55 protein-coding genes, 1 tRNA gene, 2 pseudogenes and 2 riboswitches (2 of these 60 running past the window's edge) are annotated in these 55113 nt (G+C 64.4%); of the genes and pseudogenes, 30 read left to right on the top strand and 28 right to left on the bottom strand.

Annotated elements, in window-relative coordinates:
• The 3 genes from ACE103_RS26250 to ACE103_RS26240 all read right to left on the bottom strand — a co-directional run.
• Positions 1-107 carry the beginning of an ArgE/DapE family deacylase gene (locus ACE103_RS26250; RefSeq protein ID WP_375775446.1) on the bottom strand. It extends 1210 nt beyond the left edge of the window, so only the first 107 of its 1317 coding nucleotides appear in the window; the start codon lies at positions 105-107; its stop codon lies off the left edge, out of view.
• Positions 108-233: 126 nt separating this feature from the next.
• Positions 234-1541 carry a D-amino acid dehydrogenase gene (locus tag ACE103_RS26245; protein ID WP_375775445.1) on the bottom strand — a complete coding sequence of 436 codons (1308 nt, stop codon included), beginning with the start codon at positions 1539-1541 and terminating at the stop codon, positions 234-236.
• A 68-nt stretch (positions 1542-1609) separates the two neighbouring features.
• Positions 1610-1724, bottom strand: a riboswitch (glycine riboswitch).
• Between the two features lie 3 nt (positions 1725-1727).
• A riboswitch (glycine riboswitch) is annotated at positions 1728-1832 on the bottom strand.
• Positions 1833-1923: 91 nt separating this feature from the next.
• Positions 1924-3054 (bottom strand): M20/M25/M40 family metallo-hydrolase, encoded by a 1131-nt coding sequence (locus ACE103_RS26240; protein ID WP_375775444.1) that lies wholly within the window; start codon positions 3052-3054, stop codon positions 1924-1926.
• Positions 3055-3323: 269 nt separating this feature from the next.
• On the opposite strand from ACE103_RS26240, the gene ACE103_RS26235 reads away from it, so the two are divergent.
• Positions 3324-4943, top strand: a complete 1620-nt coding sequence (locus ACE103_RS26235) for an ABC transporter substrate-binding protein (protein ID WP_374708085.1) — start codon at positions 3324-3326, stop codon at positions 4941-4943.
• 81 nt (positions 4944-5024) lie between these two features.
• On the opposite strand, the gene ACE103_RS26230 is transcribed toward ACE103_RS26235, so the two are convergent.
• Positions 5025-5345 (bottom strand): hypothetical protein, encoded by a 321-nt coding sequence (locus ACE103_RS26230; RefSeq protein ID WP_375775443.1) that lies wholly within the window; start codon positions 5343-5345, stop codon positions 5025-5027.
• A 279-nt stretch (positions 5346-5624) separates the two neighbouring features.
• On the opposite strand from ACE103_RS26230, the gene ACE103_RS26225 reads away from it, so the two are divergent.
• Complete coding sequence (locus tag ACE103_RS26225) at positions 5625-5912, top strand: PilZ domain-containing protein (RefSeq protein WP_375775442.1); 288 nt, start codon at positions 5625-5627, stop codon at positions 5910-5912.
• A gap of 123 nt (positions 5913-6035) precedes the next feature.
• Entirely contained in the window at positions 6036-7952 is a 1917-nt protein-coding gene (locus ACE103_RS26220) for a phospholipase D-like domain-containing protein (RefSeq protein ID WP_375775441.1), read from the top strand.
• A gap of 18 nt (positions 7953-7970) precedes the next feature.
• Here ACE103_RS26220 and ACE103_RS26215 read toward each other — a convergent pair.
• Positions 7971-8057 (bottom strand) — tRNA-Leu (locus ACE103_RS26215).
• 224 nt (positions 8058-8281) lie between these two features.
• Here ACE103_RS26215 and ACE103_RS26210 point away from each other — a divergent pair.
• Positions 8282-8716, top strand: coding sequence for a twin-arginine translocation pathway signal (locus ACE103_RS26210; protein WP_223976383.1), 435 nt, complete (start codon positions 8282-8284; stop codon positions 8714-8716).
• Positions 8717-8767: 51 nt separating this feature from the next.
• Here ACE103_RS26210 and ACE103_RS26205 read toward each other — a convergent pair whose 3' ends face one another.
• Both ACE103_RS26205 and ACE103_RS26200 read right to left on the bottom strand, forming a co-directional pair.
• Positions 8768-9970, bottom strand: coding sequence for an FAD-dependent monooxygenase (locus tag ACE103_RS26205; protein ID WP_375775440.1), 1203 nt, complete (start codon positions 9968-9970; stop codon positions 8768-8770).
• 7 nt (positions 9971-9977) lie between these two features.
• Positions 9978-10223: a zinc-finger domain-containing protein gene (locus tag ACE103_RS26200; protein WP_375775439.1), complete on the bottom strand. Its 246-nt coding sequence runs from the start codon at positions 10221-10223 to the stop codon at positions 9978-9980.
• Between the two features lie 249 nt (positions 10224-10472).
• Between ACE103_RS26200 and ACE103_RS26195 the strand changes: the two genes are divergently transcribed.
• Positions 10473-11606 (top strand): hypothetical protein, encoded by a 1134-nt coding sequence (locus ACE103_RS26195; RefSeq protein WP_375775438.1) that lies wholly within the window; start codon positions 10473-10475, stop codon positions 11604-11606.
• An 83-nt stretch (positions 11607-11689) separates the two neighbouring features.
• Positions 11690-12442: an alpha/beta fold hydrolase gene (locus ACE103_RS26190; protein ID WP_375775437.1), complete on the top strand. Its 753-nt coding sequence runs from the start codon at positions 11690-11692 to the stop codon at positions 12440-12442.
• Between the two features lie 6 nt (positions 12443-12448).
• On the opposite strand, the pseudogene ACE103_RS26185 reads toward ACE103_RS26190, so the two are convergent.
• Positions 12449-13837, bottom strand: a pseudogene (locus ACE103_RS26185) (hypothetical protein); the annotation flags it as partial.
• Between the two features lie 197 nt (positions 13838-14034).
• On the opposite strand from ACE103_RS26185, the gene cysE reads away from it, so the two are divergent.
• Both cysE and ACE103_RS26175 read left to right on the top strand, forming a co-directional pair.
• The gene (gene cysE / locus ACE103_RS26180; protein WP_097674153.1) at positions 14035-14862 is read left to right on the top strand and encodes a serine O-acetyltransferase; all 828 of its coding nucleotides are present in this window, start codon (positions 14035-14037) and stop codon (positions 14860-14862) included.
• A 138-nt stretch (positions 14863-15000) separates the two neighbouring features.
• Positions 15001-15219 carry a DUF3126 family protein gene (locus ACE103_RS26175; protein ID WP_223976396.1) on the top strand — a complete coding sequence of 73 codons (219 nt, stop codon included), beginning with the start codon at positions 15001-15003 and terminating at the stop codon, positions 15217-15219.
• Positions 15220-15280: 61 nt separating this feature from the next.
• Here ACE103_RS26175 and ACE103_RS26170 read toward each other — a convergent pair whose 3' ends face one another.
• Positions 15281-15991 (bottom strand): hypothetical protein, encoded by a 711-nt coding sequence (locus tag ACE103_RS26170; protein WP_375775436.1) that lies wholly within the window; start codon positions 15989-15991, stop codon positions 15281-15283.
• Positions 15992-16211: 220 nt separating this feature from the next.
• Here ACE103_RS26170 and ACE103_RS26165 point away from each other — a divergent pair, with 220 nt between their 5' ends.
• Together ACE103_RS26165 and ACE103_RS26160 are read left to right on the top strand one after the other, a co-directional pair.
• Complete coding sequence (locus tag ACE103_RS26165; RefSeq protein WP_092115175.1) at positions 16212-16541, top strand: DUF6949 family protein; 330 nt, start codon at positions 16212-16214, stop codon at positions 16539-16541.
• Positions 16542-16639: 98 nt separating this feature from the next.
• Positions 16640-17170, top strand: a complete 531-nt coding sequence (locus ACE103_RS26160) for a gamma carbonic anhydrase family protein (protein ID WP_092115174.1) — start codon at positions 16640-16642, stop codon at positions 17168-17170.
• Between the two features lie 90 nt (positions 17171-17260).
• Here ACE103_RS26160 and ACE103_RS26155 read toward each other — a convergent pair whose 3' ends face one another.
• Positions 17261-17515 carry a hypothetical protein gene (locus ACE103_RS26155; RefSeq protein ID WP_375775435.1) on the bottom strand — a complete coding sequence of 85 codons (255 nt, stop codon included), beginning with the start codon at positions 17513-17515 and terminating at the stop codon, positions 17261-17263.
• An 87-nt stretch (positions 17516-17602) separates the two neighbouring features.
• Here ACE103_RS26155 and ACE103_RS26150 point away from each other — a divergent pair, with 87 nt between their 5' ends.
• From ACE103_RS26150 to ACE103_RS26140, 3 genes are all read left to right on the top strand, one after another.
• Positions 17603-17914 carry a hypothetical protein gene (locus ACE103_RS26150; protein ID WP_223976405.1) on the top strand — a complete coding sequence of 104 codons (312 nt, stop codon included), beginning with the start codon at positions 17603-17605 and terminating at the stop codon, positions 17912-17914.
• Between the two features lie 156 nt (positions 17915-18070).
• On the top strand, positions 18071-18556 hold the full coding sequence (locus tag ACE103_RS26145; RefSeq protein WP_375775434.1) for a hypothetical protein: 486 nt from the start codon (positions 18071-18073) through the stop codon (positions 18554-18556).
• Positions 18557-18758: 202 nt separating this feature from the next.
• A complete protein-coding gene (locus ACE103_RS26140; RefSeq protein ID WP_375775433.1) occupies positions 18759-18908 on the top strand; it encodes a hypothetical protein in 150 nt (49 codons plus the stop codon).
• A 397-nt stretch (positions 18909-19305) separates the two neighbouring features.
• Here ACE103_RS26140 and ACE103_RS26135 read toward each other — a convergent pair whose 3' ends face one another.
• From ACE103_RS26135 to ACE103_RS26125, 3 genes are all read right to left on the bottom strand, one after another.
• On the bottom strand, positions 19306-19797 hold the full coding sequence (locus tag ACE103_RS26135; RefSeq protein ID WP_375781183.1) for a hypothetical protein: 492 nt from the start codon (positions 19795-19797) through the stop codon (positions 19306-19308).
• Positions 19798-19958: 161 nt separating this feature from the next.
• Positions 19959-20489 carry a bifunctional 3-hydroxydecanoyl-ACP dehydratase/trans-2-decenoyl-ACP isomerase gene (fabA, locus tag ACE103_RS26130; RefSeq protein ID WP_375775432.1) on the bottom strand — a complete coding sequence of 177 codons (531 nt, stop codon included), beginning with the start codon at positions 20487-20489 and terminating at the stop codon, positions 19959-19961.
• Positions 20490-20522: 33 nt separating this feature from the next.
• A complete protein-coding gene (locus ACE103_RS26125; protein WP_375775431.1) occupies positions 20523-21152 on the bottom strand; it encodes a TetR/AcrR family transcriptional regulator in 630 nt (209 codons plus the stop codon).
• Between the two features lie 98 nt (positions 21153-21250).
• On the opposite strand from ACE103_RS26125, the gene ACE103_RS26120 reads away from it, so the two are divergent.
• Positions 21251-21403, top strand: coding sequence for a hypothetical protein (locus ACE103_RS26120; protein WP_375775430.1), 153 nt, complete (start codon positions 21251-21253; stop codon positions 21401-21403).
• 14 nt (positions 21404-21417) lie between these two features.
• Positions 21418-21663 (top strand): hypothetical protein, encoded by a 246-nt coding sequence (locus ACE103_RS26115; protein WP_375775429.1) that lies wholly within the window; start codon positions 21418-21420, stop codon positions 21661-21663.
• A 131-nt stretch (positions 21664-21794) separates the two neighbouring features.
• Here the strand turns inward: ACE103_RS26115 and ACE103_RS26110 are convergent, their stop codons facing one another.
• The 4 genes from ACE103_RS26110 to ACE103_RS26095 form a co-directional block, all read right to left on the bottom strand.
• Positions 21795-22409 carry a transglutaminase-like cysteine peptidase gene (locus tag ACE103_RS26110; protein WP_375775428.1) on the bottom strand — a complete coding sequence of 205 codons (615 nt, stop codon included), beginning with the start codon at positions 22407-22409 and terminating at the stop codon, positions 21795-21797.
• Positions 22410-22741: 332 nt separating this feature from the next.
• Positions 22742-23359, bottom strand: coding sequence for a PilZ domain-containing protein (locus ACE103_RS26105; protein WP_028336124.1), 618 nt, complete (start codon positions 23357-23359; stop codon positions 22742-22744).
• 149 nt (positions 23360-23508) lie between these two features.
• Positions 23509-25053: an FAD-dependent monooxygenase gene (locus tag ACE103_RS26100; protein WP_375775427.1), complete on the bottom strand. Its 1545-nt coding sequence runs from the start codon at positions 25051-25053 to the stop codon at positions 23509-23511.
• Between the two features lie 255 nt (positions 25054-25308).
• Positions 25309-26262 carry an acyl-CoA desaturase gene (locus tag ACE103_RS26095; protein WP_375775426.1) on the bottom strand — a complete coding sequence of 318 codons (954 nt, stop codon included), beginning with the start codon at positions 26260-26262 and terminating at the stop codon, positions 25309-25311.
• Positions 26263-26410: 148 nt separating this feature from the next.
• On the opposite strand from ACE103_RS26095, the gene ACE103_RS26090 reads away from it, so the two are divergent.
• Positions 26411-26704 (top strand): hypothetical protein, encoded by a 294-nt coding sequence (locus tag ACE103_RS26090; protein ID WP_375775425.1) that lies wholly within the window; start codon positions 26411-26413, stop codon positions 26702-26704.
• Positions 26705-26730: 26 nt separating this feature from the next.
• Here ACE103_RS26090 and ACE103_RS26085 read toward each other — a convergent pair whose 3' ends face one another.
• Positions 26731-27258, bottom strand: coding sequence for a hypothetical protein (locus tag ACE103_RS26085; RefSeq protein WP_375775424.1), 528 nt, complete (start codon positions 27256-27258; stop codon positions 26731-26733).
• A gap of 226 nt (positions 27259-27484) precedes the next feature.
• Between ACE103_RS26085 and ACE103_RS26080 the strand changes: the two are divergent.
• From ACE103_RS26080 to ACE103_RS26065, 4 genes and pseudogenes are all read left to right on the top strand, one after another.
• Positions 27485-28632 (top strand): annotated as a pseudogene (locus ACE103_RS26080) (zinc-binding dehydrogenase).
• 110 nt (positions 28633-28742) lie between these two features.
• Entirely contained in the window at positions 28743-30683 is a 1941-nt protein-coding gene (locus tag ACE103_RS26075) for a cyclic nucleotide-binding and patatin-like phospholipase domain-containing protein (protein WP_375775423.1), read from the top strand.
• Positions 30684-30741: 58 nt separating this feature from the next.
• Positions 30742-31881, top strand: a complete 1140-nt coding sequence (locus tag ACE103_RS26070) for an amidohydrolase/deacetylase family metallohydrolase (RefSeq protein WP_375775422.1) — start codon at positions 30742-30744, stop codon at positions 31879-31881.
• A gap of 224 nt (positions 31882-32105) precedes the next feature.
• Positions 32106-32954, top strand: a complete 849-nt coding sequence (locus ACE103_RS26065) for an SDR family NAD(P)-dependent oxidoreductase (protein WP_375775421.1) — start codon at positions 32106-32108, stop codon at positions 32952-32954.
• A gap of 99 nt (positions 32955-33053) precedes the next feature.
• Here ACE103_RS26065 and ACE103_RS26060 read toward each other — a convergent pair whose 3' ends face one another.
• Positions 33054-33803, bottom strand: coding sequence for a potassium channel family protein (locus ACE103_RS26060; RefSeq protein ID WP_223976670.1), 750 nt, complete (start codon positions 33801-33803; stop codon positions 33054-33056).
• Between the two features lie 225 nt (positions 33804-34028).
• On the opposite strand from ACE103_RS26060, the gene ACE103_RS26055 reads away from it, so the two are divergent.
• Positions 34029-34292 (top strand): GlsB/YeaQ/YmgE family stress response membrane protein, encoded by a 264-nt coding sequence (locus ACE103_RS26055; protein ID WP_375775420.1) that lies wholly within the window; start codon positions 34029-34031, stop codon positions 34290-34292.
• Positions 34293-34351: 59 nt separating this feature from the next.
• On the opposite strand, the gene ACE103_RS26050 is transcribed toward ACE103_RS26055, so the two are convergent.
• Positions 34352-35257: a transglutaminase domain-containing protein gene (locus ACE103_RS26050; protein WP_375775419.1), complete on the bottom strand. Its 906-nt coding sequence runs from the start codon at positions 35255-35257 to the stop codon at positions 34352-34354.
• Positions 35258-35609: 352 nt separating this feature from the next.
• Here ACE103_RS26050 and ACE103_RS26045 point away from each other — a divergent pair, with 352 nt between their 5' ends.
• Positions 35610-37619 carry an SPFH domain-containing protein gene (locus ACE103_RS26045; RefSeq protein ID WP_375775418.1) on the top strand — a complete coding sequence of 670 codons (2010 nt, stop codon included), beginning with the start codon at positions 35610-35612 and terminating at the stop codon, positions 37617-37619.
• A gap of 316 nt (positions 37620-37935) precedes the next feature.
• Here the strand turns inward: ACE103_RS26045 and ACE103_RS26040 are convergent, their stop codons facing one another.
• Complete coding sequence (locus ACE103_RS26040) at positions 37936-39546, bottom strand: ABC transporter substrate-binding protein (protein ID WP_375775417.1); 1611 nt, start codon at positions 39544-39546, stop codon at positions 37936-37938.
• A gap of 360 nt (positions 39547-39906) precedes the next feature.
• Here ACE103_RS26040 and ACE103_RS26035 point away from each other — a divergent pair, with 360 nt between their 5' ends.
• The 4 genes from ACE103_RS26035 to coaA all read left to right on the top strand — a co-directional run bounded on the left by ACE103_RS26035 (position 39907) and on the right by coaA (position 44589).
• Positions 39907-40767 (top strand): FAD binding domain-containing protein, encoded by an 861-nt coding sequence (locus ACE103_RS26035; RefSeq protein ID WP_375781182.1) that lies wholly within the window; start codon positions 39907-39909, stop codon positions 40765-40767.
• Positions 40768-40771: 4 nt separating this feature from the next.
• Complete coding sequence (locus tag ACE103_RS26030) at positions 40772-41254, top strand: (2Fe-2S)-binding protein (protein WP_375775416.1); 483 nt, start codon at positions 40772-40774, stop codon at positions 41252-41254.
• On the top strand, positions 41251-43509 hold the full coding sequence (locus tag ACE103_RS26025) for a xanthine dehydrogenase family protein molybdopterin-binding subunit (protein WP_375775415.1): 2259 nt from the start codon (positions 41251-41253) through the stop codon (positions 43507-43509). The genes ACE103_RS26030 and ACE103_RS26025 overlap by 4 nt, the downstream gene beginning before the upstream one ends.
• A 147-nt stretch (positions 43510-43656) precedes the next feature.
• Positions 43657-44589 (top strand): type I pantothenate kinase, encoded by a 933-nt coding sequence (gene coaA, locus ACE103_RS26020; RefSeq protein WP_375775414.1) that lies wholly within the window; start codon positions 43657-43659, stop codon positions 44587-44589.
• Positions 44590-44698: 109 nt separating this feature from the next.
• Here coaA and ACE103_RS26015 read toward each other — a convergent pair whose 3' ends face one another.
• Positions 44699-45643 carry an ornithine cyclodeaminase family protein gene (locus ACE103_RS26015; protein WP_375775413.1) on the bottom strand — a complete coding sequence of 315 codons (945 nt, stop codon included), beginning with the start codon at positions 45641-45643 and terminating at the stop codon, positions 44699-44701.
• A 155-nt stretch (positions 45644-45798) separates the two neighbouring features.
• On the opposite strand from ACE103_RS26015, the gene ACE103_RS26010 reads away from it, so the two are divergent.
• A complete protein-coding gene (locus tag ACE103_RS26010) occupies positions 45799-46539 on the top strand; it encodes a hypothetical protein (RefSeq protein ID WP_375775412.1) in 741 nt (246 codons plus the stop codon).
• Positions 46540-46798: 259 nt separating this feature from the next.
• Complete coding sequence (locus tag ACE103_RS26005; protein WP_375775411.1) at positions 46799-47179, top strand: hypothetical protein; 381 nt, start codon at positions 46799-46801, stop codon at positions 47177-47179.
• Positions 47180-47291: 112 nt separating this feature from the next.
• Here the strand turns inward: ACE103_RS26005 and ACE103_RS26000 are convergent, their stop codons facing one another.
• Positions 47292-47873, bottom strand: a complete 582-nt coding sequence (locus tag ACE103_RS26000) for an HdeD family acid-resistance protein (protein WP_223976452.1) — start codon at positions 47871-47873, stop codon at positions 47292-47294.
• Between the two features lie 240 nt (positions 47874-48113).
• On the opposite strand from ACE103_RS26000, the gene ACE103_RS25995 reads away from it, so the two are divergent.
• Positions 48114-48335, top strand: a complete 222-nt coding sequence (locus ACE103_RS25995) for a dodecin (RefSeq protein WP_223976455.1) — start codon at positions 48114-48116, stop codon at positions 48333-48335.
• Positions 48336-48626: 291 nt separating this feature from the next.
• Here the strand turns inward: ACE103_RS25995 and ACE103_RS25990 are convergent, their stop codons facing one another.
• Together ACE103_RS25990 and ACE103_RS25985 are read right to left on the bottom strand one after the other, a co-directional pair.
• The gene (locus ACE103_RS25990) at positions 48627-49187 is read right to left on the bottom strand and encodes a GNAT family N-acetyltransferase (protein WP_375775410.1); all 561 of its coding nucleotides are present in this window, start codon (positions 49185-49187) and stop codon (positions 48627-48629) included.
• An 18-nt stretch (positions 49188-49205) separates the two neighbouring features.
• Complete coding sequence (locus tag ACE103_RS25985; RefSeq protein WP_375775409.1) at positions 49206-51563, bottom strand: Orn/Lys/Arg decarboxylase N-terminal domain-containing protein; 2358 nt, start codon at positions 51561-51563, stop codon at positions 49206-49208.
• Positions 51564-51739: 176 nt separating this feature from the next.
• Between ACE103_RS25985 and ACE103_RS25980 the strand changes: the two genes are divergently transcribed.
• On the top strand, positions 51740-52882 hold the full coding sequence (locus ACE103_RS25980) for an acyl-CoA dehydrogenase family protein (protein WP_375775408.1): 1143 nt from the start codon (positions 51740-51742) through the stop codon (positions 52880-52882).
• Positions 52883-52919: 37 nt separating this feature from the next.
• On the opposite strand, the gene ACE103_RS25975 is transcribed toward ACE103_RS25980, so the two are convergent.
• The 3 genes from ACE103_RS25975 to ACE103_RS25965 form a co-directional block, all read right to left on the bottom strand.
• Positions 52920-53342 carry a cupin domain-containing protein gene (locus tag ACE103_RS25975; protein ID WP_223976466.1) on the bottom strand — a complete coding sequence of 141 codons (423 nt, stop codon included), beginning with the start codon at positions 53340-53342 and terminating at the stop codon, positions 52920-52922.
• Positions 53343-53432: 90 nt separating this feature from the next.
• Positions 53433-54047 (bottom strand): lipopolysaccharide assembly protein LapB, encoded by a 615-nt coding sequence (locus ACE103_RS25970; RefSeq protein ID WP_223976468.1) that lies wholly within the window; start codon positions 54045-54047, stop codon positions 53433-53435.
• 361 nt (positions 54048-54408) lie between these two features.
• Positions 54409-55113: the end of an adenylate/guanylate cyclase domain-containing protein gene (locus tag ACE103_RS25965; RefSeq protein ID WP_375775407.1), read on the bottom strand. 1029 nt of this gene lie beyond the right edge of the window; 705 of the gene's 1734 nt are visible here — the last part of the coding sequence; its start codon lies off the right edge, out of view — the gene reads right to left on this strand; it ends in the stop codon at positions 54409-54411.

The following is a 55113-nucleotide window of genomic DNA, read 5'->3' as shown; positions in this document are numbered from 1 at the left end:
AACGCGACCTGATCGTCGAAGTTTCGATCGACGGCCGCGCACAGCTCCGCGGCAATCTGATCCGGCTTGGTCAGCGTCTCACGCGTGTCCGCCACCCCAATGCGCATTGTCCCCTCCCGCGCTGAAGCGCTTTTCCCCATTGTGACGCTAGACGTTGTCATGCGGTGTTTCTCTGCGAATTCCGACTTGGCCACATGCAAATACGCTCATATTCTTCCTCGCCGGCCGGATAATTAGAGGAAAGCTGCGCGGGTGGTCTCGGTCGCATCGACCGGCGACGGCACCATCGAGGGCGTGTCGAGGTCGCGCCAGTCATCGATCGCCCCTGCCACCATCTGCGCCGTCGCAGCCGACAGCGTCCAGCCGAGATGACCGTGGCCGGTGTTGTAGAACACGCCCGGAATCCGTCCGGCGCGAACCACCGGCATCATGTTCGGCATCATCGGGCGCAGGCCGGCCCATGGCACGACTTTCGACGTGTCGACACCGGGGAAATGCTGCCGTACCCAATCCACCAGCGGCTGGATGCGGTCGGCGCGAATGTCGAGGTTGAAGCCGTTGAATTCGGCCGTGCCGGCGACGCGGAAGCGGTCGGCGCCGAGCCGGCTGGTGACGATCTTCGCGGCTTCATCGAGCAGGCTGACGGTAGGCGCGGCGTCCCGGCTTTGCGGCGCATCGAGCTGCACGGTGATCGAATAGCCCTTCACCGGATAGACGTTGACGCGGTCGTTGAGCAGGCCGGCAAAGTGGCGGCTCGCGACACCAGCGCAAATCACGATGCCGTCCGCCTGCAACTCGTGTCGTGTTGCGACGTCAGCATCGTGCGAAGCGGCTTCGTTCCAGCCGATGCGGAAACCGTTATCGCCGTGCGCGATCGCGTCGACATCGGCCTCATGGACGAAGCTCGCACCGCGGCGGATGCAGGCGTCGGCGAGGCCGCGGGTGAACTTGTGGATATCGCCGGTGGCGTCCGACGGCGTGAAGAAGCCGCCATAGCAGGTGGTCTGCAGCGCGGGTTCGATGCTGCGGATTTCGTCCGCCGTCACCGGCCGGCGGTCGAGTCCGCCTTGCTGCAGCAGCGTGTTGACGCGCAGGCCTGCCTCGAATCCGGCCTTGTCGTGATAGACGTGCAGGATGCCGCGGCGTTCGAGATCGAAGGCGATGTTCTCGCGCTGGGCGATTGAGAACAGATGCTTGCGCGCTTCGATTGCGAGCCGCGTGGTCTCGATGGTGTTGGTGCGATAGCGGCCGATGTGGCCGACGAACTCGCCGATCCAGGAATATTTGTGCCAGCTCGGCTTCGGATTCATCAAGAGCGGCGCGTCGCTTCGAAGCATCCAGCGCAGCCCCTTGAGAATGGTCGCGGCGCTGTTCCACACCTCCGCGTTGCTGGCGGAAAGCTGTCCGCCGTTGGCGAATGAGGTTTCCATCGCGGCGTAGCGATGCCTGTCGAGGACAGTCACCCGGTAGCCGCGTTCGAGCAGGGCATAGGCCGTCGTCACGCCGGTGATGCCGGCGCCAATGATTGCGATGTGAGGCATGGTGGTCTTCAGGCTCCCGTGTGTTAGAGTCGCCGAACCACCGGTGAAACCGGCTGTTTCGACGCCCCATCTGTCACGGTACCTGAGAGCTTGATCCGCATCGGGCCTCGGCCCAATAGCAGACTATCCCCTTCGGTGGACGTCATGGCCGTTTCCATTTGGCCATGCCGTCTCTCTCCAGATCGTCCTGACGATACAGTCCTTTTGCCTGAGAGTTTCCGGGGCGGTTGCTCCGTCGGCGCCGAAGCACAACACGAATGTTGTCGCCTCGATCTCTCCCGCATCGTCGTGTTGGACGGCCGGACCGTAGGCGAAGCCAAAAAATTGGACAAGGCTAAATTTCGGTCCGGCAGTGCCAACGTGTTGTGCAGTGCAAATCGAATTAATCGAGCGTCGCCAGCAGTGCCGCCATCAGGCGGCCACGCTCGGCGAGGCTCTCGACTTCGATATGTTCGTTCAAAGTGTGGGCGTCGGCGCCCCGTACGCCGAGGCCGTCGAGGGTCGGGATGCCCATCGCGCCGGTGAAGTTGCCGTCAGAGCCGCCGCCGGCGCTGCCATGCGGCAAATCAAGACCCATATCGGCGGCGAGACGCTTTGCCTTTTCATAGAGCGCCATGGTGCCGGCATCCGGCTCCCACACCGGGCGCGTGACGCCGCGCGTGACGTTGAATGTCACGTCATTTGCCGTACCCGACAGCGCCAGCATGCGCTCGACGCCGCGGTCGAGATCGGACTGGCGCTTGGCCATGCTGAGCGCTTCGCCGGTGCAGGTCGTTGCGACGCAATTGACCCATTGGCCGCCATGCACGATGCCGACCGAGAAGGTGCAGTCTTCGGTGGTCATGCCGTCGATGGCAATGATTTGCCGGGCCATTTCGCGGATCGCGGAACGGCCGGAGGACAACGTCGCGCCGGCATGGCTCGGCTTGCCGACGGCTTCCAGATTGAAGCGCGCGATCGCGTAGCGGCCGGTGACGACGCCGTTGTTCGGCCGGCCGGGCTCCGGGACCAGCACGTATTTGTTGCGTGCGGCTTCGGCCTCGATGATGTCGCGCGTCGACGGCGTGCCGACCTCCTCATCGGGCGTGAACAGCACCGTGATCGGCAGCGGCGTGGTAAAGGACGCGCGCGCCAACTGTCGGATCGCCTCGATCGACAGATAGTTGCCGCCCTTCATGTCGAAGATGCCGGGCCCGAAGCACTTGTTGCCTTCGCGCCGCCACGCCAGCTTCTCGATGGTGCCGACCGGGTGCACGGTGTCCAGATGGCCGGCGATCAGGATGCCGGGCTGACCTTGTTTTGGATGGGGAAAGCGGGCGCGGACGCAGCCGGCAAAGCCCTGGCGTCCCGCGATGCGTTCGATCGTCGCACCCATCACCGCCATTTCGCGCGCGGCGAGGTCGAGCATGCGCTCGACTGCGGCCGCGTCCCATGTCGGGCTCTCGCATTCCACCCAGCTGCGCAGCCCCTGCAGCATCGCTTCGGAATCAAAAGGAAGATTGGCGGGGTTCATGTCTTTTCTCTCTTGTTGTTTGTTCGCGCCGATACGCGTTCGCGTGCCGTACGAAAAGCTCGGAAGATGCGTTTGTAAAGTCAAATGCGCTGCACCCGCCGCTCATTCGTTCGTATACATTTGATCCTGCCGGAAACCGATTGACGCGCATTGCGCTTGATGCAAGTCTCGATTTCACAAGCCATACAGCATGTTAGTTCGCCTAAATAACGAACCGCATGCATAACGAATAAGCCGGCTTTGACCAGTTACACGTCAGGAGAAATTGCATGTTGCCTATCTCGCGTTGGAAGCACCGCACGCTAGCGGCTGCGTTGACGGCGCTCGCGTTGTCGTTCGCGCCGCAGGAATTGTCGTTTGCACCGCAGGCCATGGCCGCGGGCAAGACCATCACCGCGGTGATGCATTCGGATCTGCGCGTCATCGATCCGATCCTGACCACGGCGTACATCACGCGAGACCATGGCTACATGGTTTTCGACACGCTGGTGGCGACCGACTCCAACTTCAAGATCCAGCCGCAGATGGCCGACTGGAAGGTATCCGACGACAAGCTCACTTACACGTTCACGCTGCGCGACGGCCTGAAGTGGCACGATGGAACGCCGGTGACTGCCGAAGACTGCGTCGCCTCGCTGAAGCGCTGGGCCAAGGTCGACGGCATGGGCCAGAAGCTGATGGACTTCACGGCGAGCCTGGAGGCCACCGACGCGAAGACGATCACGCTGAAGCTGAAGGAGCCCTACGGCCTGGTGCTGGATTCGATCGGCAAGCCATCGTCGCGCGTCGCGTTCATGATGCCGAAGCGGCTGGCCGAAACCCCGCCGGACAAGCCGATCCCGGAGCAGATCGGCTCGGGCCCGTTCAAATTCGTTCAGGCCGAATTCCAGCCGGGCGTGAAGGCGGTCTATGTCAAGAACACGGACTACGTGCCGCGCAAGGAGCCGGCGAGCTGGACCGCGGGCGGCAAGGTCGTGAAGGTTGACCGCGTCGAGTGGGTCACGATGGCCGATGCGCAGACGGCGATGAATGCGCTGCAATCCGGCGACATCGATTTCCTGGAGAACCCGTCGTTCGACACGTTGTCGATCCTGGAAGGCGACAAGGACCTGAAGGTCGAGACGCTGAACAAGTTCGGCTTCCAGACGCTCGGCCGCATGAACTTCCTCTATCCGCCGTTCGACAACATCAAGGTTCGCCAGGCTGCCCTGATGGCGATCAACCAGAAGCAGGTGCTCGACGCGCTGGTCGGCAATCCCAAGTATTACAAGACCTGCGTCTCCTTCTTCATCTGCGATACGCCGTTCGCGTCCGAGGTCGGCGGTGAGACGTTGTTGAAGGGCGGCGACATGGCGGCGGCCAAGAAGGCGCTTGCCGAGTCGGGCTATGATGGCACGCCCGTCGTCATCATGGCGCCCGGCGACGTCACCACGCTCAAGGCGCAGCCGGTTGTTGTGGCCCAGCAACTGCGCGACGCCGGCTTCAAGGTCGACCTGCAGGCCACCGACTGGCAGACCGTGGTGACCCGCCGCGCCAGCCAGAAGGCGCCGAAGGATGGCGGCTGGAACATGTTCTTCACCAACTGGGTCAGTGCCGACGTCTCCAACCCGATCTCCAACCTCTCGATCGGCGGCCAGGGCAAGAATGGCGGATGGTTCGGCTGGGCCGACGATCCGAAGATCGAACAGCTGAAGGACGCCTTCGTTCGCGCGCCGTCGCTCGACGAGCAGAAGAAGATCGCGGCCGATATCCAGAAGGAAGCCTACGAGCAGGTCATCTACATTCCGCTCGGTCAGTATCAGGGTCCGAGCGCCTGGCGGAAGTCGCTGTCCGGTGTGCTCGATGGTCCGGCGACGCCGATCTTCTGGAATGTCGACAAGTCCGAGTAAGCTTGCAGGTTGACGCAATACGAGTGGCCGGGACTTGTCCCGGCCATTTTTCGTTTCGCGCCGTCTGCGCGACGGCGTTCCTTAATTGCCGTGGCCCGATTTCGCGTTGCTCGTGCTCGACAGGCTCGAGAGCTGGGTCTGTCCGACGCCGGCGCCGTTCATCCAGACCATTGCGCCCGCGGCGAACGCCAACAATCCGCACGCCACGACCGCGCTGCGAATCCATCGCCGGTAGATCGCACGATCGTTCGGCGTCGCATCGAGGAATCTCTGTGCGTTGAGCCCGTTGCTGCAGTGAGCCGCGTCGTCGCTGTGCTCGAGGATGGAAGCACCGTGATCGGGCGCGGTATTGCCGACAATCTGATTGCGACCGGCAATCCGATTGCGATCCGCAATCGTCATCGCCTATCTCCAACTCATTGATTTCGAAATGTGACGGCCGCGAAATGTGCGGCCAGAATTTTCCAACGGGCCGACACTACCACAGTCAGCGATCGCGGCATGTGAAGCGCGCCACAGTCGAAAGACACGATGAGGTGATGCGAGACCACGATGCCGTGCGCATCTGCCCAGCCGCTGGCACGTCCTGGCATACCAATTCGGTTGGCGGCGGCTTTAAGGTTCCTGTCAGTATTGGATCGTAACCTGACCGCCAGTCTGTGTACCTACCGCGACGGGCCCATGGCCGACGACGATAGCAGGCCCGCACCGGCCAGCGCGCAACAGCCAATGCCGACCGAGCAGCGCCGTGCCGGCGCACGCCGCCGCGTCCTCAAGTCGGGAGCGATCGAGTTCGGCAATGAAGTGATCGCCTGCACGGTCCGGAGTCTCTCGTCTCAGGGCGCCTGCATCGAAGTGAACTCGCCGCTGTGGTTTCCCGACCGCTTCACTCTCGCCGTCGACGGCCAGCGGTGGCCATGCCGCATCGTATGGAAGAAGCAGAAGCGGCTGGGACTGGCGTTCGAGTAGGGCTCGATGCCCGGCGTCCGCGCCGCGCCGATTTGCACGAACAGTTGTCGTCTATTTCACAAACTACCCAAGGTTAGCGGAGTATTGTCCGCCGGGCCGATACCCAGCCTCGGGGAAATTGCGATGACAATCAATGTCAAGGCTTACGCGAACGCCGATGATATCCTGATCGCCTGGCAGCCGGACACCTGGTCCAACGACTGGGTCGGTTTCCAGCTCGAGCGGCGCAACAATATCACGCAACAGACGACCGTGCTGTCGAACCGCATTCCGCCGAAGCCCGGTGAGAAGCCGGTGGCGGACGCCGGCATCTCCTCGACGCAATCGCCGTTCCGGCGCTGCATCTGGACCGATCACAGCGTCGTCGACACCGACAATGTCTCGTATCGCGTGACAGCGATGAAGAGCGCCGCGAACGGGACGTTCACGCCCGATGCCGCCTCGGTGTCGGCCTGGACGACGCCGGCGGTCGCTTCCGGCGATGCGGGCGGCGGCTTGTCGGCCTATTTCAACCGCGGCACCCTGATGTCCCAGATCGTCAGCCGCTTCGTGAAGGGTGATGCGTCCGACGACTCGCTGCGCAATTTCGTCAAGGGCCTGTCCGACCCGGCCAACCAGGCGCGGCGCTACCTTTCGGGCGATGCCCTGCACGAGATCCTGGCCTTCCTGCACGATGCCGATCTCCGCGGCAGCCAGATCCATGCAGCGATCTACGAGATGAATGACGAGGAGCTGGTCGGCGCGCTGAAGCCGTTCGGCAGCCGCGGCAACGTCCTGCTCGGCAATGGCAGCGCGACCAAGCCGAACATCGCGGCCGAGCTCAGCGGCGCCGGTCTGACCGTCAAGCATCGCGATCTGTCGAATGCGGGCAGGTCGTCGCCCAGCGTCCACAACAAGTTCGTGGTCGAGAGCGACGCGCATGGCAACGCCATCCGCGTGCTGACCGGCAGCACCAACTGGACCACCACCGGGCTGTGCACGCAACTCAACAACGTGCTGATCATCGAGAATGCGGTGATCGCCAAGCGCTATCTCGATCAGTGGGGCAAGCTGGTCGCTGCGGGCAACGCCATGCCGCCCGCGCTGAAGACGTCGAATTCCACTCCGACCAGCGACAGCAACATTTCGGTCTATTTCGCCGCGACCAACGGCGAGGCGGAATTCAAGCCGGTGCTGGACCTGATCAAGAACGCCAAGGACGGCGCGCTCTTCCTGATGTTCATGCCGGGGCAATCGCCGCTGCTGGATGCCCTGCTGGACCGCGCACAGCAAAACGACGTCTATGTTCGTGGCGTGGTGTCGACCATGATGCCCAGCAAGAACGGCGACATCGTTTCGGTCGGCGGAGAAGTCGTCAAATCGGGCGCGCCGCAGCAATCCTTTCATGACGACGTCCAGCTGCCGCATGGCGTGAGCGCCACCAACGAACCTTCATGGGCAGACGTCGAATTCAGCGTCCAGCAGATCCGCAACGCGGGGATGATCGCGATCGTTCACTCCAAGACCATCGTGGTCGATCCGTTCTCGGACAATTGCGCGGTCATCACCGGATCGCACAATTTCTCGGTCGCGGCCTCCGAGAAGAATGACGAGAATCTGGTGATCATCCGCGGCAACAAGCAGCTTGCCCAGGCCTATGCGCTGCACATCAACGGTGTCTACGACCATTATTCGTGGCGCGGCTATCTCGGCAGCGGCGGCAATCCGGATCAGATCTATTCGCTCGACGGCTGGAAGCCGGGCGGCGGCAAGGAGCAGGAGCTGGATTTCTGGATGGAGGAGCCGGTGCCGCCACGCCCGACGCGTGGCGCGGGCAGCGTCGGAGCGGCGCAACAGCCCGCCGTGGCTGCTAGGGCTTCGGCGAAGACAGCTGCCAGGAAAGCCCCGAAGAAATCGGCCAAGAAAGCTGCCAAGAAGTCAGCCAAGAAATCGGCGAAGAAGGCGAAGGCCGGCAAGCCGGCCAAGGCCGCGAAGGCAAAGAAAACCAAGGCCGGGACGACGAAGAAGGCCAAGGCAAAGAAGGCGAAGGCCAAGAAGTAAGAGCGGTGCGCAGCAGGCTGGTGCGGGCGGTGGGACTCGAACCCACATGACGTTGCCGTCGAGGGATTTTAAGTCCCTTGCGTCTACCAATTCCGCCACGTCCGCATTGCGCCAGGCGCGCCGATTACTAGCGCGTTTGCCGGCGGAGTGGAATTGTCATTATCCGCTGCTAACAGGTGCGCATTCAAAGGCTTAGGGCGCGGCCTGCAATTCCATTTGCTTCGGCGGCCGAGCATTGGGATAAGCAGCGCGCCGCCGCGATTGAGCCTCAATCCGGACACCGGCGGCTGCTTTAGGCAATCTCAACACTGTCGGATTAAGAAAGCTGAATGTCTGTTCGTCTTCCCCGCCGCCCAAATCTGTCGCGCGCGGCAGCCATCGTTGCGCTGCTCGCCTCGGCCGCGGGCGTTTCCGGCTGTGCGCAGATCGGCGACAGCGTGCCGGGTGCATTCGCCGATCCCGCAAAGTACGATCTGTATGATTGCAAGCAGCTCGAGACCGAGCGCAAGAATCTCGCGTCTCGTGCGACGGATCAGGAAAAGTTGATGGCCAAAGCGGAGACCGGCGTCGGCGGTACCGTGGTCTCCGAGATGGTCTATCGCAACGAGCTGATCTCGATCCACGCCCAGCAGAGGCTCGTGGATCAGGCCTGGCGCGCCAACAAGTGCCATGAGAGCCCGCCGGATACGCCTGCGGCAGCCGCACCCGCGGCGCCTGCGCCGGGGGCGAAGGGCCCGCGCGCGCCGAGGGGCCTCGTTCACTAAGTCTGCGTTTCCAGAACAACCGGTTGCTGTGCGCGCGCAGGCGCGCTCGGCTCAGGCGCGCCAGTCGTAGATCCAGTCCTGCCGCGCCAGCATGCGCTGCGGACCGATGGCGCGGATCGCGAGATCGCGCGCGATCGCCAGGGGTCCGCTCAAATGATAGATGCGGCCCTGCTGCCGCGCCATGCGCTGCACCTTCAGCGCGCGGCCGCGCCGCATCTCGGCGTAGCCCTTCAACGCAGCGGGAATCCCTGCGGTGTTTTCGCCAGTGCAGTCGGCCAGGGCCTTGGCAAGCACGGCCGCATCCTCGATCGCCATGCCGGCGCCTTGCGCGGCAAACGGCAGCATCGCATGCGCGGCGTCGCCGAGCAGCGTCACCGCGCCTTCGCTCCAGCGGCCGATGTCGGGCAGGGTGAACAGCGCCCATTTGCGCCAGCCGTCGACCGCGCCGATCAGCATCCGCGCCGTGGCGGGCCAGCGTGCGGTGGCGAACGCGCCCTTGATCTCGTTGATGTCGCCCGGCGCGCTCCAGCCCGGCCGGTTCCAGGTGCCTGGCACGATCGCGACCACGTTGACCTGGCGCCCGGCCGAGATCGGATAGGCCACGAGATGCGCGTCCGGCCCCATCCACAGCTGCACGCGCGGTGCGGTGTATTCACGCGGCAGGGCGGTCGCGTCCAGCGTGCCGCGCCAGGCGATCAGGCCGGAGAATTGCGGTTGTACATCCGGAAACAAATGTCCACGGACCGACGACCAGATGCCGTCTGCGCCGATCAGCGCAACCGCCAATTCCTCCTGCCGTGCGTTGCCGCGGCGCTGCACCACCGTGAGGCCCTTGGCGTGCTTGGTCACGTCCTCGAACTGGCAGCCGAGCCGCAGATCGATATCGGGATGCTCATTGACGGCGGCCTGCAACGCGGCCTGCAGATCGGCGCGGTGGATCACCCAATAGGGGGCGCCGGCGCGGAACTCGGCGGCCTGGCCGAGCGGCATCCGTGCGATCTCGCCACCGGCCCGCGCGCTCAGGATATTGACGGATTCCGGCGTGACCGCGCGGCGCGCAAGCGGTTCCTTGAGCCCGAGCTCGACCAGGATGCGGCTGGCATTGGGAGAGAGCTGGATTCCGGCACCGGCTTCCTCGAGCCGCTCGGCCTTTTCCAGCACGACGACACGAAAGCCCTGTGCCGCCAGGGTCAGCGACGCCGTCAGTCCTCCGATCCCGGCGCCGGCAACGATGACGGTTCGCGTCAGCGCCACGGGGCGGTCAGGCGACCCTGTCTTTCAACACGCATTCCGGCGGCCGTGCTTCGCCGGCAGCGAGGTCGGATGCGAAGCGATAGAGCGTCGAGCAATACGGGCAGATGATCTCGCTGTCGTTGCCGAGGTCGAGGAACACGTGCGGATGGTCGAACGGAGGGTTGGCGCCCACGCACATGAACTCCTGCGACCCGATCTCGATCACCGAGACACCGGCATCGTTATGGAAGTGCGGGACGACGTGGTCGGACATATTCTCACCTTGGTAGCAACGATGGGCAGACGCAATCAACTGCATGCGGCATCGCGAAATGCCGCGCACCATACTGGCGGGAACAGTTGATTCCTAGAGCCCCGATGGCTCATTTGCTCATGCAAATTCGACACAATCTTGTCGTCCCAGAGAAGCCCTTCTTTGGTCGGAGCCGTTGTGTCGCAAAAACGGCACACTATTTCCAAGGCCAACTGAACAAGACGAATTAAACTTGAGGTTTCCAGCGGAATGAACGGCGTGCGCCTCAGTCTTGCGGTGGCCGGCCTGGCAGCAAGCGCCGCCGTCGGCGCGGCCATTTGGCCGCACGCCCGGGACGCCGGCATGGTGCTGTCAGCGCGGAACGATCCGGCTGCGCTCGCCGACCTCAGGCTCAATTCCGTCCTTCGCAACAACCCGGCGTTGATATCGGACAATATCAAGGTGGCACTCGCCGCGGGAGATGCCGATCTTGCGACCAGCTTCGTCGCGCTCGCAAGCGAGCAGAACATCGCACTCAATGATGAACTCACAAAGCGCGTCGACGACGCGCGCGCCGAGCAATCCTCCACCACGCATTTCGCCAAGGGATTTGCCACCGGCCTCGTGACCGGCAATGCCGACGATGTCGCAAGCCTGTCCGGCACGGTCGCCGGCGATCTGTTCGTGTTCGGTGACGTCAGGGACGTCGTGCGCGAGGGCAAGCATCTCGTGATGGGCGAGGATACCGATCAGTTGGTGCTCGGCCTTGCGGCCGCCGGGCTCGCCGTGACCGCGGCCACCTATGTGTCGGTCGGCGGCGCCGCGCCGCTGCGCGCCGGACTGACGCTGGTCAAGGATACGCGCAAGGCCGGACGGCTGAGCGAGGGCATGATCGAATGGGCCGGGCGCTCGACCCGCGAGGTGGTCGATCAGCCGGCGCTCCGCGAGGCGGTCGCGTCCGGCTCGGTGCTGCGGCCGGCCGAAACTGCAACCGCGATCCGCGCGGCATTCCGCGCCGAGAAGGCCGGCGCGCTGGTGCGCGTCGCCAAGGACGTCGGACGCATCGGCGAAGCAGCGGGAGTTCGTGCTGCGCGCGACACGCTGAAGGTCGCGGAGAATCCGCAGGAGATCGCGCGCGCGGCCCGCATCGCGGAGACGAAGGGCGGCCAGACCCGCGCGATCATCAAGCTGCTCGGCCGCGGCGCGCTGCTGCTCGTGGCCGGCACATTCAATCTCACCATGTGGCTGTTCGGCGCGCTGCTCGCGCTGTTCGGCTTCCTGTCGTCGATCAAGGCCACCACCGAGCGAGCCACGGCGTGGTGGCTCAGACGCAGCAAGGCGCGGCGCCTGAAGCGGCAGATGGCTGCCCAGGCTACCTTGGCGAGTATGCCCGCCCAAGGCTAGATTTCACGCTAAGCTTGCGGTCGCCGGTCGATCGCAAATCCCAAGTCTCAAATCCCAAGTCTCAAGAAAAAACGGAATCGAAGATGCCGAGTTTCCACCACGGCGATGTTGAGATTGCCTATATCGACGAAGGCGCGGGCGAACCGATCGTGCTGGTGCACGGCTTTGCCTCGAGCAAGAACGTCAACTGGATCTATCCAACCTGGGTCTCGGAGCTCGTCAAGGCCGGCCGGCGCGTGATCGCGCTCGACAATCGCGGCCACGGCGAATCCGCCAAGCTCTACGACGCCGCGCAGTACGAGATCGCGATCATGGCAAGCGACGTGATCGCGCTGATGGATCATCTCGGAATCGCACGCGCCGACATCATGGGCTATTCGCTGGGCTCGCGGATGACGGCGATCCTGGCGCGCGAGAATTCCAATCGGGTGCGTTCGGCGATCCTCGGTGGCATCGGCATCGGGCTGATCGAGGGCGGCGGTCCCGGCGAGGCGGTCGCGCTGGCGCTGGAGGCGCCGTCGCTCGACGATGTCACCGATCCGGTCGGTCGCACGTTTCGCGCCTTCGCCGATCAGACCCGTTCCGACCGCCGCGCGCTCGCCGCCTGCCTGCGCGGCTCACGCCGCCTGATGACGCGCGAGGAGGCCGCCGGGATCGGCGTGCCGGTTCTGATCGCAGTCGGCAGCAAGGACGAGATCGCGGGCTCGGCGTCAGCGCTCGGCCGGATCATTCCGGGGTCGCAGGTGCTCGGCATTCCGAACCGCGACCACATGCGGGCGGTCGGTGACAAGGTCTACAAGACCGGCGTCATCGACTTCCTGTCGCATCGAAAATAGCTCGTCGGAATCTCTCTCGGCATCGTCCTTGGCGAAGGCACCCGCCGCCGCGATCAGCACCACGAAGGTCGCAACCCACACCAGGCGCGCGCCGTAGCGGTCGTGCGGCCCCGAGATCACGCCGCAGACGACGGCATTGCCGAGCAGAGCGAGCGTCACCGTGCCCGCCAGCAGCGTCAGGTCGTCGAGCCGCCGCTGCCACAGTCCGCGGCCGAACAGGATCACGACCAGCAGCATCGAGCCGAACGCGACCGGCACGTGGATGCGGTTGATCTTGGTGAAGTCGAGGGCCCATTGTTGTTGCCGCGCGGCGCGCATCGGCGCGACCTGCTTGGGAATATAGCGCCCGATGATGCCGTAGGTGTGCGGGATCCAGCCCGAGGAGCCTTCGCCGGTCGCGACATCCAACAGCTGGTCGGCGGTCGCTTTCAGCGCCGCCTTGGCCTGCCATGTCGGATATTCGGCCAGCGAGCGCACCACGATGTGGCCCATCTCGTCATTCAGTCCCTGAAAGCGGCCGAGCGTGTTGAACATGCTGTGACCCCACAGGAAGTCGTCGGCGGTCGGCGGCAGCTCGTCGCGATAGGGGCAGAGCTTCAGGTTCTCCTTGGCGCAATGATCGCGCAGATATTGCGCGACGATGCCATCCTGCAGCATGCGGCCGAAGGCGACGCCATAGCCGCCGGGTGTCCAGGCAAGCTGTCCCGACAGCGCGAAGTTCGCCGCCAGCAGCATCACGGCGCCGGTGACGATGGTCAGGCTGCCCTGCACGAGCCCCGCGACCGGGACGCGGCGGCCGAGCCACGGACGCAGCATCCAGCCGACGCAGCACAGGCCGAGCAGCACCGCGAGCGTCGCGCTGTGCGTTGCGGCGGAAAACGCGACAAACCCGAACAGCACCGCCTTCTCCAGGGTCGAGATCCTGTCGCTATGCAGGATGAGGACGTAGAGCGCGAGCACCGCAAGGCCGGCGAAGATGTCGGTCAGCAGCATGCTGGCGAGCCAGGGCAGGGCGGTGGTTGCGATCAGCGCAAGGCTGATCGCGATCAGCCGGACCGGCCGGGCGAGCTCGAGCATGCGCAGGGTCAGCTGCAGGATCCACAGCGTCGCCAGGGTCTGGATGCCGAGGTTGAGCCAGAAGCCCGATGTCTCACCGACGTGCAGGTAGATGCCGAACACCGTGGACCGGCTCGGCACCAGATAGCCCTCGTACCAGCGCGCCAGGTAGCCGCCGGTATCCCATTGGAGCAGCGGATAGCCGTTCCAGAAGGCAGGCGCGAGCAGCAGGAGGGGAATGGCAATGGTGGCGATCCAGACCGACCGTGCATCGGTCAGACGCCCACGTAACGTCTGGGTGTTGATGGTATTTCCCCCCTTTTTATTGGGGCCGACCATGCCCAAAACCACACTCGGGACGAAATCCGCCAATAGTTGCAGAAGCACGGCTTGATTTCGGCAAAATCCCGACCAACTCCCCTAGACGTCGGCCCGAGGGGCGTTCGGCTGGGGTTTACCGTACCGAGCCTTCCCGGGACGCGCTGGGGTCACCGTGCTATAACGCACATCAGAACAACCGAATTGCGAGAGCAGCTATGGCAGTTCATCAGGTCAATCCGCAGGGGAGCAAGCTGGCGGCGCTCGATCCGATCTGGGATCGAATTCGCGGCGAGGCGGAAGACATCCTGCGGCGCGAGCCGGAGCTCGCATCCTTCATCTATGCGACCGTGCTGCATCATGAGCGCCTGGAAGATTCCGTGGTCCATCGCATTGCCGAGCGGCTCGATCACGCCGCGCTGTCGGGCGACCTGATCCGCCAGACCTTTGGCGAGGCATTGCGCGATGAGCCCGATATCGGCAACGCCTTCCGCGCCGATCTCGTCGCCGTCTATGACCGCGATCCCGCGACCTCGCGCTTCATCGATCCCTTGCTCTACTTCAAGGGCTTCCACGCGCTGCAGACCCATCGTCTCGCGCACTGGCTCTATCAGAAGGGCCGCAAGGATTTCGCCTTCTACCTGCAGAGCCGCTCGTCGGCGGTGTTCCAGACCGACATCAATCCGGCGGCCAGGATCGGCCGCGGCATCTTCCTCGACCACGCCACCGGTTTCGTCTGCGGCGAGACCGCCGTCATCGACGACGATGTCTCGATCCTGCATGGCGTCACCCTCGGCGGCACCGGCAAGGAGAACGAGGATCGCCATCCGAAGATCCGCCACGGCGTGCTGATCGGCGCCGGCGCCAAGATCCTCGGCAATATCGAGATCGGTCACTGCGCGCGCATCGCGGCGGGCTCCGTCGTTGTCAAGCCCGTGCCGCACAACGTCACGGTTGCGGGCGTGCCGGCGAAGATCGTCGGCGAGGCCGGCTGTGCCGAGCCGTCGCGCACCATGGACCAGATGCTCAACGCGATCGGGCTTTGATTTCATTCGCTTTCTGATCGGTACCGCGCTTTAGCCTGTGCGCAACATCACGTCGCCAAAGCCTGAAAAGGCTCTGGCGATCTTTGCCGTCTCGTCCTAAAACTCCCCCGAAAATCATCGACCCGATTGGAGACGGCTGTGGACGTACAGGAAGTCAGGAAGCTCGACGCGTATCTCAAACGCGTGTTCAGCAATCCCAAGATCCGCGTGGTGCCGCGGCCCAAGAAGGACGACTCGGCCGAGGTTTATATCGGCGAGGAGTTCATCGGCGTGCTGTTCGTCGACGACGAGGACGATGATCGCTCGTTCCAGTTCCAGATGGCCATCCTGGAAGAAGATCTGGGCGACCAGGGCTGAACAGCCTAAGGCCGTCATTGCGAGGAACCCGCGGAGCGCGCTTCGCTCCGCAATGACGGCGTTATCCCTTCGCGCTGTGCATCTGCGCGGAGAGGCGGTTCATCGCGGTTGCGATGTCGCGCCATTGCGCCAGCCAGCTGCGCGGAAAGCGGAAGGTCAGGTCGGCGCCCTCGATGCGCTGCTCACTCAGGCACATGCCGGGCGTCGACGTGTCGCGCGTGCAGCGCGCGATCAGTTGCGGCTCGGCCGCGGTGAACAGGTCCTCGCCGCCATAGGGCGTGCCGTCGCGGAACGCGCGTGCCGTCAGCCCGTCATCGGCATTCGCACGCTCGTCGAGATAGCGCGGATAGATCGTGCGCAGCCGCATGTCCGGCGCGAGTGAATCGTGGTGTGCCGCAATCGACACGAAGATCCTGTCGATCGGCTGCACCTTGTCCTCGACGGTCTCGGCGCTGTAGTGCTTCGGCGCGGCAGGCGCCTCCAGCGACGGATAGAGGAAGCTCAGATCGACGCGCTCCTGCGGCCCGGAATGGCGCTGGATCTTCATGCGCACCGCCATGGTCGGCACGTTGAACAGCGTGCCGCCGACGCTCACCGGCAGCCGCGACGGATCGCTGGGCGGCACGGTCGTATAGGTCGGCCACAACAGATAGGCGACGAGGGCAATCGCACCGGCCGCGATGACGGCCGAGGCGATGATCGGAACGAGATGCGCGCGCGGATTGCGGCGGGTGTCGCGGGCGAGATGCTGGGCAGTCGAGAGTAGCGTCATGAGCGAGGCAAACAGCAGACCGGGAGTGGCCGAATCACCTGCCGAATATGCCACGTGACGCGGAATTTCCGTACGAATCCAATGGAATCCCGCAGCGATTGGTCATGCGCAAACGCCACGCCTGGTGTCGCCGGTTAACCTTTCCTTAAGGATGATGTGGCGGCCCACCGCCAATTCTGCGAAGCAGGTGTGAGTGGCCTGTTGCGTAGCGGAAGTCCCGATGTCGCCCGATACCTTGAATTCCCTGTTCTCGCTCTTCATTGGCTTCGCGCTCGCCGGCGCATTGGCCAGCGGTTATCAGGCGATGGCGGAGCGTCCGGCCGGCTTCGGCCTGCTGCAGGAGGGCGTGGCGCCGAGGACCTTCGCCGCGGTCCCGTTTCTCGTCTTCGCCGCACCGTTCATCATCATGCGCAACACGCTGCGCGGTGCGCGCATCGAGCGCCGCCGCTTCGAGTTCGTGATGATGGCAACGGTGATATCCGGCTTCTGGAGCCTGATGTCGGGCACCTTCTTCGTGATGACGCTGCGCGCTGCCGGCGTGATCGGGTGATCCGCGCCTGATCCTGATCCGTGTCCGGATCATGACTGCACTTGCTTGAAACCAAGTCGTCCGCTGTGCCAAGGTCACCTTAATCCAAGGAGACCTTCATGGCGATCTACGAACTCGACGGGCAGGGGCCCGATCTTCCCGCCGACGGCAGCTACTTCATCGCCGACAATGCCGTTGTGATCGGCAAGGTGCGCCTCAAATCCGCGGCGAGCGTCTGGTTCGGCGCCGTGCTGCGCGGCGACAATGAGTGGATCGAGATCGGCGAAGGCTCCAACGTCCAGGACAATTCGACCCTGCATGTCGATCCCGGCTTTCCCCTGACCATCGGCAACAACGTCACGATCGGCCACAACGCGATCGTGCACGGCTGCACGCTGGAAGACGGCGTGCTGATCGGGATGGGATCGATCGTGATGAACGGCGCGCGCATCCGGCGCGGCAGTGTCGTCGGCGCCGGCTCCGTCATCACCGAGGGCAAGGAGTTTCCGGAAAACTCCTTGATCATCGGCGCGCCCGCGCGCGTGGTGCGCACGCTTGACGCCGCGCAGGCGGAGGCGTTGTCGCGGCCGGCGAAGTCCTACGCGATCCGGGGACCGCAGTACAAAGCCGGACTGAAGAAGATCGGCTGAAGCATGATCCGGAAAAGTGCGAAGCGGTTTTCCCTGCGACAAACGCGAAGCGTTTGCGCGGAGATCATGCTTAGACAAGAACGCTAGTTTTCAGCGCTTCCGGCCCTGCTTGCGTGCGCCCTTCGCGATCGCCGGGCCTGGCCTTGCCGCATCCCGTGGTCTCGCTGTCTCCTGAAGTCTTGCGCTCTTGCGCAGCGCGTCCTTCAGGTCGATCGGAATACCGTGCTTCTTGAGGAGGTCGGCGAAGGCCTCGTCCGCGAGCTCCTGTAACGTCGCCATCCGGTCGCGCCCAAGCTGCTTCAGCTTGTCGGCAGTATCGTCGTCAAACTCGATCAGCTTGCGCAAATTGCATTGCTCCCAAACTGTATTGCCCCAACGCCTGTGGGAACCGGCGTTTTGCGGACCCGTTGATGTCCGCAAGGGAGAATTGCCATGCGCAAATTATCCGTCACCGCCGCGTTCGCGACAATCGCCATTCTGCTGGCGCCCACCGTTACCGTCGCCCAAGGTACTGGAAGCGGCACCGGGATCGGCAGCCCCTCGTCAGCCAGCCCGACATCGCCGCAAGTCGCATCACCGCCGCCCGGCACCAACAGCGCCGGCACGGCGCAATCTGCCGGCCGGCTGAACACCAGTGAGGGCGTCACCACCGGCGCGGCGTCGAGCGAAAGCTTCGACAAGGCGATCGCCGACGAGAACAGGACGGTCGACCGCCGGGTCAACGGCATCTGCCGCGGCTGTTAACTCTTGGCGGCCGCGCCTTTGATGAACGCGGGTCGCGCAGATGTGAGCGCGACATGAGCGCGCGGCTGAAGCCGCGGTCCTACATTGAGTTAGCATGGGCGGGACGCGGCGGAGGAGGCTTGCAAAGAAAAGCCTTGGACAGAGGAGTGACGGGTGATGTTGCGTAAAACGATGATTGCCTTGCTAGCGACGGCCACGGTCGGCCTGTTCACGGTCGATGCCGCGTCGGCTCGAGGTGGTTTTGGTGGTGGCGGTTTCCACGGCGGTGGTGGCTTCCACGGTGGCGGGGGCTTTGGTGGCTTCCACGGTGGTGGCGGCGCTTTCCGCGCCATGGGCGCGGGCGGTGGCTTCCGGTCGGCTGCGATCGGCGGCGGTTGGCACGGTGGAGGCTGGCACGGCGGCGGCTGGCATCGGCGTGGCTGGGGCTATCCGTTCGCGGCGGCCGCGATCGGCTTCGGCCTGGGCTACGGCGCCTACGATTACTATGACGGCTACTACGGCAACCCGTACTACGCCGGTTACGGCTACGATGACGGGTATGGCTACGGCTATGGATATGGTGACGGCGGCTGCTACGTCGTGCGCCGTCGCATGCTGACGCCCTATGGCTGGCAGGTCCGGCCCGTGCAGGTTTGCAACTGAGACATCTGCTGACGCATGGCCGCTCCATTGGATCGCCATGCCGATGATGTTGGAATGATCGGCGCGGCCTCGGTGTTTTGATGCCGGGGCCGTCGCGCATTGGTATGCGGCTTGCATCGCATCGCAGCAGTCTGTGCGTGAACGCGTCGCGAAAACAAACGGTCCGGCTGCGATTGGAGCCGGGCCTCAGAGGATATCAGAGATGCTGACCATTCCTGATCTGACATTGCTGTTCATGGTCGTTGTTTCGGGCCTCGCCATCGCATTCGTCTACATGCTCCACGAGCTCGAGCCGAAGCTTGCACGGCTGCGGCAGCGAGGCGATCGCGTCTTGCGCGACCGCACAAAGTAGGCGGAAACGCTGATTGCTGTGGCTTCAGCCGTAGAGACATTGCGCGTGCGGAGCTGTCGCTCAGCACGGCGCGCTTTCTGGGTGGGCAATCCAGAGACGGGGAATTCACGGCCCCAAAAGAACAAGGCCGTCGACGTAGTATACCGTCAACGACCTTGCCAGCCCCGGATATTGAAATCGGCTCACGCCATCCGGTGTTTAAGGATGACTCGGATTCGAAGTCGGATATGTGAACCAGTTCACAAAGTCCGGATTAATTCACGGTAACGGGCACTCTTGCGAGGCTGCTGTCGGCAGGCCTGGAGCTGGAAATTCCACCTTAGGTCCTGATGTTGCTCGGGATTTGGCGCTTCTTGATGGCCGGGCCGGTGGCATCGCGCTCGGCCGCCATCAATTCTCAACCGCGCGATCTGTGGCGCTTCCGGTTGGCGCTCCGGGTGGCCTTCGACCGCTTGCGCGGCTCGGGCTCGGCGGCTGGCTCATTGGCCTGCGCGCTCGCGAGCGATTGGCGCAGGCCCTCGACCTGTTCGGTCAGCGCGGCGACCTGGTCGGACAGCTTCTTGGCGTCGGCCTGCTGCGCGGCAAACTGCTTGCGCATGCTCAGCAGCTGGTCCTGCACTTCCTGCAACTGGTCGATGGATTCCTGCTGGGTCACCTCCATGCCCTTGGTCTTTTCCACCAAGGCCTCGGAGACCTGCGCGGTCCGCGCCTGCCACTGACGGGCGGCGACCATCCGGTCAGTTTCGGGCACGTTGCCGCTGAAGCTGCGCCACAGCGCGATCGAGCCGATCCCGAACAGCACGAGCACCAGCGCCACGGCGCCGATCGCGATCGGCTGCACGCCGATCAGGCTGCTGGCTTGTGCATTCCGGGGGGCAAGTTCGACCATGCGACCAGAACCGGACATCAATTGAAAGGTTCCGAATAGCACAACCTCGGCGCGGGCAAAACCCCCGGGGATTCAAGCAGGTGGCGAGGGGAGTGCAAAACTCGCCGCAAATTCCGGAGGCTTCTGCCTCAAAACGGGACTGTCCGGCGCGCGTCCGTGGTTCAGCCCGTTGGCGCGATCAGGCCGACCCTCATGTCCTTCGCCAGATAGACGCAAGCGCCGTCGGCCAGCACGCGGCCGTCGGCGATGCCCAGCACCAGCCGGCCGCGCCTGACCTGACGCATGTCGATCTCGTAGCGCACGAGCCTGACGTCCGGCGTGATGTGGCCCCTGAACTTGACCTCGCCGACCCCGAGCGCGCGGCCTTTGCCCGGCGAGCCCGACCAGCCGAGCCAGAAGCCGATGATCTGCCACATCGCGTCGAGCCCGAGGCAGCCGGGCATCACGGGGTCGCCGGCAAAGTGGCAGGCGAAGAACCAATGGTCCGGCGCAACGTCCAGTTCGGCGGCGACCCGGCCCTTGCCGAAGGCGCCGCCGTCGATGCCGATGTCGGTGATGCGATCCATCATCAGCATCGGTGGTGCCGGCAGCTGCGCATTGCCGGGGCCGAAATAGCCGCCCGCGCTCGAGCGCAGCAGATCTCCTCTCGTGTAGGACGATTGCGGTGTGTGAAAATCATGCGGGTTGAACAAGATGGCCACCGACCTTGGGGTTATGGTTGAACGCTAGGAGCGGCTGCGCCGCGTGGCTTTTGGCTGCACCGGCGGGGACTTGGCAGGCAGGCGCAGCGCCGCGGCCATGAACGCCCAGACGTCGCCGGTCAGCCTTGCCGGATCCGGCCGCAGGTCGGCCGTGAGCGCGCCGATCAGTGCCTGGCGGATGCCGCCGATCATCAGCGCGATGGTGAGGTGAGGGTCGAGGTTGCCGGGTACGATCCCGTCGCGCTGAGCGGCCTCGATCATTCGTGCCCCGGCTGCCAGCTGGCGGCTGGTGAAAGCGGTCTCGACATCCAGCACTTCGGGCGCCCGGCTCAGCGGTCCGATCACCAGCGGCGCAAACGGGTGCTCATAGTGAAACGCGACATAGGCGCCGATCCGCGCCTTCTCCCGGTCCGCCCAGTTGCTGGCGGACAGCTTGGCGCCGCCGAATGCGGCCTCATCGAGATGTTCATAGAAGTCTTCGACCACGGCGGCGATCAGGCCGGCCTTCGATCCGAAGTGGTGATAGGCGAGCCCGACCGAGACTTGGGCCCGTCTCGCGACGGCCTGCATCTCGATATGCCCTTGGCCTTCGATCAGCTCCTCTTGGGCTGCCGAGAGCAGTCGCTCCCGTGTCCCTTGGCTCGTTGCGCTCATCGTCGACTCGTTTGAATTGAATTCAATTCAAACCGGCGGATGCTAGAATGTCAAGCCTGGGCGCCGAATGGCCGAGCGTGCCGGTGCGGGGCTAGCGAATGGCGTTTGCGATCAAGACCGGGATCTCCGAACCGCGGGCGAATGCATTCATCTTCACCGCGCAGAAGACCATGTACGGCGGCAAGCTGATCGCTGCCGGCGACATCGTGTTCGTGTTCGCGAGCGAGAACGAGGGTGTGGCAACGGCCTGATCGCCCGCGCGGTGGTGACGTCAGCCGAACCGGTGCCGCGCAAGCCTGACATCGCCAGGCAAACGCCGCGTGTCAGCATCGCGGTCAGGCGTGTTGCGCTGGCGAAGGGGCCGCTGGGACGCGATGCGCTCAAGCGCTTCAAGGATTGGGACGACGGCCGGCCCGAGACCGAGCTCAATTTCAAGTTCTATCGCCAGGCCACCAACAAGATCGTCGGCATCACGGACGAGACGGCGGCGTTCCTCGATCGGTTCTTCTGATCGGCCACAGCCGTGTCCACCGGAAAAAGTTGCGGCCAGCCTTTGGGGGAAGGCTGGCCGCGCGCGAACCGGTCTGGGACGGGGAGGGGTGGGGATGTGACCGGGTCGCGAACTCGATTCCTTGTTGCCGCTCAGCGCGAGCTTGCGGTTGAAACTGCCGGGCGGTTGTCACCGAGCGAGACCCACACATTGGGATCGCTCTGCGATTGCCGCTTGACGAAGCGGTAACCGGTCTCCGTCCAGGCGACGATGCTCTCGTTCTGATTATCGAGCACGAACTCGCCCTTGTCGGTCTTCACCGTCAGCACCGCGTGGCCTTCGCCCTTCCTGTCGCGCACCACCGTGATCAGCAGCGCCTCGCGCGGCCAGCCGGCATCCATCAGCATCTTGCGCTTCAGGAGCACGTAGTCCTCGCAGTCGCCGTAACCGTCAGTCGGCAACGACCATTTCTCGATCACGCCCCAATGATCCATGTCGGTCATCGGCTTGATGGATTCGTTGACCCACTTGTTGACCCGCACGAGGTCGCGCCAGGCGGTCTGCGACAACACGATGTCGCGTGGTTGCGTCTTGCCGCCGCGGCATTCGGCGGGATTGTCGGTGCAGAATTCGACCCAGCCGATCGGCGAGCGCGCAACGTCACCCAGGCTGGCGTAGACCACGTCGCCGGCCTTGGCCGACACGCACGTCGCAAACAGAATGGCGGCAACCGCCAAACCTTTCCCCTGTCCCCTGAACCCAAACATCGTGGCCCCCGTTCTTCTTGTTGGGACCACGTTTCGCACAAAGCTTTTGCGCCGCCGCTAAGTGCGTGAAGTAGATTTGACGCGAATACTGGTAAAAGCTGCGGCGAATTCGATCTTTACTTGAATCGAATTCTCGTAAAATTTGAAACAACTGCAATTGATTCAAATTTTATCTATTAACGCGGCAAGCGCTGCGCCTGCACGGTTTGTTGCCTCAAACGCTCCGGCCGTTAACCGCCGATTTCACGGCGCCAAACGCCGCGAAGGCGGCCACCGGTGCACCGGAGGCCGCCTTCGCGGGCTGAAAACGGGGTCTTGAGCGGTTTTCCGCTTTACCTGGCGGTAACGCTCTCTTCGAGCGTTTCCGCAGACTGCTCGTGGACGAACTCGAGCGCGAAGCCTTCCTCGAGATTTCGCACCACGCGGGCCTGCACCCGGCCGAGCATCACCAGCGACTTCAGCGGCGGGCGGTTCTCGGCGGCAATGGCGGCACCGGACAAGGAAAGGTCGATGATGCGGCAGGTCATCCGCGTGCCGTCTTCCTGGGTGAGCAGGGCGATCGGGTTGCGCGGCACGATACGGTCGTGGCGGCGATCCTCGGGCAGATTGAGGATGTCGCGGTTGGCGAGCCAGGTGAGCTGGGCGGCGAGCTTGTCGCGCTTGCGCGCGGTGGCGCCGATCGTCATCGCAAAGCCGTTGTCGATGATGCGGGTGATGCGGCCCTCGACCCGGCCGATATGGTCGAGATAGGCGATCACGCGGTCGCCGACATTGCCGATGCCGGGCGCCAGCAAGGCGAGGCCGCCCGGGGACATGTTGATAATCTGACAGGGAAACTCGCGCCGGTCGGGCAGCATGTAGCGGCCGAGCAGGTGCACCTTGACGCGCTGGAAGCGCCGCCGCTCCTCGGCAACGGGGACGACGGTAGTTTTCTTCTGTGCAAACGACATCACAACAAACCCGACCACCGTCCATTCGGAGCCCCGACGACCCTAAGGCTGATAGGGTTAACGGGGCGTTACGGTTGTGAAAGGGAACCCGGACACGGTGCGAGAGCGATGAGCGAAGCTCACGTGCGCCGTACCTGGGGACGATAGGCTCATTCAGATGCCGCGTCAGGTTCTCCGAACCATCGCGCTGCGGCTTGTGCAGTCTCCTCCAGATCCGGTTCGATGTCTGTGGCCCACGCCACAAACCCATCGGGACGCACCAGCACCGCGCGCAAGCCCAGCCGATCGCCGGCATCGCTTGCGACATAGTTGAACCGCCCACGCCAGCGATCGGCCAGCGCGCGCAGGGGAGAGCGCGGCGCGAAGTCGAGCAGCAGGCCGCGTCCATCTCTGAGCAGTTCGCCGAGCCGCATCCCGCAGGCGAACTCGAAGTCGGGTGCGCTGCGACCCACTAGCGGGTGGCCGCCGCCAAGATCGTAGCGCAGCGAAACGCCCCAGACGCGCTCGGCAAAATACGTCGCGCCGTCCTCCGTCGCGATCAAGTCGCGGATGATGGCTTCGAGCGCACGCGAGCTCCGGCTCGGCCGCATCAGCGCGACCTGGGCGCGCGACCAGTCCAGGATCTGCGCACCCACCGGATGCCGTTCACTGCAATAGCTGTCGAGCAGATCCGCCGGCGCGTCGCCGCGGATCGTGGCCGCGAGCTTCCAGCCGAGATTCATCGCATCGCCAAGCCCGAGGTTGAGCCCCTGGCCGCCCAGCGGAGAATGGATGTGCGCGGCGTCGCCGGCGAGCAGCACGCGTCCGTTCCGGTAAGCCGTCGCCTGACAGGCGCGATCCGTCCAGGTGGTAGCAAGCTGGAGGGCCGTCAACGACACGTCGGTGCCGGAGACGCGGCGCAACACCGCCTGCACACGCTCGCGCGTGATCTCTTGGGTGCGGTGGAAGGCGCCGCCGTCGAAGTCGACCATCGCGATGGTGCCGGGATGCGCATACGTATACATGCCCGTTGGCGTGTAGTGGCGGCCGGGGCGGAGCTTGTCCGGATCGGCGATCTCGACCTCGACCGAATAGCCGGTGAATTCGGGATCGGTGCCGACGAATTCAAAGCCGCCCGCCTTGCGCACAATGCTGCGGCCGCCGTCGCAACCGACCAGCCAGCGTCCATGAAACGTCTCGCCGCCGGCGCGAACGGTGACGCCGTCATCCGATTGATCGAACGCCTCGACGCCCGCGCCGCGCCTGATCTCGACGCCCATCGCGATCGCGCGCGCGGCGAGTGCGGCTTCGAGCGCCTCCATGTCGACCGCCATGCTGGTGCCGGCCGGACCCGGCAGGCGATACGGCCATTTCGATGCGTCGATATCGTCGTGATAAAACTGGATGCCGGCGAAATGGCCGGCCGGGCGGCGCGGCTGCTGCATCCAATGCGCGCCGTTCGACGCGTCATCCTTCGTACGCTGCGGCGCCGCGATGTCGTCCAGCATCCCGCGACGATAGAGGGCCTCGATGGTGGGCGCCGAGAGGCCGCGCATCCCGAACGGCAGCCGTTTCAACGGCGAGCGCGGGTCCGCGGCCTGCTCGAGCACCAGGACTGAGAGCTTTGCGAGCCGCAACTCGCAGGCAAGCAGCAGGCCGACCGGGCCCGTGCCGGCGATTACGACATCATGGGGAAAGGGGTGGTTGTTTTGCATGAACTGCTCCTTTGTCGATGTTCGACCGGAGCGGTTCGTCGGGTTGAGAACCACACGGACGAACAATGGACGCTTCGACAGCGTCCGGTGTTCGTCGTGGGGATCTCATGCACGAGGCAGGAGATCAGAGCTTTCGTTTTCGAAAGGACTTCGATTTCGAAAGGACTTGGGCTTACCAAACCAAGTCTGCCTTTTCCGACACCGGCGATATAGCGGCATCGCGGCAGATCCGCAATGGCGGTCTGTGCGTGCGGGTTATGGGAACAACGCACGGCCGCGATGTGCGACCGCATCGACATTATCAGGACCGTCGACGCGGCGCGCGCCAGGGCGCGGTGCAAGATTGTCCGGCGTCTTGATGTTGCTCGCGAGGCCTGCGGCCTCGAAGGCCTTGATCAGCCACCAGCCGAGATCGATCTGACCGGGCAGCAGCCCGAGCTTGGCGGAGCCAGGATAAGCGTGGTGATTGTTGTGCCAGCTCTCGCCCATGCTGATCAGCCCGGCGATACCGACATTGTAGCCCTGGGCTGCAACGCCTTCGATGACCCAGGTCTGTCCGCCCTTGCGATGCGAGTAGTGACCGATCAGCCAATGGCCGGTAACGCAGACGGCGACCCGGACGCAGATGCCCCAGACCAGCCAGCTCCACGAGCCGATGGCAAAAAACAGGATCGCCCAGGGCAGTTGTTGCCACATCCAGCTTCGCTCGACGAACGCATAGAAGCGGTCGTCGGCAAGCCGCGGTTCGAGCTGGAAGACCGGCGGGTGCTTCAGCACGAGGGTGCAGTGTAATTGCCACCAGGCATCGCGCCAGAAGCCGGCGGCGTGGCGGGAGTAGGCGTGGCACGCCGCCTGGCGTTGCGCCCAATCGCGGAAATCGTGCAGCCGCACCATGCCGTAGGGGCCGGCCATCCCGACCAGCGTGCCGAGAAAGATGCAGAGTCGTTCGAGCCACAGCGGGCAGTCGAAACTCGCATGGATCAGGCGGCGATGCATGCCGACCGAATGGCCGAAGCACAGCGTGATCGCGCTGGCCACGATGAACAGCGCGAATGCGCTCCACGAGAACAGTAGCGGTCCGAACACGATCGCGACCGCGGTCATGCCGCCGAGCCACAACGACTTCGCCGGCGCCCATTGCACGCGCCCATCCAGCGGGTCGGTGCTGTCGTCCGCGAAGATGCGTTCGGATCCGGGTTGCAGCTTCATTCCGTAACCTGAAATTGTACCGCAGGTTTGGATGGAGTAGCCGTTGCTGTCAATCCGCCACGCGCCTCCGTCATGTCGCAGTCCGCATTGGCGTCCCCGGCCGCCTCACCTAGCCTGTCGTGGCTTGGATGCTCATTCACGAGGTCGCGTGATCGATCCCGACCTGTTCAAAGCCTACCCGAATTATCGGGCGATCGAGAACCATCACACCTCGCCCGAAGAGGCCGGCAAGATCTTCGCCCAGGCCAAGCCGAAGCTTGCGGTCTACTCGCACATCGTGTTCGCGAGCCAGCCGCCGACGCAGGATGTGCCGGAGGACGCGCTGCTGAAGCGGACGCGCACGACCTATCAGGGACCGCTCGTGATCGGGCACGACCTGATGTCGTTCGTGATCTCGGATAAGGTCGAGGGCTTTGCGCCCGACGGCATCGCGATGAAGTGACGATCCGTGCGAAGCCGCGCGGCGGGTTACTTGGCTTCGGCGTCCATGGCCGGCTCGGCCGGCGCCGCCGGTGGTTCAATAGTTACGGCCTTCAGCACCTTGCGCTTTGCGGCGCGGATCTCGAGCTGCAACGGCGGCTGATAGGACCCGGCCGGCGGCTCGAACGTGAAGGCATGGTGTCCGTCGCCCTTGTTAAGCTTGAGCAGATCGTTGCGAAACTGATCGGCAACGACTTCGCCGACAAGGTTACCGTTGAAGTAGATATCAATCGGTACCCTCTTGTCGGGGTGCTGGTTGTACAGGGCCCAGCCGGCAATCCGCTTTTCGTTGAAGACGTCGACATGGCCGGTGATCTCGCCATACAGGCTCTCGATGCCGGCCTCGATCACCTCGAGGTCGCTCTCGTAGATCGATCGCGTCACATCGAAACTGAAATTCGCCGTATCGACACACTGCTTGAGCAGGTTCTGTCGATGCGCCTTCATTCGTTGCAGCGTGTCCAGCTCGCCCAACTTGACGTACATGCCGACGATACCTTCGATACCAGGATTCATGGTGTCGTTCCCCGCAATGCTACAAGCCTATTGGCCCTCAGTTGCGTTCACAATCAACGGTTCTTTGTTTACGGAAAAATACTCCCGTCAAGACTTGAAGCGCGTCGTCCCGCCAGGGCCTGTCATGAAGGCCTTCATGACAGGCGTTCATGACATCCCGATCGTCGTGACCTAAAGTCGGTGCGGCCGAACCCGGCCCAATGACAAGGACAGGGAGAGCGAACCGATGGAGCAGATCCGCGTCTGCACGCATGACGGACCTGGAGCCAAGCCCGTAATCCGGACGGTGCCATGGCCGGATGTCGGCAAAAAGGCGGCCTTGATCAAGGTCGGCGCCTGCGGTGTTTGCGGAACCGATCTGCACATCCTGAAGGGACACTGGCCGAAGCCACTGCCATGGCCGTTCATGCTCGGCCATGAGCTCGGTGGCGTGATCGTCGAATGCGGCCCGGAGTTCACCGAGGACTTCATGAGCAAGCCGCTGCAGGTGGGGTCGAAGGTGATGATCCCGCCCTTGATGCCGTGCGGCCGCTGCTATTACTGCATCCATTATCCCGAGAGCGCCAACAAGTGCCTGACACCGGTGTATTACGGCCGCTATCTCGGCTTCGACAAGGCGCCGCACATGTGGGGCGGCTGGGCCGAATATGTCTATGTCGATCTCGACATGCTGCCCGGCACCAAGATCTACAAACTGCCTGACGACATGTCACTGCGGCTCGGCGCGCTCTCGGAGCCGTTGACCTCCTGCATCCGCGCCTTCAACCGCGCCACCCGCGCCGGCGGCTTCAGCTGGGGCGACAAGGTGGTGATCCAGGGCTCCGGGCCGATCGGCATCCTCGCGGTCGCGGCCGCGCAGGAGATGGGAGCAGGGCGCGTGATCTGCGTCGGCGCACCGGAGACGCCGCGGCTGGCGCTGGCGCGCAAGTTCGGCGCCGAGGCGACCGTCGATATCGAGCAGCTCAAGACGCCGGAGGAGCGCATCAACGCGGTGCGCGATATCGTCGGCGGCTTCGGTGCCGATCTCGTGATGGATTGCTCGGGCCATCCGACCGCCGGCCCCGAGGGCATCGAGATGCTGCGCGACGGTGGCACCTATGTCGAGATGGGACAGTTCACCGACGCAGGTTCGATCGATACGTCGTGGCACCGCATCTGCACCAAGGACCTCAACGTGCTCGGCTCCTGGGGCTTTACCGGCAACGACCTGCCGCTCGGCGTCGACATGCTCTACCGCACGCGCAACAAATACCCTGGCTCGACATGCAGATCTATCCGTTCACCGAGGACGGCGTCGCGCAGGCGGTCGCGGACGCGATGGCGATGAAGACGGTGAAGTCGACCATCGTGCCTTGGCCGGAGCTGGTCGGGTGATGCAGGAAATGGAAGCATCGCTATTCCTGTTGCAGTGCCCTCAAGAACGCCTGCCGGGGATAGCCGTGATATCGCTCGCCGGGACGACGGTGCGGCGCTAACATCCGCCCATGCAATCGAACCGTGTGCCGCCGAGTGTAACGTTTGCGTGGGGAAACCTGTCCGAGGACTTCGCGCTGTTCCGTACGCTCAGCGCGGAGCAGCGGCTGATCGCCTTTGGCGCGATGACCCGGCGCGACCTGGTGCGTGGCGAGCTGCTCGTCGAGCAGGGCGGCGCCTCGGATTCATTGTTCCTGGTGCTGCACGGCGCACTCGCGGTGCACAGGACCGATCATCCCGAGCCGATTGCGGAGCTTCGTGCCGGCGAGCTGGTCGGCGAGATCGGCTTCTTCGCCAATATCCCGCGCACGGCCAACGTGATCGCGATCCGCGATACCAGCGTGCTGGTGCTGACGCGGGCGGCCTATGCGCGGCTGGTGCAGGAAACGCCTGGCATCGTTGAGGCGGTGCTTGCCGCCCTTGCACAGCGCTTTGCCGTCCAGACCGCGCGACTGTTGCCGGCCCGGGCGTCGCCGAAGGCACGGACCGTCGCGCTGATTGCGTGCGGGCGGGAGCCGCTGCCGCCTGCCTTCGAACAGAGGTTGCGCGAAGGCCTTGCCGCCGCAGGTGCCGAGATCGTCGATCTCGCGCGCATTCAGGCCATGTTCCCCGGCCGCGCGCTCGATTCATCCGAGGTCGCCGACTGGCTCAACCGGATCGAGTATGACGCGCCGCTGGTGGCCTATTTCGGTGGTGCTGAAGCATCCGAATGGACGCGCAAGACCATTCGCCAGGCCGACCTCGTGGTGTTCGCCTGCCGCGGTGATGCTCCGCCACCGGTTCTCACCGAGATCGAAAGCTTCGCCTGCGGCGTGCATCCGGCGTCGGCGCGGCGCCTGGTTCGCGTTCATGATATCAGGCAACATGAGGTCAGCGGCACCGCGGCCTGGCTCGCGCGGCTGCCTTGCTTCATGCATCACCATGTCGCGCTCGAAGACCAGATCGATATCGAGAGCCTGGTGCGCTTCCTGTGCGGCCGTGCCGTCGGGTTTGTCGCCGGCGGCGGCGGCAGCCTCGGCACCGCGCATGTCGGGGTCTACAAGGCGTTTCGCGAGCGCGGCGCGATGTTCGACATCTTCGTCGGCACCAGCGTCGGTTCGGCGATGGCGGCCGGCTTTGCCAAGAATTACGACGCCGAGCATCTTGAGCGCGGTACCCATGAGATCTTCGTCTCCAGCCGCAGCTTCCGCCGCCCGACCTGGCCGCGCTACGCGCTGCTGGACCACAAGGCCTTCGATCGGGCGCTTGCCGATCAGTACGGCCACACCTGCCGGATCGAGGATTGCTGGCGGCCGTTCGCGGCGGTCGCGACCAACCTGTCGACGCACAATCTCGAATTGATCCGGACCGGCCTGCTCTGGCAGGCGGTGCGGGCATCCAGCGCCATCCCCGGCCTGCTGCCGCCGTTCTATACCAAAGACGGCTCGATGCTGGTCGACGGATGTCTCGTCGACAACGTTCCGCTGGCGCAAATGCATCAGATGAAGAGCGGCCCGAACCTGGTGGTCCATTTCGGCGAGCCGGCGACCGAGATGTTCGACGTCGACTATGCCGCGCTGCCTGGAAGGTTCGAGCTGCTCGCGTCGCTGCTGACGCCGTTCCGGCGGAAAGCGCTTCCTGCCGCGCCGAGCGCCGTCAACGTGTTGTGGCGAAGCCTCGTCGCGCATCAGCGCTACGATACGCTGCCGACGACGCCGCTCGACTTCGTGATGCGCCCGCCGACGCCGGATGGCGTCGACGTGACCGATTTCGACCGCCATCAGGAAATCTTCGAATCCTCGTACCGCTGGGCGCAAGAGACCATCGCGGCCTCGGAGGCGGCGCATCATCCAGCCATTGCTGCGATCGTCGCGTCGGCCAAGGTAACGGGCACCGGCTTGTCCGCGGACAACAGTGCGGATCAGACGACGACTGTGACCGCACCCATTTCCCATCAGGCCCGCGTCGGCTGAACGTCTTGCAGGCGGCGTCGAGGTCGATCATCGTGCCGGCCGAAATCCGGAGATGACGATGCCGTTCGATCTAATTCTGCGTGGCGGACGGGTGATCGACCCGTCGCAAAAGCTCGATGCGGTGACGGATGTCGCCTTTGCCGGCGGCAAGGTCGCCGCGGTCGGCCGGGAGCTGAAGGCCGATCCCGCAACCGAGATCCGCGACGTCTCCGGGCTGATCGTCTCGCCGGGGATCATCGACCTGCACACCCATGTCTATTGGGGCGGCACCTCGCTCGGTATCGACGCGGAAGAGTTCTGCCGGACGTCCGGCGTCACCACCTCGGTCGATACCGGCAGCGCCGGCCCCGGCAATTTCGCCGGCTTCCGCAAGCACGTGATCGAGCCGAGCCAGGTCCGCATCCTCGCTTATCTGCACGTCTCGCATGCCGGCATCTTCGGCTTCTCCGACCGCGTGATGGTCGGCGAGAGTGAGGAGTTGCGGCTGATGAATCCGGTCGACGCGGCGCGCGTGGCGGACGAGAACCGCGACCTCATCGTCGGCATCAAGGTGCGGGTCGGCCTGTTCGCCTCGGGCACCTCGGGGCTGGTGCCGCTCGAGATCGCGCTCGAGGTTGCCGAACAGGTCGGCATGCCCCTGATGGCGCATATCGATCATCCGCCGCCGAGCTACGAGGAGGTGCTCGCCCGCTTGCGCCCGGGCGATGTGCTGACCCATGCGTTCCGTCCGTTCCCCAACACGCCCGCGACCGCGCAGGGCACGGTGAAGAAGGTGGTGCTGGAGGCGCGCGAGCGCGGCGTGCTGTTCGATATCGGCCATGGCAAGGGCTCGTTTGCCTTCAAGACCGCGCGCGCGATGCTCGCCAACGGCTTCTACCCAGACACCATCTCTTCCGACATCCATCAGCTCTGCATCGACGGGCCGGCTTTCGACCAGGTGACGACGATGTCGAAATTCCTCTGCATGGGGATGTCGCTGCCAGACGTGATCGCGGCGTCCACCGTCAACGCCGCGATGGCGTTGCGTCGCCCGGAGCTCGGCAGCCTCAAGCCCGGCAGCGTCGGCGACGCCACGCTGATCTCGATCCGGGAAGGGCAGTTCGATTATGTCGACGTGGTCGGCGAACACCTGACGGGCGATCGCAAGATCGCGTCCGAAGGCGTCGTGATCGGTGGCCGCTGGTGGCATCCAAGATAGGGCGTGGTCTCGTAAGACCGGCGAGCGCTTTGCATTCATAAAGGCGACATGAAAGCTGGTCTGAATCGATGTCGGCCAAGAGCCCGGAGCGGACAGCCCGCACACTTCCCAATCGCTTGAAAGTGCGGTCATATGGCGTCCAGTGGCACTTGGACCTTTGACATTGGACGTTTGACACTTGGCGCCTTGGGGCGAGGGTGTCCGCTTGCACGGGGGGAATGCGCGTGAAGGAACTCGCTGGAAAGACCGCGTTCGTGACCGGCGCAGCGTCAGGCATTGGATTGGGAATCGCGACAGCTCTCGCCCAGGCGGGGGTGAAAGTCATGCTTTGCGATATCGAAGAAGCGGCTTTGTCCACGGCGCTCGAGCAACTGCGGCTCACCAACGTCGATGTCGACGGCGTGAAAGCCGACGTCTCGCTCAAAGCCGAACTCGCCGCCGCCGCCGAAGCCACGACGGCCCGCTACGGCAAGGTGCATATCCTCGTCAACAACGCCGGCGTCGGCGGCGGTGGGCCCTATGGCACCTGGACCGACGCGTCATGGAATTGGACCCTGGGCGTCAACCTGATGGCGACCATTTGGGGGATCGAGATTTTCGGGCCGTTGATCGAGCAGCATGGCGAGGGTGGACACATCGTCTCCACTGCCTCGCTCGCCGGCCTTATTTCAGGGGGGAGCACTGCATACAACGTTTCAAAATATGGCGTGGTCGCGCTGTCCGAGGGACTGCGGCCTGAACTTGCGCCGCGCGGGATTGGCGTATCGGTGCTGTGTCCCGGGTTCATCCGCACTCAAATCGTGAACTCAGGGCGCAACCTGCCCAAGCGCTTCGAGGGGGCGGTCCGTGCCATGCCGACTTCAGGCCCGATTGCCGAGCGGATCAATCTGGTGCGCGAGCGCGTCTCTCAGGGCATCGATCCGATGTATGTCGGTGAACTCGTCCGCGAAGGCGTCGAAAACGACTGGCCATATATCTTCACCGACCTCGAATTCGAGCCGATCGTCGACGCGCGCTTCGCCGCAATCAAGCAGGGCTTTGACCGTATCCGTGGGCGCAACCCGAAACGTTGAGCGCGCAGGGCACGGTGAAGAGGTGGTGTCACTACCCGGCGTGATCGCCGCGTCCACTGTCAATGCCGCGATGGCGCTCCGGTGATCGCAAGATCGCGCCTAGACGGCGCCCTCGTCGGGAATATTCAACACGATGCCGCAGCTTTTGCAGTGGACAGCATCGATATCGTGACGAAGAAGGCCACAGGATGGGCATCTGAACCGCACCTTGCTTGGGCTGAACAACACCTTTGCCAGGTTCAGGAAGAGTGTGACACCGAATATCATGATCACAACTGTAATCATGCGACCCGGCGTTCCGGGTAAGGTGATATCGCCAAAGCCCGTGGTCGTGAGCGCGGTAATCGTGAAGTAAAGTGCGTCTGCGTAATTCTTGATGCCGGGGTTCACACCTCGCTGCGTTTCGTAAACCACGCCCGTCATGATGAAAACAAAGACGGACAGATTGGTGATTGCGACCAGCAGTTCTTCGTTGCGACGAAAGAAGACGCTGTCCTCACGGAGGAATCGTACCACCCGGTACGTTCGCAACAGCCGAAACGTGCGGAGTACGCGCAGGAAGGCCGCGGCTTCGCTCGCTGTTGCCGCCAGCAAGGATACAATCGCAGCGACGTCGGTCCAGGTCGTGATGCTGAGCAGTTCGCGGCTCACCCGACGACTTCCTGCCATGCGCAACATCAACTCGACCAGAAAGGCGACACCAAAGGCAACATCGAGGCCCCGTACCAAAGCACTGCGCGGCAGGAACGACGTGCCGATGATGAACAGGAGTGAGGCCAAATCAAAGACCAGAAGCGCATAGAGAAAGAGACGCGAATTAGCGCTGCGTCCACAGTACAGGTGGCGCATCGAAGTCCGAAATCGAGAAAGCGGCGTTCGGGGAGAGCCCTCAGCCTGCACTCCCAGTGCTGACACGCTTGTCGCCTCCACAGGCTGTGGCCTGCCAGCCTCCGGCACCTGGCCTAACCGTTCCTGCAACCACGCCAAATGACGAAGCTTGATGTAGATCAAGGCGGCAGCAACTGGTCCCGGTCAATTCCGACAGTCTGTTGCCAAAGCTGTGGGGTAAATCCAATGGGCGTTATTTGGACGATTATTATTGGTTTTATTGTCGGAGTGATCGCCAAGTTCATCATGCCTGGCGACAAGTCGGAGCCCAAGGGCTTCATTCTCACGGCCGTCCTTGGAATTGTCGGCGCTTTCGTCGCGACCTACCTTGGCCAGGCCGTTGGATGGTACGCACCCGGGGAGAGCACAGGCTTCATCGGTGCCGTTGCCGGCTCAATCATTCTGCTGTTTCTTTACGGCCTCGTGATGGGCCGCCAAGGGCGCGCTTGATTGATTGACCATCGGCGGTCGTCGCTACAGGCCGGCGATGATTGCCTTGCGGTTGGCCACTACCCTTCGGAAGGATCGCGAAACTCGCCGATCTTGCGTACGGCGACGTCGATCGACATCCCCAGATAGTCTTTCGCATCGCCAAACCATGAACCAGCCAGCGGGATCGCCTGGCCTGGATAGCGCGCAATCGCCACCGGGATCAGATCAAATCCGGCACTGATGCTGTTGGTCGGGTCATAATCCAGCCAACCGGCACCGGGAAGAAACACCTGCAGCCACGCATGCGTTGCGCCGGACCCGGTCATGCCAACGGCGCCACCGTCCACGGTTGCGTCATAAAGGTAGCCGCTGACGAAGCGCGCCGCAAACCCGAGCCGGCGCAAGGTCTCGATCATCAGCCAGGCAAAGTCCCGGCAGGTGCCGGACCTTGTGCGGAGAGTATCGCCTGGCGATTGCGTCCCCTCGGCATCCCTCGCGCAGTAGCGGAAAGAGTCGCGAAACGAGCCGAGCAGGCGCTGCAAAACATCGGTTGTTCGATCCTGGTCACCCGCGACGAAGCTCTTCGTCCATGTTGACACGCTGCCGTCGGGATCGTCCGCGTGAGGCCGCAGATAACCGGCGAGATCGGTCCACTCATCCGGGGTGTACTGTACCGGCACCTCGTCGGCCCGAGACTCGAGCGGAAACGCCTCAATCCCCTTCACCCCGAAATAGACTCCGCGAACCTTGAACGCGATTTTGAGTTCACTGGATCGCTCGCTGAAGTCCATCACCGTTATGGCGTTGGTCCGGGGGTCGGTAACCCAGCGGATCGTTGACGGCACGCTGGTCTTTACCGACCAGCTCAGCAACCGCGCAGAAGCGCCGCGTCGCGGCAGGAACATGGCTCGATGGGTACCGAAGGTGACAGGCGTAGCGTATCGGTAGGTGGTGGTATGGCTTATTTCGCCAAGCATCGCCATACGAGCCTTCTCCCGGTTCGACTGCCGCGTCGAGGAAGAATGAAGATCGGGTTGGCGCGTGGCCGAAGCAGTGGAACGCGCCGCCAATCGAACTTCATGCAGACGAAAGGAAGTTGATCTTGATCTAGGTCAACATCCCTGTGCTGCGAATGATGCGCAGTCGCAGCAAACCAATCGCGCCGATCGATGTCGCGCGACCGGTTCGCCGGTTCATGCTGTCATCAAAAAAAGATCGGCAGTGCGAATAATGTTCACGCCTTGCGCCGCCAAGGCCGCACCACATCTCCGCACCGCAATTCTTGGGTGAGGTTTGGCTCCCAAACCGCCCAGTTGCGAATTGTGGAGATGGACTATGGACTTCCTCGGTTTTCTTAATGGTTCAGGTTTGACTCAGCCTGCCATTTGGATCGCTGCAGCGGTCGCATGTGTGATCCTGCTGCGCATATCGAACGTATTTCGCTACATTCCCAACAATCAGGTCGGCATCGTCGAGAAGATGTGGGCGATGAGGGGCTCGATCGAGAACGGCTTCATCGCGCTGAACGGTGAGGCCGGCTATGAGCCGGAGGTGCTGCGCGGCGGCCTGCATGTGATGTTTCCCTTCATGTACCGGATCCACCGTTCGGACCTCGTGACCGTCGGCCAGGGCAAGATCGCCTATGTGTTCGCGCGCGACGGCGCGGTGCTGGAGCCTTCGCAGGTGCTCGGCGCCAACGACACCGAAGACAAGTCGGACTTCCAGGACGCGCGCCGCTTCCTGATCGGTGGCGGCCAGAAGGGTCCGCAGCGCAAGATCCTGCGCGAGGGCACCTATGCGATCAACACGACGCAGTTCGCCGTCATCACCGACGAGCGCGTTTATGGTCATGCGCTCAGCGAGCGGGAACGCGGCGTGCTCGAGAGCATGCAGCTCACGATCACCGAACGCTGGGGTTTTGCGCCGGTCGTGCTGGCGGCCGATCACGATCTGGTCGGCATCGTCACCGTGCATGACGGCCCGTCGCTGCCCCCGGGCGAGATCATCGCGCCCGAAGTCGGCATCGAGCTGCGCGACGCGGCGACCTTCCACAACAATTTCCAGGAGCCCGAGAAATTCCTGAGCGCTGGCGGCTATCGCGGCCGCCAGCTCCAGGTCATCGTCGAGGGGACCTGGTACATCAACCGCCTGTTCGCGACCGTCGAGGCGGTGCCGAAGACCGTGATCCCGGTCGGCAATGTCGGCGTCGTCATCTTCTATACCGGCCCGCGCACCGACGACGTTTCCGGCGAGCAGTATCGCCACGGCGAGCTGGTGCTGAACGGCAGCCGCGGCGTCTGGAAGGACCCGCTGTTGCCGGGCAAGTACGCGTTCAACACCTATGCCGGCAAGATCGAGGTGATCCCGACCGTCAACTTCATCCTGAAATGGATGCGCGGCGAGGTCGGCGCGATGAAGCTCGACGAGAACCTGTCGGAAATCTCGCTGATCACCAAGGACGCGTTCGAGCCGACGCTGCCGCTCTCGGTGGTGATGCATATCGACTACAAGAAGGCACCGATGATCATCCAGCGCTTCGGCGACGTGAAGAAGCTGGTCGAGCAGACGCTCGACCCGATGGTCAGCGCGTTCTTCAAGAACATCGCGCAGAAGATGACGCTGATCGAGCTGTTGCAGAACCGCGCAGCGATCCAGGAGGAAGCGGCCCACGACATGAAGGCGAGGTTCGAGAGCTATTCGCTCGATCTTCAGGAGGTGTTGATCGGCACGCCGCGCGCGGCCCCCGGTGACCACACCATCGAGAACATCCTGATCCAGCTCCGCTCGCGCCAGATCGCGCGCGAGCAGATCGAGACCTATCAGGAGCAGGAGAAGGCCGCGGTGCAGGAGCGCGCGCTCAATGAAGCCAAGGCGACGGCGGCGGCGCAGTCGGCGCTGACGCAGTCGCTGATCCAGGTCAAGGTCAACGAGAACGAGGGCTCGGCTGCGCTCGCCCGTGCGCAGAAAGATGCGGAGACGAGGAAGGTGACCGCAGCGGCGGTCGGCGAGCAGTCGCGGCTGGAAGGCCAGGGCGAAGCCGACCGGGTGCTCGCCGTCGGTACCGCCAATGCGCAGGCGACCAAGCTGTCGGTCGATGCCTATGGCGGGCCGGAGTATCGCCTGGCCGAGCAGAACTTCGCCAAGTTCGCCGATGCGCTGACACGGATCAACCAGCCGCTGGTGCCGCAATTCCTGATGTCGGGCGGGCAGGGGCAAGAGAGCAGCAATGCGGGCCTGATCCCGACCGCGATGCTGAGCTCGATGTTCGGGCAGATGATGCCCGGCGCATTGGAGAAGTTGAAGGACGAGGCACCGAAGGCCGCGCGCCGGACCAACGGTCAGTGAGGCGACGATACTCAGGCGAAGTCGAATAGCAGACAAGTGCACTCCCTCTCCCGCTTGCGGGGGAGGGGTATTTGCACGAATTCGGAATATTAGAAATATATCGGTGATTTGCCCGACGTGTCAAGTTGCCCGGTGGGACGGCGGTAGCCGTCGGCTACTTTGCATGGGGTTGTTTTCGATATTTTGGCGGCGCGCAGCGGGGCGGCCTCGGGTGGGCTCTCTCCGCGAGCCACGTCGTGGAGAAAGCCGATCAACCTGCCTGCGTGCTGCGGCTAACCGAACGATAATCTGCGGCACAAAGATCGCGCCGCCGACCCTATTCCGTCTTGTCGACGTTCCAGAACACCGGCGGCGCCGGGCCTTCCAGCACGCCGGTCAGCGATTTGCGCCAGGCGCTCGGCAAGCGGAACTGGCCGAGCGGGACATAGATCACCTGCTCGTAGGCTTGCTTCTGGATCTCCACCGCGAGCTTCTTCTGGTCCTCAGGCGAGGTGGCGCGCGCGTAGGCGTCGCGCATCTGCTCGAGCTTGGCGTCCTCGGGCCAGCCGAACCAGGCCCGCTTGCCGTTCGCGGCGATCTGGTTGTTGACGATCGGGTTCATTACCTCGGTCGCGCCCGTGAAGGTGAAGAACAGGTTCCAGCCGCCTTCCTTGGTCGGCTTCTGGCTGGCGCGGCGGCTCACCACGGTCTGCCAGTCGGTCACCTGCGCGTCGACATTGAAGCCGGCCGCGCGCAACAGCTGCGCCGCGACGGTCGGCGGCCCCTTCAGCGTCTGCACGTCGCCGGGGATCATGATCACGACCGGCGTGCCGTCATAGCCCGAGGCGGCCAATGCCTTCTTGGCCTCGGCCATGCCGTTGCCCTTGATCAGCGTCTCCGCGCCGGCGTCGCTGGCGAGCGGCGTGTCGCAGGCGAAATAGGAGCCGCAGATCTCGTAATATTTGGCGTTGCCGACGGTGGCGTCGAGCACGTCCTTCTGGTTCATCGCCAGGAATGCCGCGCGGCGGATTTTTGGATTGTCGAACGGCGGGTGCAGGAAGTTCATCCGGCCCTCGATCTGGAAGCCGAACTTGTTCAGCACGGCCACGGTGAGATCGGAATTGGCCTCAAGCACCGGCACCAGGTCGATCGACGGCTGTTCCAGGAAATCGATGTCGCCGGATTGCAGCGCGTTGATCGCGGTCTGCGCGTCCGGCATCGTGATCCATTCGACGCGATCGACCTTCGCGACCTTGCCGCCCGAGAGCCAATCCGGCTTTTCCTTGCGCGGCACGTAGTCGGCGTTGCGCTCATAGACCGCCTTCACGCCCGGCTGGAATTCGGCGGCGACGAATTTGAACGGCCCGCTGCCGATCTGCTCGGCGATCTGTTTGCCGGCCGGCGTCTCCGCGAGCCGCTTCGGCATCATGAAGGCGACATAGGAGGAGGGCTTTGCCAGCGACTCCAGCACCAGGCCGTACGGCTCCTTGAGCTTGAGCACGATCGTCTTCGGCCCGCCGGCTTCGAGGGAGGCGGTGAATTCGGCAAGCTTCTGCGCCATACCGTCAACGACGGTCCAGCGCTTCAGCGAGGCGATGCAGTCCTCCGCCGTGACCGGCGCGCCGTCATGCCATCTCAGGCCGTCGCGCAGCGTGAAGGTGTAGGTCAGCTTGTCGTCCGAGATCGTCCAGTCCGCCATTTGCGGCCGGACCTTGAAGCTTGAATCGATGCCGAGCAGCGTGTCGTAGACCATGTAGCCATGGTCGCGGGTGATGTAGGCGGTGGTGAAACCGGGATCGATGATGCGCAGGTCCGAATGCATCACCGCCGATATGGTCTTGCCCTTGCCGGCGGCGATGGCTCTCGATGAGAGGATAGCCGGGGCCGCGATCGCCGGCGGGACGCTGGCCGCGAGTTTGAGGAGCGTTCTGCGCGAAACATCGACCATTCGCTGTCCCCCAATTTTGTCGTTGCGCCGGCGCGTAGGCCGCAACGGCCCGCATGCTTCACCAATCTGTTACTGAAAGCAAGCAAGGGCCATGCCGCCAATCTCAGGGTTTCGGCTGCGGGTTCGCGTGGACCGTGACGTGAACGTTCGATGATGACCGCGACCGTCGCGCGCCATGGCAGGCACCGCGCAAGCGCGCATCCTGCATAGGAGCCTGCGCTTCCTGCCGCACCTCGCAGGCTGTTCGGACCCCGATCCGCCGTGTAGGCTTGTGGTCTGCCGGCCAGCAATAAGGCCATATCCCGCACATCCTAAGGGAACAAGCAGCCGAGGGAGACCAGAAGAACCGTCATGACCGATATCCGATACGTAGCACCGCGCACGCTTGATGAAGCGATTGGCGCATTTGCTGCCGCCGGGAGTGCCGCCCGCATTATGGCAGGGGGTACCGACTTATTGGTGCAAATGCGCTCCGGCCTGGTGCGGCCGGGATTGATCGTCGACATCAAGAAGATCGGCGAGATGACCGAGATCACCGAAACCGCCGATGGCGGTTTCCGCGTTGGCGCTGCCGTCTCCGGCATGGAGCTCGCCGACCACGCGCGCTTCGGCAAGGTATGGCCCGGCGTGCTCGAGGCCGTGAACCTGATCGGCTCCAAGCAGGTGCAGGGCCGGGCCTCCGCCGGCGGCAATCTCTGCAACGGCTCGCCGGCCGGCGACAGCATACCGGCGATGATCGCGGCAGGCGCGGTCGTCACCGTGCAGGGCCCGAACGGCCGCCGCGAGCTCAAGGTCGAGGATGTGCCGGCCGGACCCGGCCGCACCAACCTCAGACCGGGCGAGATCCTCGTCAGCTTCACCTTGCCGCCGCGGCCCAAAGGCTCGGGCGATGCTTACCTGCGGATGATTCCGCGCACCGAGATGGACATCGCGGTGGTCGGCATCGGCGTCAGCCTGACCTTGAAGGACGGCGTCTGCACCGCGGCCCGCGTCGGCCTCGGTGCGGTGGCGCCGACCGTGCTGCTGGTCGCGCCGGCTGCGCAAGCGTTGATCGGCTCGAAGCTCGACGACGCCGCGCTCGAGACCGCCGCTGCGGCATGCCGCGCCGCTTGCCGTCCGATCGACGACAAGCGCGGCACCATTGCCTACAGGATAAAAACCGCCGGCGTGCTGCTCAAGCGCACCGCCGCGATCGCCGCCCAGCGCGCCGGAGGACCCTAGCACCATGCCGAAACTGCACGTCACCACCTCCGTCAACGGCGAGCCGGTCGAATTCCTGTGCGAGCCGTATGAGACCATGCTGGATGCGTTACGCGAACAGTTGGGGCTCACCGGCTCCAAGGAGGGCTGCGCCTCCGGCGATTGCGGCGCATGTTCGATCACGCTCGATGGCCGGCTGATCTGCTCCTGCCTGATGCTCGCGGCCGAGGCCGAGGGCCACGAGATCCGGACCATCGAGGGCATGGCCAGGGGCGAGAAGCTGCATCCCTTGCAGCAGAAATTCCTCGAGCACGCCGCGCTCCAGTGCGGCATCTGCACCTCGGGCATGCTGGTGGCCTCCGAGGCGCTGCTGGCGCGCAACTCCAATCCCACCGAAGAGGAAGTCCGCTTCTGGCTCGCCGGCAATCTCTGCCGGTGCACCGGTTACGACAAGATCGTCCGCGCGGTGATGGAGACCGCCGCCGAAATGCGGGAGATGCGGCCATGAACGTCGTCAACAACAAATGGATCGGCCAGCGCACCATCAGGCCCGATGGCGTCGACAAGGTGACCGGCCGCGCGGCGTTTGCCGCCGACACCACCATGCCCGGCATGATCTGGGGCAAGGTGTTGCGCAGCCCGCATCCGCACGCCCGCATCAAGTCGATCAACGCCGCGAAGGCCGAGGCGCTGCCCGGCGTGAAAGCGGTGGTCACCTCGCGCGACATCGTCGACTTCACGATCGCGAAGGGCGCAGTGATGCTCGGCATCCAGGACATGCGCTGGATGTGCCGCAACGTGATGGCGCGCGACAAGGCGCTGTTTCCTGGCCACCCCGTCGCCGCCGTCGCCGCGACCACGGAAGCGATCGCGGCGGAAGCCTGCAAGCTCATCGAGGTCGATTACGAAGTGCTGCCCTGGGCGATCGAGATCGACGACGCGCTGAAGCCCGATGCGCCGATCCTGCACGAGTTCAACAAACTCGACGGCAAGCCCTCGAACATCATGGGCCGCATCGAATCCAAGAAGGGCGACATCGCGCAGGGTTTCAAGGACGCCGACATCGTCATCGAGCGCTCCTTCACCACGCGCCCGGTGCACCAGGGCTATATCGAGCCGCATGCCTGCCTGATCTCGGTCGCGGCCGACGGCAAGACCACGATCTGGTCGTCGAGCCAGGGCCAGTTCATGGTGCGCGCGATGACCTCGATGCTGACGGGCATCCCGCAGAGCGACATCCGCGCCATCCCCGCCGAGATCGGCGGCGGTTTTGGTGGCAAGACCATCGTCTATCTCGAGCCGCTTGCGACCTTGCTTGCCAAGAAATCCGGCCGCCCGGTCAAGATGGTGATGACCCGCGAGGAGGTGATGCGCGCCACCGGGCCGACGTCGGGCTCGAAGAGCACGGTGAAGATCGGCGCCAAGAAGGACGGCACCATCGTTGCTGCCCATGGCAGCTTCTATCTGCAGGCCGGCGCCTTCCCGGGTTCGCCGATCCGTGGCGCGGTCGGGTGCAGCTTTGCACCGTACGAAATTCCGCATGTGCTGTCGGAGGGGTTTGACGTCTGCTCCAACCGTTCCAAGGTCGCGGCCTATCGCGCGCCCGGCGCGCCGATCGGCGCCTATGCGGTGGAATGCGTGCTCGACGAATTAGCCGAGGCGCTCAAGATCGATCCGCTGGCGCTGCGGCTGAAGAACGCGGCCAAGGAAGGCACCAAGGCGGCGCACGGCCCGGTGTTTCCGCGCATCGGCTATATCGAGACGCTGGAGGCCGCCAAGGACCATCCGCATTATGCCGCGCCGCTCGGCAAATATCAGGGCAGGGGCGTTGCCTCCGGCTTCTGGTTCAACGCCGGCGGTGAATCCTCGGCGCAGGTCAACATCACCGAGGACGGCAACGTCGTCGTCACCACGGGGCATCCCGATATCGGCGGCTCGCGCGCCGGCATCGCCAACATCTGCGCCGAGCTGCTCGGCATCGACTACAAGCGCATCTCCGTCATCATCGGCGACACCCAGACGGTCGGCTTCTCCAATCTCACCGGTGGCAGCCGCGTGCTGTTCGCCTCCTCGATGGTGGTGACGCAGGCAGCCGACAAGGTGATCGCGACCTTGCGCGAGCGCGCGGCGAAGATCTGGGAGATCGACCCTGAGGCCGTGAAATGGGAGAACGGCGCCGCGCATCCGGTGAGCCCGAACGCCGGCCAGTTCGAGCCGCTGACGCTCGCGGACCTTGCCGAGAAGGCGCCCTCGCAGGGCGGTCCGATCGGCGCCAGCGTGCAGCTCAACACCCAAGGCGCCGAGGGCGGTTTCGGCACGCATATCTGCGACGTGGAGGTCGATGTCGAGCTCGGGATCGTGCGCGTGATCCGCTACACCGCCGTGCAGGATGTCGGCCGCGCCGTGCATCCGAGCTATGTCGAGGGCCAGCTGCAGGGCGGCGTCGCGCAGGGCATCGGCTGGGCGCTGAATGAGGAGTACATCTACAACAAGGACGGCAAGGTCGATAATCCGGGCTTCCTCGATTACCGGATGCCGGTCTGTTCCGACCTGCCGATGCTCGACTGCGCGCTGGTCGAGGTGCCGAACCCGAAGCATCCGCAGGGCGTCAAGGGCGTCGGCGAAGTGCCGCTGGTCCCCGTCATGGCCGCAGTCGCCAACGCCGTCCACAACGCGCTCGGCAAACGGTTCTACAGCCTGCCGATGTCGCCGCCGAAGGTCTCGGCGGCGCTGGACGCACCGGCGCAACAGGCCGCCGAGTAGAGAGCGGTGGAGCGTAGGGCGGGTTAGGCGAAGCCGTAACCCGCCATTGCTTCCTCGTATCGGGCTGCGGCGGGTTACGCTTCGCTAACCCGCCCTACGGTTTCTGCCCCATTGACGTGGCAGTCTGTGCCTCGGCAAGATCGGAGAATGACCCACCCCGACGAGCTCTCCGCCTACATGATGTTCGGCCGCGGCGACTGGGCGGCATTGCGCTCCAGCACGTCGCTGACACTGTCGGATGCCGATCTCACGGCGCTACGCGGCTTGAACGGGCCGATAACGTCGGCCGAAGTCAGCGACGTGTATCTGCCGCTGACGCGCCTGTTGAACCTGCATTTCTCGGCGGCGCGCGGTCTGATGCAGGTCAAGGCGGAGTTTCTCGGCCGGCCGGCTCGCCATTCGCCCTACATCGTCGCGCTAGCCGGGAGCGTCGGCGTCGGCAAGAGCACCTTTGCCCGTGTGCTGTGCGCGCTGCTGGCCGGCTGGGCCGACCACCCGCGCGTCGCGCTGGTGACGACCGACGGCTTCCTGCATTCCAACGCCGTTCTGGAAGAGCGCGGCCTGATGCGGCGCAAGGGCTTTCCCGAAAGCTACGATCTGCCACGGATGTTGCGATTTCTCGCGGCTGCAAAGGCAGGTGAGCGTGAGCTCGAGCTGCCGGTCTACTCGCATCTGATCGGCGATATCGTGCCATCGGAACGGCAGGTCATCCAGGAACCGGACATCCTGGTGTTCGAGGGCCTCAATGTGCTGCTGGCGCGCGGCGCGGCACCGGTGGTGGTGTCGGATTTCTTCGACTTCTCGATCTATCTCGATGCAGATGAGGCCGACATCCAGTCCTGGTATGTCGAGCGTTTCCTCAGGCTGCAGCCGACCGCGTTCCGGAACCCTGCCTCGTATTTCCACCACTACAGGGACCTGCCGCCCGGCGACGCGCGCGAGGTCGCGGAGCGGCTGTGGCGCGAGCATCATCGCGCCAATCTCAGGGAGAACATCCTGCCGACGCGGACGCGGGCCGACGTCGTGCTGCGCAAGCGCTCCGACCATTCGATCGGCGAGGTCTGGCTGCGGGAGACGTAAAGTAGAGAATGATGGCGTAGGGCGGGTTAGGCGAAGCCGTAACCCGCCGTCCTTTCCCCGTATCGAGTTACGTCGGCGGGTTACGCTTCGCTAACCCGCCCTACGATCCTCACCCCAGCTCCTTCCCCAGCTGCGCAAGCACCGTCTCGCAGGTCATCAGATCGAGATGCCCGCCGCCGGCGTTCTTGAAGAAAGTGATGTCACTGGCCGACTGCCGGCCGGCGACCCTGCCGGTCGCGAGGTCGTAGTGATCGCCGAGCACGTCACTCTCCTTGATCGCGCCGCTGGCGATCGGCTGCAGGATGTCGCCAACGCCGTCGAAGGCGGATTCGCGGCGGTCGACGAAGATGCGCGCGCGCCGCGCCGCCTCGTCGTCGGACTCGCGGGTGTCGGGGGTGAAGCCGCCGACCAGGTCGAGATGGCTGCCAGGCTTCAGATTCGCGCCCTTCACCAGCGGCTCGCGCGAGCGGGTGCAGGTGGTGATGATGTCGGCTTCGCCTGTCGCGGCATCGAGATCGGTGACGGCTTCGGCTTCGATGCCGTCGCTTTCAAGCTGTGCGGCGAGCTCCTGCGCGCGCTCGACCGTCCGGTTCCAGATCCGTACCCGCTTCAGAGACGGCCGCACCGTGCGGTGGCCGCGCACCAGCCAGCGCGCCATCTCGCCGGCGCCGACCACCAGCAGCGTCTCGGCATCCGGCCGCGCCAGATGCTTGGCGCCGAGCGCGGAGTCGGCTGCGGTCTTCCAATGGGTGATCTCGGCGGCGTCCATCACCGCCAGCGGCCGCCCGTCATTGCCGTCGAACAGCACGCAGACCGCCTGTACGGCCGGCAGCTTGCCGTGCGCGAGATTGCCCGGGAAGCTGGTGTACAGCTTGGTCATCATGAAGCGGCCGGCGTCGACCGCGCTGCGGGTCACAAGCTGCTGGCCCTTGTCGTCGCCGAGATAGCCGTCGTGCACCGCGATCTTCGGCCGCCGGTGCGCGGCCTCGATCGCCTCGATCAGGATCGGAAAGGTCAGGACGCGGTTGACCTCGTGGTCGTCGACAATATGCACGTGTGGCTCTCCCAGGGCGCCCTTGCGCGCCTCCCGGCGCGCCAAAGCCGCTCGGGACTGGATAGCGCGTGGGGAGGGCCAGTCAACCGGACATGCGCCACGGCGCGGCAATTGCTATCCTGCGCACCTGATTCTCTCGCAGGTCTTCGCAAGCCGTGGTTGCAGTCGTCGTCGCCATCCTGATCTTCATGCTGCTCGGCGGCGCCGCACTTGCGACCATGGCGGTCCATGGCCGGCTCGGCGAGCATCACCGCAGCGACGAGACCAATACCTCGGTACGCCTGGTCGCGACCCTGTTCGTCACCATGCCGTCGCTGCTGCTCGGCCTGATGATGAACAATTCGGCCAACACCTATGCGGCTGTAGACCGCAACCTGCACGTCTTCGCCACCGACCTCATCCTGCTCGACCGCAGCCTGCGGCCGCTCGGCCCTAGCGCCGAAGAGCCGCGCAAGCGGCTGGTCGCCTATGTCGAGCAGGCGCTCAAGGACGTCCCGATCTCGCGCGCGAACGAGGTGTCCGAACATCTGCTCGACGAGGTCGGCACCAGTCTCCGCGAGCTGAAGTTCAACGACGAGCAGAAGATCGCGTTGTGGAACGAGGCCCGGTCGGTCTATCGCCAGGCGGTGCAGCAGCGCTGGACCTTTGTCGAACAGTCCGACAGTTCGTTCCCGTCGCCGCTGATCTGCATCCTGGTCGGATGGCTGACGCTGATGTTCGCGACGCTGGGCTTTCGCGCGCCGCGCAACGCGGTCGTGGTCTCGACCTATGTCGCCGCCGCGGCGCTGGTCGCGGCCGCGATCTATCTGATCCTCGAAATGAGCACGCCGTTCTCCGGTCCGATCCAGCTCTCCGACCGCCCGCTGGTGCGCGCGGCCGAGGAGATCAGACGGTAGGAGACCCGGTGCTGTAGCCCGGATGAGCCAACGGGTCGCGCGAACGCGCGCCCGATGACAGGCTCCGCGACATCGGGGGTGTCTCCCGCATGTCGCTGCGCTCATGCGGGCTACGGGACGGTATCAACGCGCGCTTGCCGCTTTATTCCGCCTTTGCGGACGGATGCATCGAAAATTCTTCGCGCGCCGCCAACGGAATACGGTGCGACCTCCGGCGTCCTTACGCATGCAAGCCATTTGCATTCGAAAGGGAGATCTCATGAAGACAACGCTCGCACTCGCCATCGCCGCTTCATTCGCACTCGCATCTGCCGCCTTTGCCGCGCCGCCGACCAAGACCGGCACCACGGCAAAGGGCTCGGTCCTGACCGATGCCAAGGGCATGACGCTCTACACTTTCGACAAGGACACCGACGGCAAGTCGGCCTGCAACGGCCCCTGTGCGACCAACTGGCCGGTGCTGAAGGCGGAAGCCAGCGACAAGGCCGAAGGCGGCTACACCATCATCGCCCGTGACGACGGCTCGAAGCAGTGGGCCTACAAGGGCAAGCCGCTCTATACCTTCGCCAAGGACCAGAAGGCCGGCGACACCACCGGCGACGGCTTTCTCAACGGCGCCTGGCACCTCGTGCAGCCCTGACGAGTTGCGGCGAGGACCGTAGGGCGGGTTGGCGCAAGCGTAACCCGCCATCGTTCCGCCTGTGAGATTTGCGGCGGGTTACGCTGTCGCTAACCCGCCCTAAATTCGCGCCTCACGCGCGCTGCTTCAGCGCCATGCCCATGCTGATCCAGCTGACGCCGGCGCAGATCAGGTCGACGCTGAGGAAGATGCCGAGCACATACAGGCTCGACACCGGCCAGCGCGCCAGGATCATGGCCCCGAGCACCAGCGTGATCAGCCCGGAGATCGCGACCATTCCCCACGGCGCGGCCGAGTTCATGCCGAACGCCAGGAAGATGCGGACGATGCCGGAGACCACCAGCGCGACGCCGAGGAACAGCGTCAGCGTCGCTGCGGCGAGCAGGGGGTTCTCGAAGGTGATGAAGCCGGCAACGACATAGAGCGCGCCGAGCAGCAGCCAGAACAGGAACTTGCCCCACGTCTTGAACTGGAAGGCGTTGATGATCTCGGCAACGCCGGCGACGATCATCATCGCGCCGACGAACAGCACGCTGACGACGGTGGCAAAGAACACGCTGCCGAAGGCGAACACGCCTGCGATCAGGTAGATCACGCCAAGGGCGACGATCCAGCCCCATTTCGCGCGAAGGTTGGCAAGCCCGGATCCGAGGCTGTGAGGAGGTGTGGCGGGTGAGCTGGACGCTGTCGACATCGTATCGCTCCCGAATACTTGGTCAAACCATGCTACCATAGGTCATGGCGCGGACAAGGGCAGGCGCCCGGCTGGCACCAAATGCATGCTGGCACCAAAGGCGCTGCAACACGTTGATTCAAGTCAACCGGCGTGTTGCCGCGCAGCATTCGTGGTTTGACGACAGCCCGTACCGGACGACGGACTGTCCGGATCGGAGTGCAAATTGTCCGGATCGCGCATCCACCCAAGGAGGTCGACATGCCCACCACGCACGACAAGGACCACGTCTACAAGATCCTCGAACTGGTCGGATCATCGGACAAGAGCATCGAGGCGGCGATCGAGAACGCCGTCACCCGTGCCTCGAAGACGATCCGGGAAATGAAATGGTTCGAGGTCGTGCAGACCCGGGGCCACATCGAAGACGGCAAGGTCCGCCACTACCAGGTGGCGCTGCGGGTCGGGTTTACGCTGGAGTAGGCACCTCCTCGTCATTCCGGGTTCGGCGCTTCGCGCCGCCCTCAGGTGCGCAATTGCGCGCTGGGGAATGCCGGGCTGCGACAAAACGGCCCGACGGGCAACTCAGCAAATTCTGGCTCGCAGATGGTGCGACAAATTCAGTGTCGTCGGCGTAGGCCGGGACCCATCACCACCGAAGGTGATTGTTGCACGACGCTGGGGCACAGCTTTCCTCACCAACCCAATCCTGTGGTTATGGGTCCCGGCCTTCGCCGGGACGACGAATGGAAAGAGCGGTGCCCCCATCCCCGATCACCGCCGCGACAGCGGCGCGGGTGGGGGCGGGGCGGTGGCGCCGGCGGCGAGCGAGCGTTGCACCATCACGGTGTCGGACCAGCGGCCGTAGCGATAGGCGACGCCGGGCAGATGGCCGACGCGCGCGAAGCCGAACCGCTCGTGCAGCGCCAGCGACGCGGCGTTGTCGCTGTCGATGTAGCCGATCATCTGGCGGAAGCCGGCCGCCGCGCAAGTGTCGACCAATTCCTGCAGCAGCCGGCCGCCGACGCCCTTGCCGGTGAAGCTGTGGTGAATATAGATCGAATGCTTCACCGTGTAGCGATAGGCCGGGCGCTTGCGGAACTGGACCACATAGGCATAGCCGACCACCTCGCCGTCGCACAGCGCGACCAGGTGCGGCAGGCGGGTGTTGCGCAAATTCTTGCGGCGGTCGCGCAGGTCGTCGGGCTCCGGCGTGCCGGAATCGTCGACGCTTTCCTCGATGCCGTGGCGGATGTGATAGCGGTAGATCGACAGCATCGCATCGACGTCGCTGTCGCGCGAGGGGCGGACGGTGATCTTGTGATCATTCTCCATTGTGTTGCGTCCGCTGGCCTATTCGGACACGACATAGGTGTAGAAGCGGACGCGGCCCGCCTCGTCGATCTCCTTGTAGATGCCCTGGACCTCGACCTCGAAGCCCGGGAACGCATTGAAGCTCGCCTCGAACATCTTGAGGTAATCGATCATCGGCTTGCTGCGTTCCGACAGCCGCTCGCCGGGCACGATGGTGGCGATGCCGGGTGGATAGACCACGAACGGCGTCGCGGCGATGCGGCCGAAGATCTGGTCGATCGGCAGATAGTCGACGTCGTTGCGGATCAGATATTGCGCCGCCTGGCGCGGCGACATCGCGATCTCGGGCAGATGCTCAGGCAGGAACTGCTTGGCCTGCAGCGTGCTGACGCCGCCGTCGCGGAAGAAGCGGTGCATGTCCCCGCAGAGGTCGCGCAGCCGCACGCCGGTGTAGCGTTGCGGGCGGCGGCGGAAGAATTCGGGGATGACGTCCTCGACCAGCGCGTTGTCGTCGTGCAGCTTCTTGAAGGCGACGAGCCCGGACACCAGCGTGCCGGCCTTGCTGGCCTCGACGCCGGGCGTCAGCAGGAACAGCAGGGAGTTGAGGTCGTTCTTCTCGGCGACGATCTGGTTCTCGCGCAGATATTGCGCCACGACCGGTGCGGGGATGCCGTGATCGGCATAGGCGCCGGTGGCGTGATCGAAGCCCGGCGTCAGCAGCGTGAGCTTGTTCGGGTCGGTCATCGCAAAGCCTTCCGTCAGCTCGGGGAAGCCGTGCCAGGTTTGGCCGGGGCTGAGCTGCCAGTAGGACGGATTGGTCGCGAGCTGATCGGTCGAGATCGTCTCCCAGGCGACATTGTGCACACCGCCTTCGCGCGCGACGTCGGGGATCATCACGCGGTCCGGCACGAACGGCTCGAAGAACCAGCGCCGCTCGACCCGCGTCTCCTTCTCCTCGAACTCGCGCTTCACCGCGCGGATCTTCTTGCGCAGCTCGATGCCGAGCCGGATCGTATCGTCCCACAACACTTCGCCGGAGCGGCCCTTCATCATCTGCGCGCCGACGTCGAGCGAGGCGAAGATCGGATAGAACGGCGAGGTCGAGGCGTGCTGCATGAAGCTTTCGTTGAAGCGGCGATGCTCGACCCGGCGTTTCTGGCCCTTGATGTGGCGGTCGCGGATGTGGATCTGCGAGGCCTGCGAGAAGCTCGCGAGCTGCTTGTGGGTCGATTGGGTGGCGATGATGCCGGGCGCCTCGGGGCCGAGATTGGCAAGCCCCATCGCGAAACGCCCCGAATAAATCGGGTGGAATTTCATGAAGCCGGCCCAGGCCTCGTCGAACAGGATGTAGTCGCAGAGATGGCCGATCCGCTTCAGGATCATCTCGGCGGAGTGGATGGTGCCGTCATAGGTGCACTGCTCGACCACGGCGACGCGGAACGGACGCTCCTTCTTCCAGGCATTCTCGTCCTTGACCAGCGGGTGCTTGCGGATCTGGTCGCGCAGCGTGCCCTCGTCGAGCAGGTCCCAGCGCATCGGACCGATCAGGCCCCAGGCGTTGCGCACCGTCGGCACATAGACCGGGATGCCGCCGCCGATCAGAAGCGCGCCGTGATGGGCGGCCTTGTGGTTGTTGCGGTCGAACAGCACGAGGTCGCCGTCGGTGACCAGCGAGCCGAGCGCGACCTTGTTGGAGGTCGAGGTGCCGTTGAGCACGAAATAGGTCTTCTCGGCGCCGAAGATCTTGGCGGCTTCTTTCTGCGCCCGCAGTGCCGGCCCCTCATGGGTGAGGAGGTCGCCGAGGTCGAGCACGGAATTGTCGAGGTCGTCGCGGAACACGGCCTCGCCGAGATGCTCGACGAACACCCGGCCGATCGGGCTGCGGCTGTAGAACACGCCGCCATTGTGGCCCGGGCAGGTCCAGAGCTGGTTGCCTTCCTCGGCATAGTCGACCAGCGCGCCGAAGAACGGCGTCTTCAGGTTCTCGGCATACTGCTTCAGCCTGGAGATCAGGTTCTTGGCGATGAAGGAGGGGGTTTCCTCGGACAGGAACACATAGCCGTCGATGAAATCGAGCACCTCGACCGGCAGGTCCTCGAACCGCTTGCGGCGGATCAGCAGGAGGATCGGGAAGTCGAGGCCGCGCCGGCGCATCAGGTTGATCAGCGCCGCGGTCTTGCCCTCGAGACCCTTCTTGCCCCAGTCGACCACCATGCAGCCGATCGCCGCATCGGTCTGTACCGCGATTTCGGCATCTTCCAGCTTGCGGGCGCGGACCACTTCGAAGCCGGAGCGCTCGATTTCGGCGATGATCTGGTTGAAGCGGATGCCTTCGAGGTCGTCGGCCTCGAAAACCGGCGCCGCGAACAGGAAGTTGAAGCGTTTGAAATAGTCCATGCATGTCCCCGAAACTGGTCCGCTGAACCTGTCTGCACAATTCATGACAAAGAGATGACAATCCCTCTGCGACGCCAGGCGCCATGGCCAAATCCGCGTCTCCGCGGTGAAACTCCCGAAATTGCCAGCTTTCGCAAAAGGAAGGCGTCATGCCCCAGCCTGCCCAAGATCCTGACTTGCCCATTGTTGCGGGCCATTTGGCCGCGCTCGAGCGGCTGGCCCCGCTGATTGCCGAGCAACGGGCGGATTTCGACCGTGAGCGCCGGCTTCCCGACGCCGTAGTCCGCGCCCTGGCCGAGGCCGGAATGTTTCGGCTGTATTTGCCGAAGGCGCTGGGCGGGCCGGAATTCTCGCCGCTCGACTTCATGACGATCGTGGAGGCGGCGGCCGCGCTCGACGGTTCGGTCGGCTGGCTGGTCGGCAATGGCGGCGGCATGAGCCGGGCCGGCGGCTACCTGCCGGAAGACGTGGTGCGGGGCTGGTTCGCCGATCCACTGGCGTTCATCGCGAGCGCCACCGGGGCGATCGGGACGGCAGTGGAAGTCGAGGGCGGCTATCGGATCAGCGGGCGTTGGCCGTTCGGCAGCGGTGCGCCGCACGCCACCAGGTTCATGGGGCTCGCGAGCGTAAAGAGTCCCGACGGCAAGGATGGCCCGCCGATCTGCTGCTACGTCGATCGCGCCGACGTCCGCCTCCACGACACCTGGTTCGTGTCCGGATTGCGCGCCACCGGAAGCTGCGACTTCGAGATGCAGGATTGCTTCGTGCCTGCCAGCCACACCCATCCGCTGGTCGACTTCAAGCCGACCCAGCCGGGCATCCCGTACCGCATGCCGGGTCTGGCGGCGTTCTCCTGGACGGTCTCGGTGGTGCCGCTCGGGATCGCGCGCGGCGCGCTCGACGCCTTCATCGCGCTCGCGGGCAAGAAGCCGAGGCTCGGTGGCGGCGGCCAGCTCCGCGACGGCGAACTGGTGCAGGCGATGGTCGGCCGCGCCGAAGCGGCGCTGCGCTCGGCGCGGGCGCTGCTGGTCGAGGACATGACGGAGCTGATGGCGGCGAGCGAGGCCGGAGGCGAGCGGCTGATTGAAGCAAGGCTGCTGCACCGGATCGCCTGCGCCAATGCTGGCGAAACCGCCGCGCGCGTCGTCGAGATGATCGCGGCGGCCGCCGGCACCGCCGCGATCTTGGAGACCGGTACGCTTGAGCGATCGATCCGCGACGTCCAGGCTGCGATCAAGCATGTCGCGATGACCCCGATCAGCTACGGGCTGGTGGGCCGCGTAAAGCTCGGTCTGCCGCTCGGCACGACCCGGTTTTGAGCAGGGCCGTCGGCGGTGCAAGCCTCTCGCCGAGCGGTCAGGAGGCGACCGGCACCAGGCCGTAGCGCAGCATCGTCTCTTTCATCCTGGCTGGATCGGGGGCACCCCCCGCCATCAGCGCCGCCATGTCCTTGAAATATTGCGGTCCGAGCGCGCCGGGGCTCAGCAGGCAGAGGCAGGTCGCCGGACCGTTCGAGCGATTGGTGAAGCCGTGCACGACACCACGCTTGATGAACACCGATTCGCCGGGCCCGATGTCGATCTCCTTGCCGTCGACCCGCCAGGTCGAGACCCCCGAAAGCCCGTAAATCGTCTCGTCCCAGCTCTCATGATAGTGCGGGATCGGCATCCGGGCGTTCGGTTGCAGCGTCATCTCGAACAGATCGACGCTGCCGCCGGTGGTCTCCTTGCTCTGCAGGAATTTGAGCTGCAACGTGCCGAAATCGATCAGGTCGGGCATGACGGACTCGCAAATGGTTTGCGAGCCCACGATAGCGGACGGGGCCGCAGGAAGCCAACGGCCTGTACCGTTCGGACGCGCGAAGCGCGCTCAGTAGACGAGGTTCGTACCCGGCGGCTTCTCCAGCGCCGCCGCCAGCGTCCGATACTCCTCGCAGTCGGTGCCGCAGATCTCGGCGATCCGCTGCAGATGATACTGCGCCTGATCGCGGTTGCCCTGTTCGATCTGCCAGAGGCCGTAGTAGTTCCACGTCAGCACGTGGTTCGGATCGGCCTTCAGCGCGCGCTCGTACCAGACCTGCGACTGCTTGTAGTCGCCGAGCTTGCGATAGGAATAGCCGATCAGGTTGGCGACGTTCGGGTGATCGTCGCGGTCGAGCGCGTGCAGCTGATCGATCGCGGCGGCGTAGTCGTTGCGTTCGTAGATCGTCGCATAGGCCGCGCGATAGCCGTCGCGGAATGCCGGATCGTCGAAGCCGGATTGCTTGATCGGCTTCTTGATCTTGTGCGTGGTCTTTCTGCCCTTGTCCTGAGGATAGGCCGGCGTGGGAGTGCTGTAGCTCGACCCGTAGAGCTCTCCGCCGCCTGCGCCTCCACCGCCGCCACCACCTCCGCCGGCGGCGATGGCGGTGTGCGGTGGGAACAGGACGATAGGCGCTGTCAGAATTGCCGCAAGCGTTGCGAGCTTCATCGGTGACTTGATCATGCGCACCTCCCGAATAGACGTGGACAGTCATTGCTCTGAAGCACTAACTCCCGATCGAGGAGAGCATTCCGCGCGCTTTGAAAAATTGTTTGCCGATGCGGCAATCGCACTGTCGCTTCCGAACGTCGCGCTTGCACACACGTGCTGTTTGTTCGCGCCGTCGAACGACGGAGTGGAAACTAACATCGGTGTTAGAATTGGGTCGGTCGCACAAGGGCAGTGTGAAGGGCAGGCCGACGTCAATGCGTGTAGCCCGGATGAGCAAAGCGATATCCAGGATTTTTCTTTCCGCATATCGCGGAGCCCGTCATCGGGGCGCGCATTCGCGCGACCCATTGGCTCATCCGGGCTACAAGTGTCGCTACTTCTGCTCCAGGTGCCAGGCGCCGTCCCAATCCGCCGCCGGCGGATTTTGCCTGAACGCTGCGGCGCGTGCCTTCATCGTGATCGACGGTCCGTCGCCTGGCGCTACAGTCAACGCCGCAGTGAAAGCTTGCTCGGCGTCGTCCCAGCGGCGGTCGCGATAGGCGGCGAGACCATCCGCGTAGTGCTGCCGCAACTCGGTCTGCGCCGGCGTCAGCTCGTCCTTCTTGCCGAGGATCTCGAACACGGCGACCGGCTGGGTCTGGCCGACGGCGACGAGGCGGTCGATCTCGCGCAGTTCGATGGCGTCGGCGCAGGCGCTTGCGGTGGCTTCCGAGATCAGGCTGCGGCTACCGTAGAACTTGTTGGCGCCTTCCAGCCGCGAGGCAAGGTTCACGGTGTCGCCGAGCACGGTGTAGCTCATCATGAATTCGGAGCCGATGCTGCCGACCAGCGCTTCGCCGGTGGCGATCCCGATCCGGATGTCGCAATCGGCCGGGATCGCGCGCACGCCGAGCAACTCGGGCAGATCCTTGCGCAGCTGGTTGACCTGGCCGATCATGTCGATGGCGGCAAGCGCGGCCAGATGGGTCTGCTCGGCTTCCTCGACGAAGGGGGCGCCCCAATAGGCCATGATGGCGTCGCCGATATATTTGTCGATGATGCCGCGGTGCGCATGGACCGGCGCGGACATCGTCGACAG

This window comes from Bradyrhizobium sp. ma5 (assembly GCF_042258955.1).
Classification (GTDB): domain Bacteria; phylum Pseudomonadota; class Alphaproteobacteria; order Rhizobiales; family Xanthobacteraceae; genus Bradyrhizobium.
Note: the sequence above shows the minus strand (reverse complement) of the source record. Positions and strands in the feature narration are given on the sequence as shown.

What these genes read in the sequence shown, in the direction of transcription:
- ACE103_RS26045 (WP_375775418.1), top strand. Translation starts at nt 35,610, where the DNA reads ATGGACTTCCTCGGTTTTCTTAATGGTTCAGGTTTGACTCAGCCTGCC.
- ACE103_RS26095 (WP_375775426.1), bottom strand. Translation starts at nt 26,262, where the DNA reads ATGAAGCTGCAACCCGGATCCGAACGCATCTTCGCGGACGACAGCACC.
- ACE103_RS25995 (WP_223976455.1), top strand. Translation starts at nt 48,114, where the DNA reads ATGCCCACCACGCACGACAAGGACCACGTCTACAAGATCCTCGAACTG.
- ACE103_RS26245 (WP_375775445.1), bottom strand. Translation starts at nt 1,541, where the DNA reads ATGCCTCACATCGCAATCATTGGCGCCGGCATCACCGGCGTGACGACG.
- ACE103_RS26100 (WP_375775427.1), bottom strand. Translation starts at nt 25,053, where the DNA reads ATGCAAAACAACCACCCCTTTCCCCATGATGTCGTAATCGCCGGCACG.
- ACE103_RS26195 (WP_375775438.1), top strand. Translation starts at nt 10,473, where the DNA reads ATGAACGGCGTGCGCCTCAGTCTTGCGGTGGCCGGCCTGGCAGCAAGC.
- ACE103_RS26140 (WP_375775433.1), top strand. Translation starts at nt 18,759, where the DNA reads ATGCTGACCATTCCTGATCTGACATTGCTGTTCATGGTCGTTGTTTCG.
- ACE103_RS26075 (WP_375775423.1), top strand. Translation starts at nt 28,743, where the DNA reads ATGCAATCGAACCGTGTGCCGCCGAGTGTAACGTTTGCGTGGGGAAAC.
- ACE103_RS26105 (WP_028336124.1), bottom strand. Translation starts at nt 23,359, where the DNA reads ATGTCGTTTGCACAGAAGAAAACTACCGTCGTCCCCGTTGCCGAGGAG.
- ACE103_RS26150 (WP_223976405.1), top strand. Translation starts at nt 17,603, where the DNA reads ATGCGCAAATTATCCGTCACCGCCGCGTTCGCGACAATCGCCATTCTG.
- ACE103_RS26125 (WP_375775431.1), bottom strand. Translation starts at nt 21,152, where the DNA reads ATGAGCGCAACGAGCCAAGGGACACGGGAGCGACTGCTCTCGGCAGCC.
- ACE103_RS26120 (WP_375775430.1), top strand. Translation starts at nt 21,251, where the DNA reads ATGGCGTTTGCGATCAAGACCGGGATCTCCGAACCGCGGGCGAATGCA.
- ACE103_RS26070 (WP_375775422.1), top strand. Translation starts at nt 30,742, where the DNA reads ATGCCGTTCGATCTAATTCTGCGTGGCGGACGGGTGATCGACCCGTCG.
- ACE103_RS26025 (WP_375775415.1), top strand. Translation starts at nt 41,251, where the DNA reads ATGAACGTCGTCAACAACAAATGGATCGGCCAGCGCACCATCAGGCCC.
- ACE103_RS25990 (WP_375775410.1), bottom strand. Translation starts at nt 49,187, where the DNA reads ATGGAGAATGATCACAAGATCACCGTCCGCCCCTCGCGCGACAGCGAC.
- ACE103_RS26055 (WP_375775420.1), top strand. Translation starts at nt 34,029, where the DNA reads ATGGGCGTTATTTGGACGATTATTATTGGTTTTATTGTCGGAGTGATC.
- ACE103_RS26160 (WP_092115174.1), top strand. Translation starts at nt 16,640, where the DNA reads ATGGCGATCTACGAACTCGACGGGCAGGGGCCCGATCTTCCCGCCGAC.
- ACE103_RS26060 (WP_223976670.1), bottom strand. Translation starts at nt 33,803, where the DNA reads ATGCGCCACCTGTACTGTGGACGCAGCGCTAATTCGCGTCTCTTTCTC.
- ACE103_RS26170 (WP_375775436.1), bottom strand. Translation starts at nt 15,991, where the DNA reads ATGACGCTACTCTCGACTGCCCAGCATCTCGCCCGCGACACCCGCCGC.
- ACE103_RS26005 (WP_375775411.1), top strand. Translation starts at nt 46,799, where the DNA reads ATGAAGACAACGCTCGCACTCGCCATCGCCGCTTCATTCGCACTCGCA.
- coaA (WP_375775414.1), top strand. Translation starts at nt 43,657, where the DNA reads ATGACCCACCCCGACGAGCTCTCCGCCTACATGATGTTCGGCCGCGGC.
- ACE103_RS26110 (WP_375775428.1), bottom strand. Translation starts at nt 22,409, where the DNA reads ATGTTTGGGTTCAGGGGACAGGGGAAAGGTTTGGCGGTTGCCGCCATT.
- ACE103_RS26190 (WP_375775437.1), top strand. Translation starts at nt 11,690, where the DNA reads ATGCCGAGTTTCCACCACGGCGATGTTGAGATTGCCTATATCGACGAA.
- ACE103_RS26220 (WP_375775441.1), top strand. Translation starts at nt 6,036, where the DNA reads ATGACAATCAATGTCAAGGCTTACGCGAACGCCGATGATATCCTGATC.
- ACE103_RS26210 (WP_223976383.1), top strand. Translation starts at nt 8,282, where the DNA reads ATGTCTGTTCGTCTTCCCCGCCGCCCAAATCTGTCGCGCGCGGCAGCC.
- ACE103_RS26040 (WP_375775417.1), bottom strand. Translation starts at nt 39,546, where the DNA reads ATGGTCGATGTTTCGCGCAGAACGCTCCTCAAACTCGCGGCCAGCGTC.
- ACE103_RS26240 (WP_375775444.1), bottom strand. Translation starts at nt 3,054, where the DNA reads ATGAACCCCGCCAATCTTCCTTTTGATTCCGAAGCGATGCTGCAGGGG.
- ACE103_RS25970 (WP_223976468.1), bottom strand. Translation starts at nt 54,047, where the DNA reads ATGATCAAGTCACCGATGAAGCTCGCAACGCTTGCGGCAATTCTGACA.
- ACE103_RS26165 (WP_092115175.1), top strand. Translation starts at nt 16,212, where the DNA reads ATGTCGCCCGATACCTTGAATTCCCTGTTCTCGCTCTTCATTGGCTTC.
- ACE103_RS26050 (WP_375775419.1), bottom strand. Translation starts at nt 35,257, where the DNA reads ATGGCGATGCTTGGCGAAATAAGCCATACCACCACCTACCGATACGCT.
- ACE103_RS26200 (WP_375775439.1), bottom strand. Translation starts at nt 10,223, where the DNA reads ATGTCCGACCACGTCGTCCCGCACTTCCATAACGATGCCGGTGTCTCG.
- ACE103_RS26235 (WP_374708085.1), top strand. Translation starts at nt 3,324, where the DNA reads ATGTTGCCTATCTCGCGTTGGAAGCACCGCACGCTAGCGGCTGCGTTG.
- ACE103_RS26135 (WP_375781183.1), bottom strand. Translation starts at nt 19,797, where the DNA reads ATGGTCGAACTTGCCCCCCGGAATGCACAAGCCAGCAGCCTGATCGGC.
- ACE103_RS25985 (WP_375775409.1), bottom strand. Translation starts at nt 51,563, where the DNA reads ATGGACTATTTCAAACGCTTCAACTTCCTGTTCGCGGCGCCGGTTTTC.
- ACE103_RS26225 (WP_375775442.1), top strand. Translation starts at nt 5,625, where the DNA reads ATGGCCGACGACGATAGCAGGCCCGCACCGGCCAGCGCGCAACAGCCA.
- ACE103_RS26145 (WP_375775434.1), top strand. Translation starts at nt 18,071, where the DNA reads ATGTTGCGTAAAACGATGATTGCCTTGCTAGCGACGGCCACGGTCGGC.
- ACE103_RS25975 (WP_223976466.1), bottom strand. Translation starts at nt 53,342, where the DNA reads ATGCCCGACCTGATCGATTTCGGCACGTTGCAGCTCAAATTCCTGCAG.
- ACE103_RS26030 (WP_375775416.1), top strand. Translation starts at nt 40,772, where the DNA reads ATGCCGAAACTGCACGTCACCACCTCCGTCAACGGCGAGCCGGTCGAA.
- ACE103_RS26230 (WP_375775443.1), bottom strand. Translation starts at nt 5,345, where the DNA reads ATGACGATTGCGGATCGCAATCGGATTGCCGGTCGCAATCAGATTGTC.
- ACE103_RS26085 (WP_375775424.1), bottom strand. Translation starts at nt 27,258, where the DNA reads ATGAATCCTGGTATCGAAGGTATCGTCGGCATGTACGTCAAGTTGGGC.
- cysE (WP_097674153.1), top strand. Translation starts at nt 14,035, where the DNA reads ATGGCAGTTCATCAGGTCAATCCGCAGGGGAGCAAGCTGGCGGCGCTC.
- ACE103_RS26000 (WP_223976452.1), bottom strand. Translation starts at nt 47,873, where the DNA reads ATGTCGACAGCGTCCAGCTCACCCGCCACACCTCCTCACAGCCTCGGA.